52 protein-coding genes (2 of these 52 cut by a window edge) are annotated in these 57,328 nt (G+C 67.1%); 25 read left to right on the top strand and 27 right to left on the bottom strand.

The genetic code is table 11. The features are described 5' to 3' along the window. The 4 genes from purD to purH form a co-directional block, all read right to left on the bottom strand. Positions 1–1,007, bottom strand: partial view of a phosphoribosylamine--glycine ligase gene (gene purD / locus HH110_RS01505; RefSeq protein WP_176988002.1) — the 5' portion only. The gene continues 280 nt to the left of window position 1, outside the view; 1,007 of the gene's 1,287 nt are visible here — the first part of the coding sequence; its start codon is at positions 1,005–1,007; its stop codon lies beyond the left edge, outside the window. 93 nt (positions 1,008–1,100) lie between these two features. Then, on the bottom strand, positions 1,101–1,916 hold the full coding sequence (locus tag HH110_RS01510) for a hypothetical protein (RefSeq protein WP_176988003.1): 816 nt from the start codon (positions 1,914–1,916) through the stop codon (positions 1,101–1,103). 92 nt (positions 1,917–2,008) lie between these two features. Continuing rightward, a complete protein-coding gene (locus HH110_RS01515; protein ID WP_176988004.1) occupies positions 2,009–2,869 on the bottom strand; it encodes a hypothetical protein in 861 nt (286 codons plus the stop codon). A gap of 17 nt (positions 2,870–2,886) precedes the next feature. After that, positions 2,887–4,470 (bottom strand): bifunctional phosphoribosylaminoimidazolecarboxamide formyltransferase/IMP cyclohydrolase, encoded by a 1,584-nt coding sequence (purH, locus tag HH110_RS01520; RefSeq protein WP_176988005.1) that lies wholly within the window; start codon positions 4,468–4,470, stop codon positions 2,887–2,889. Between the two features lie 143 nt (positions 4,471–4,613). Here purH and HH110_RS01525 point away from each other — a divergent pair, with 143 nt between their 5' ends. Continuing rightward, positions 4,614–5,219, top strand: coding sequence for a hypothetical protein (locus tag HH110_RS01525; protein WP_176988006.1), 606 nt, complete (start codon positions 4,614–4,616; stop codon positions 5,217–5,219). 59 nt (positions 5,220–5,278) lie between these two features. Here the strand turns inward: HH110_RS01525 and fis are convergent, their stop codons facing one another. From fis to prmA, 3 genes are all read right to left on the bottom strand, one after another. After that, positions 5,279–5,554: a DNA-binding transcriptional regulator Fis gene (gene fis, locus HH110_RS01530; protein WP_026069829.1), complete on the bottom strand. Its 276-nt coding sequence runs from the start codon at positions 5,552–5,554 to the stop codon at positions 5,279–5,281. A gap of 114 nt (positions 5,555–5,668) precedes the next feature. Beyond that, complete coding sequence (locus tag HH110_RS01535) at positions 5,669–6,568, bottom strand: DUF3426 domain-containing protein (protein ID WP_176988007.1); 900 nt, start codon at positions 6,566–6,568, stop codon at positions 5,669–5,671. 30 nt (positions 6,569–6,598) lie between these two features. Beyond that, a complete protein-coding gene (prmA, locus tag HH110_RS01540; RefSeq protein ID WP_176988008.1) occupies positions 6,599–7,519 on the bottom strand; it encodes a 50S ribosomal protein L11 methyltransferase in 921 nt (306 codons plus the stop codon). A gap of 186 nt (positions 7,520–7,705) precedes the next feature. Between prmA and HH110_RS01545 the strand changes: the two genes are divergently transcribed. Genes HH110_RS01545 through HH110_RS01555 form a run of 3 tightly spaced genes read left to right on the top strand, consistent with a single transcriptional unit; the run spans position 7,706 to position 9,757 of the window. After that, positions 7,706–8,668 carry a hypothetical protein gene (locus HH110_RS01545; RefSeq protein WP_176988009.1) on the top strand — a complete coding sequence of 321 codons (963 nt, stop codon included), beginning with the start codon at positions 7,706–7,708 and terminating at the stop codon, positions 8,666–8,668. Next, positions 8,665–9,036: a hypothetical protein gene (locus HH110_RS01550; protein WP_176988010.1), complete on the top strand. Its 372-nt coding sequence runs from the start codon at positions 8,665–8,667 to the stop codon at positions 9,034–9,036. Before HH110_RS01545 ends, HH110_RS01550 begins: the two co-directional genes overlap by 4 nt. 19 nt (positions 9,037–9,055) lie before the next feature. Continuing rightward, positions 9,056–9,757 (top strand): alpha/beta hydrolase, encoded by a 702-nt coding sequence (locus tag HH110_RS01555; RefSeq protein ID WP_176988011.1) that lies wholly within the window; start codon positions 9,056–9,058, stop codon positions 9,755–9,757. Positions 9,758–9,839: 82 nt separating this feature from the next. On the opposite strand, the gene accC is transcribed toward HH110_RS01555, so the two are convergent. From accC to HH110_RS01590, 7 genes are all read right to left on the bottom strand, one after another. Then, entirely contained in the window at positions 9,840–11,207 is a 1,368-nt protein-coding gene (gene accC / locus HH110_RS01560) for an acetyl-CoA carboxylase biotin carboxylase subunit (RefSeq protein ID WP_176988012.1), read from the bottom strand. A 10-nt stretch (positions 11,208–11,217) separates the two neighbouring features. Further along, on the bottom strand, positions 11,218–11,706 hold the full coding sequence (accB, locus tag HH110_RS01565; protein WP_176988013.1) for an acetyl-CoA carboxylase biotin carboxyl carrier protein: 489 nt from the start codon (positions 11,704–11,706) through the stop codon (positions 11,218–11,220). Between the two features lie 54 nt (positions 11,707–11,760). Further along, the gene (locus HH110_RS01570; protein WP_176988014.1) at positions 11,761–12,183 is read right to left on the bottom strand and encodes a lysozyme inhibitor LprI family protein; all 423 of its coding nucleotides are present in this window, start codon (positions 12,181–12,183) and stop codon (positions 11,761–11,763) included. Next, complete coding sequence (gene aroQ, locus HH110_RS01575; RefSeq protein WP_176988015.1) at positions 12,183–12,632, bottom strand: type II 3-dehydroquinate dehydratase; 450 nt, start codon at positions 12,630–12,632, stop codon at positions 12,183–12,185. The genes HH110_RS01570 and aroQ overlap by 1 nt, the downstream gene beginning before the upstream one ends. Before the next feature lie 147 nt (positions 12,633–12,779). Next, positions 12,780–13,424: a hypothetical protein gene (locus HH110_RS01580; protein WP_176988016.1), complete on the bottom strand. Its 645-nt coding sequence runs from the start codon at positions 13,422–13,424 to the stop codon at positions 12,780–12,782. 140 nt (positions 13,425–13,564) lie between these two features. Beyond that, positions 13,565–16,360, bottom strand: coding sequence for a PAS domain-containing protein (locus tag HH110_RS01585; protein ID WP_241696363.1), 2,796 nt, complete (start codon positions 16,358–16,360; stop codon positions 13,565–13,567). Between the two features lie 104 nt (positions 16,361–16,464). Then, positions 16,465–17,079, bottom strand: a complete 615-nt coding sequence (locus tag HH110_RS01590) for a TetR/AcrR family transcriptional regulator (protein WP_176988017.1) — start codon at positions 17,077–17,079, stop codon at positions 16,465–16,467. Between the two features lie 113 nt (positions 17,080–17,192). Here HH110_RS01590 and HH110_RS01595 point away from each other — a divergent pair, with 113 nt between their 5' ends. Further along, positions 17,193–18,401, top strand: coding sequence for an MFS transporter (locus HH110_RS01595; protein ID WP_176988018.1), 1,209 nt, complete (start codon positions 17,193–17,195; stop codon positions 18,399–18,401). Continuing rightward, the gene (locus HH110_RS01600; protein ID WP_176988019.1) at positions 18,401–19,630 is read left to right on the top strand and encodes an MFS transporter; all 1,230 of its coding nucleotides are present in this window, start codon (positions 18,401–18,403) and stop codon (positions 19,628–19,630) included. The genes HH110_RS01595 and HH110_RS01600 overlap by 1 nt, the downstream gene beginning before the upstream one ends. On the opposite strand, the gene HH110_RS01605 is transcribed toward HH110_RS01600, so the two are convergent. From HH110_RS01605 to HH110_RS01615, 3 genes are all read right to left on the bottom strand, one after another. Then, positions 19,563–20,084 (bottom strand): nuclear transport factor 2 family protein, encoded by a 522-nt coding sequence (locus HH110_RS01605; RefSeq protein ID WP_176988020.1) that lies wholly within the window; start codon positions 20,082–20,084, stop codon positions 19,563–19,565. The two genes, HH110_RS01600 and HH110_RS01605, sit on opposite strands and share 68 nt — an antisense overlap. Before the next feature lie 124 nt (positions 20,085–20,208). Next, complete coding sequence (locus HH110_RS01610) at positions 20,209–20,412, bottom strand: hypothetical protein (RefSeq protein WP_176988021.1); 204 nt, start codon at positions 20,410–20,412, stop codon at positions 20,209–20,211. Continuing rightward, positions 20,409–20,552, bottom strand: coding sequence for a hypothetical protein (locus tag HH110_RS01615; RefSeq protein WP_176988022.1), 144 nt, complete (start codon positions 20,550–20,552; stop codon positions 20,409–20,411). The genes HH110_RS01610 and HH110_RS01615 overlap by 4 nt, the downstream gene beginning before the upstream one ends. A 356-nt stretch (positions 20,553–20,908) precedes the next feature. On the opposite strand from HH110_RS01615, the gene HH110_RS01620 reads away from it, so the two are divergent. Together HH110_RS01620 and HH110_RS01625 are read left to right on the top strand one after the other, a co-directional pair. Then, positions 20,909–23,470: a methyl-accepting chemotaxis protein gene (locus HH110_RS01620; RefSeq protein WP_176988023.1), complete on the top strand. Its 2,562-nt coding sequence runs from the start codon at positions 20,909–20,911 to the stop codon at positions 23,468–23,470. 73 nt (positions 23,471–23,543) lie between these two features. Further along, entirely contained in the window at positions 23,544–26,183 is a 2,640-nt protein-coding gene (locus tag HH110_RS01625) for an excinuclease ABC subunit UvrA (protein WP_176988024.1), read from the top strand. Positions 26,184–26,186: 3 nt separating this feature from the next. Here HH110_RS01625 and HH110_RS01630 read toward each other — a convergent pair whose 3' ends face one another. Together HH110_RS01630 and HH110_RS01635 are read right to left on the bottom strand one after the other, a co-directional pair. Next, entirely contained in the window at positions 26,187–26,918 is a 732-nt protein-coding gene (locus tag HH110_RS01630; RefSeq protein WP_342589203.1) for an ABC transporter ATP-binding protein, read from the bottom strand. Continuing rightward, positions 26,915–28,165 carry an efflux RND transporter periplasmic adaptor subunit gene (locus tag HH110_RS01635; RefSeq protein WP_176988025.1) on the bottom strand — a complete coding sequence of 417 codons (1,251 nt, stop codon included), beginning with the start codon at positions 28,163–28,165 and terminating at the stop codon, positions 26,915–26,917. The genes HH110_RS01630 and HH110_RS01635 overlap by 4 nt, the downstream gene beginning before the upstream one ends. 284 nt (positions 28,166–28,449) lie before the next feature. Between HH110_RS01635 and HH110_RS01640 the strand changes: the two genes are divergently transcribed. From HH110_RS01640 to HH110_RS01685, 10 genes are all read left to right on the top strand, one after another. Beyond that, positions 28,450–30,930 (top strand): ABC transporter permease, encoded by a 2,481-nt coding sequence (locus tag HH110_RS01640; RefSeq protein WP_176988026.1) that lies wholly within the window; start codon positions 28,450–28,452, stop codon positions 30,928–30,930. 55 nt (positions 30,931–30,985) lie between these two features. After that, a complete protein-coding gene (locus HH110_RS01645; protein WP_176988027.1) occupies positions 30,986–31,795 on the top strand; it encodes a 2OG-Fe(II) oxygenase in 810 nt (269 codons plus the stop codon). After that, positions 31,792–32,943, top strand: coding sequence for a hypothetical protein (locus tag HH110_RS01650; RefSeq protein ID WP_176988028.1), 1,152 nt, complete (start codon positions 31,792–31,794; stop codon positions 32,941–32,943). Before HH110_RS01645 ends, HH110_RS01650 begins: the two co-directional genes overlap by 4 nt. A gap of 94 nt (positions 32,944–33,037) precedes the next feature. Further along, positions 33,038–33,193, top strand: a complete 156-nt coding sequence (locus tag HH110_RS01655) for a hypothetical protein (RefSeq protein WP_176988029.1) — start codon at positions 33,038–33,040, stop codon at positions 33,191–33,193. An 83-nt stretch (positions 33,194–33,276) separates the two neighbouring features. Then, positions 33,277–34,446: a radical SAM protein gene (locus HH110_RS01660; protein WP_176988030.1), complete on the top strand. Its 1,170-nt coding sequence runs from the start codon at positions 33,277–33,279 to the stop codon at positions 34,444–34,446. Further along, on the top strand, positions 34,443–34,973 hold the full coding sequence (locus HH110_RS01665) for a hypothetical protein (RefSeq protein ID WP_176988031.1): 531 nt from the start codon (positions 34,443–34,445) through the stop codon (positions 34,971–34,973). The genes HH110_RS01660 and HH110_RS01665 overlap by 4 nt, the downstream gene beginning before the upstream one ends. Before the next feature lie 23 nt (positions 34,974–34,996). Then, a complete protein-coding gene (locus HH110_RS01670; protein ID WP_275134884.1) occupies positions 34,997–37,105 on the top strand; it encodes a peptidase domain-containing ABC transporter in 2,109 nt (702 codons plus the stop codon). Positions 37,106–37,172: 67 nt separating this feature from the next. Beyond that, positions 37,173–37,796 (top strand): hypothetical protein, encoded by a 624-nt coding sequence (locus HH110_RS01675; protein ID WP_176988033.1) that lies wholly within the window; start codon positions 37,173–37,175, stop codon positions 37,794–37,796. After that, entirely contained in the window at positions 37,797–38,348 is a 552-nt protein-coding gene (locus tag HH110_RS01680) for a DUF6817 domain-containing protein (RefSeq protein ID WP_176988034.1), read from the top strand. It begins immediately after the preceding gene. Beyond that, entirely contained in the window at positions 38,348–38,965 is a 618-nt protein-coding gene (locus tag HH110_RS01685; protein ID WP_176988035.1) for a hypothetical protein, read from the top strand. The genes HH110_RS01680 and HH110_RS01685 overlap by 1 nt, the downstream gene beginning before the upstream one ends. A gap of 31 nt (positions 38,966–38,996) precedes the next feature. On the opposite strand, the gene HH110_RS01690 is transcribed toward HH110_RS01685, so the two are convergent. The 4 genes from HH110_RS01690 to HH110_RS01705 form a co-directional block, all read right to left on the bottom strand. Continuing rightward, positions 38,997–39,524, bottom strand: a complete 528-nt coding sequence (locus tag HH110_RS01690) for a TlpA disulfide reductase family protein (protein WP_342589204.1) — start codon at positions 39,522–39,524, stop codon at positions 38,997–38,999. A gap of 29 nt (positions 39,525–39,553) precedes the next feature. Further along, positions 39,554–41,914 carry a protein-disulfide reductase DsbD gene (locus tag HH110_RS01695; RefSeq protein WP_176988037.1) on the bottom strand — a complete coding sequence of 787 codons (2,361 nt, stop codon included), beginning with the start codon at positions 41,912–41,914 and terminating at the stop codon, positions 39,554–39,556. Further along, positions 41,914–42,252 (bottom strand): divalent-cation tolerance protein CutA, encoded by a 339-nt coding sequence (cutA, locus tag HH110_RS01700; RefSeq protein WP_176988038.1) that lies wholly within the window; start codon positions 42,250–42,252, stop codon positions 41,914–41,916. The genes HH110_RS01695 and cutA overlap by 1 nt, the downstream gene beginning before the upstream one ends. A 72-nt stretch (positions 42,253–42,324) precedes the next feature. After that, the gene (locus tag HH110_RS01705) at positions 42,325–44,109 is read right to left on the bottom strand and encodes an endonuclease (protein ID WP_176988039.1); all 1,785 of its coding nucleotides are present in this window, start codon (positions 44,107–44,109) and stop codon (positions 42,325–42,327) included. Positions 44,110–44,402: 293 nt separating this feature from the next. On the opposite strand from HH110_RS01705, the gene HH110_RS01710 reads away from it, so the two are divergent. Both HH110_RS01710 and groL read left to right on the top strand, forming a co-directional pair. Continuing rightward, complete coding sequence (locus tag HH110_RS01710; RefSeq protein ID WP_019183551.1) at positions 44,403–44,690, top strand: co-chaperone GroES; 288 nt, start codon at positions 44,403–44,405, stop codon at positions 44,688–44,690. A gap of 99 nt (positions 44,691–44,789) precedes the next feature. After that, complete coding sequence (gene groL / locus HH110_RS01715) at positions 44,790–46,439, top strand: chaperonin GroEL (protein WP_176988040.1); 1,650 nt, start codon at positions 44,790–44,792, stop codon at positions 46,437–46,439. A gap of 229 nt (positions 46,440–46,668) precedes the next feature. Here the strand turns inward: groL and HH110_RS01720 are convergent, their stop codons facing one another. Both HH110_RS01720 and HH110_RS19575 read right to left on the bottom strand, forming a co-directional pair. Next, a complete protein-coding gene (locus HH110_RS01720; RefSeq protein WP_176988041.1) occupies positions 46,669–48,006 on the bottom strand; it encodes a type II toxin-antitoxin system HipA family toxin in 1,338 nt (445 codons plus the stop codon). Then, positions 48,003–48,371: a helix-turn-helix domain-containing protein gene (locus tag HH110_RS19575; RefSeq protein ID WP_369407602.1), complete on the bottom strand. Its 369-nt coding sequence runs from the start codon at positions 48,369–48,371 to the stop codon at positions 48,003–48,005. Before HH110_RS19575 ends, HH110_RS01720 begins: the two co-directional genes overlap by 4 nt. A 250-nt stretch (positions 48,372–48,621) precedes the next feature. Here HH110_RS19575 and HH110_RS01730 point away from each other — a divergent pair, with 250 nt between their 5' ends. The 5 genes from HH110_RS01730 to HH110_RS01750 all read left to right on the top strand — a co-directional run bounded on the left by HH110_RS01730 (position 48,622) and on the right by HH110_RS01750 (position 52,123). Continuing rightward, positions 48,622–49,116 (top strand): MarR family winged helix-turn-helix transcriptional regulator, encoded by a 495-nt coding sequence (locus HH110_RS01730; RefSeq protein WP_176988043.1) that lies wholly within the window; start codon positions 48,622–48,624, stop codon positions 49,114–49,116. Continuing rightward, complete coding sequence (locus HH110_RS01735) at positions 49,113–49,853, top strand: DNA alkylation repair protein (protein ID WP_176988044.1); 741 nt, start codon at positions 49,113–49,115, stop codon at positions 49,851–49,853. The genes HH110_RS01730 and HH110_RS01735 overlap by 4 nt, the downstream gene beginning before the upstream one ends. A 14-nt stretch (positions 49,854–49,867) precedes the next feature. Beyond that, entirely contained in the window at positions 49,868–50,215 is a 348-nt protein-coding gene (locus HH110_RS01740) for a DUF6616 family protein (RefSeq protein WP_176988045.1), read from the top strand. A 270-nt stretch (positions 50,216–50,485) separates the two neighbouring features. Continuing rightward, the gene (aroG, locus tag HH110_RS01745) at positions 50,486–51,559 is read left to right on the top strand and encodes a 3-deoxy-7-phosphoheptulonate synthase AroG (protein ID WP_176988046.1); all 1,074 of its coding nucleotides are present in this window, start codon (positions 50,486–50,488) and stop codon (positions 51,557–51,559) included. 90 nt (positions 51,560–51,649) lie between these two features. After that, on the top strand, positions 51,650–52,123 hold the full coding sequence (locus HH110_RS01750; protein ID WP_176988047.1) for a hypothetical protein: 474 nt from the start codon (positions 51,650–51,652) through the stop codon (positions 52,121–52,123). Positions 52,124–52,158: 35 nt separating this feature from the next. On the opposite strand, the gene HH110_RS01755 is transcribed toward HH110_RS01750, so the two are convergent. Both HH110_RS01755 and HH110_RS01760 read right to left on the bottom strand, forming a co-directional pair. Continuing rightward, a complete protein-coding gene (locus HH110_RS01755) occupies positions 52,159–55,224 on the bottom strand; it encodes an efflux RND transporter permease subunit (protein WP_176988048.1) in 3,066 nt (1,021 codons plus the stop codon). Then, on the bottom strand, positions 55,221–57,328 hold the 3' portion of the coding sequence (locus tag HH110_RS01760; RefSeq protein WP_176988049.1) for an MdtB/MuxB family multidrug efflux RND transporter permease subunit. Its footprint extends 1,000 nt past the window's final position; 2,108 of the gene's 3,108 nt are visible here — the last part of the coding sequence; its start codon lies off the right edge, out of view; its stop codon occupies positions 55,221–55,223. Before HH110_RS01760 ends, HH110_RS01755 begins: the two co-directional genes overlap by 4 nt.

Here is a 57,328-nt window from a genome sequence, read left to right on the forward strand (position 1 = left end):
ATCACCACGCCGAGTGACGGGCGCGGATCCCACTGCGCCTCCACGGTGTCCAGGCGCTCGTCGATCGCCGCTTCGACCAGGTCCACCAGGTCCGACTGCAGGCGCAGCATCACCGGCTGGGTTTCCGGGTCGCCAAAGCGCACGTTGAACTCGATCACCTTCGGCGCGCCGCTGGCATCGATCATCAGGCCGGCATAGAGGAAACCGGTGAACGGAATGCCGTCGGCGATCATGCCCTGCACGGTCGGGTTGACCACCTCGCGCATCACGCGCGCATGCACCTCATCGGTCACCACCGGGGCCGGCGAGTACGCGCCCATGCCGCCGGTGTTCGGGCCGGTGTCGCCGTCGCCGACGCGCTTGTGATCCTGCGAGGTCGCCATCGGCAGCGCAGTCCTGCCGTCCACCATCGAGATGAAGCTGGCTTCTTCGCCGTCCAGGAACTCTTCGATCACCACGCGTGCGCCGGCATCGCCGAAGGCATTGCCGGAGAGCATGTCGCGCACCGCGTCCTCGGCCTCGGCCAGGGTCATCGCCACGATCACGCCCTTGCCGGCGGCCAGGCCATCGGCCTTGACCACGATCGGCGCGCCTTTCTCCCGCAGGTAGGCCAGCGCCGGCTCGACCTCGGTGTGCACGGCATAGAACGCGGTGGGAATGCCGTGGCGGGCCAGGAAGTCCTTCGCATACGCTTTGCTGCCTTCCAGCTGCGCAGCGGCGGCGGTCGGCCCGAAGATGCGGTAGCCGGCGGCGCGGAAGCGGTCGACGACCCCGGCCACCAGCGGCACTTCCGGGCCGACCACGGTCAGGCCGATGTCTTCGGTGCCGACCAGCGCCAGCAGGCCGTCCAGGTCGGTGACCTTGACGTCCACGTTGCGGCACTTGGGTTCGGTGGCGGTGCCTGCATTGCCGGGCGCGACGATGACCTCGCGGACCTTCGCGGACTGGGCCAGCTTCCAGGCCAGGGCGTGTTCGCGGCCGCCAGCGCCGATGACCAGGATCTTCAATGCAGTTCTCGCGTAAGAGGGCAGGAGGGTGATTTTACGCGGTGCGGGCGGCGGGTGCATTCGGGCGGTCGGTTGCCGTGGCAACCCACGGCCTCAGCTGTCGGCGCAGCCGTCGCGCTGGAGGTCATCCGGTACCGGATACGCGCGCTGCCGGGCATCGAAGATGAGGTGGTAGAACTCGGTTGCCGGGCCCGTGCAGTCGTGGCCGCTGGCACGCACCGTCAGCGGCCAGTAGCCATCCACGGCAGTGCTGTCGCCCACCGTCGTGCTGAAGTCGACTGCGAAGACCGTGCTTCCGCAGGCGGTCGGCTCGCCGTCACAGTGGTGCAGGGCGAGGTTGTCGAGATGATCGCGGTACCGGGCGACATCGCGCAGGCGATGGTTGTGCTCGGCGATGTAACTGCGCCAGATGCGCCGATGGCCGCGCCGGTGTTCCTCATGGGTGATCTGGAACGCGCGGCGCTGTGGGCCAAGCTGCGCGATCTGGACGGTGCCGGGTGCGCCGTGGCGGCCGTACGGGCCTTGCAGGCGCTGGGCCATCACCAGCAGCGGATCATCGGCGAGCAGTCGGGCGAACACGTCGCCTCGGTTGGCCTCTTCGTTGTCCTTGCCCACGCGCAGCACATACAGATCGACCCGGCCCGGCTCGACCGTGGCTGCGTCGTCCAGCGTCTGGCACACCGCCAGCAGGGTCTGCTCATGACCCTCGGCAGTGACCGTGTCACGCGCGCACACGCTGCGGGTGACCGGGCGCATCGCCTCGACCTCGGTGTCCTCCCAGTCGTCCTTCCATGGCGCATCCAGGACGGCCTTGTCGCCATAGCGCTCGCGAAGGAAGGCCTCCAGGCGCTGGGTCTGATCGCCCCTGACCCGGACGGTGTCTTCCGGTTGCGCCGTGGTGTCGAGCACACGGTGCGCTTTGGCGGGTCCGGAAGGCGCAGGTGTACGGTCACAGCCGGCCAGCAGCACGAGCGCCACGACTGCCAATGCGTATAAACGCATCACTCGCACTCTTCGCGCCTCAGTGCCTCGGGGAACGCATAGCTCCAGGTCGTCGGGTCCAGGGTGAAGCGGTGTTCGCGGCGCACCGGCTGCCCGCCGCAGCCCAGGCCGGTCTCCTCGATCAGCAGCGGCCACTGCCGTGCCGCCGGATCGCGGTCGTCGAAGCGCAGGGTGAAATCGAGGTTGAACAACCGCGCCTGGCAGTCCGGTTCCGCATCGGCGTCGTCGCAGTCGTAGGCGGCGGTGTTGTCGATATGGCTGCGCACGCCACCGGCTTCCACGAGCCCGTTCGGGCCGGGCAACACCAGCGTCTGGGTGATCAGCGAATAGCCTTGGCCGAACCAGCCGTGCTCGATGCGGAAGCCGTAGAAGTCGCTGCCGGCGCGGAGGATCTGCACGGTGCCGGGCTCGCCCCGGCTGCCGAAGTTCTGCCCGGTCAGCGCGGCGGCCACGGCAAAGCGGTCCGCCTCGGGGCGCAGCACGAAGAAGTCGATCGCGCCCGGGTCCGGGTGGGCACCGTCCAGCGGTGAACCGCAGACGGCCAGCAGTTGTTGCCAGCTGTCGCCGGTGACTACCGGTTGCTCGGCGCACACATGCCAATCCGTGAGGCGGGTGTCGCCGTCTTGGACCCAGCTGCCACGCCATTTCCCTGAGAGCTTGGCGGCCTTGCCGTAGCGCTCGGTCAGAAAGCCCTGCAGGCGCGTGCTGCGGCTGACGTGGGCGATCGGGCCGGCAGAGGGCGCGACGGTATCGGGGGCTGGCTGCGGCGCCGCCGGTTCACTGGCCGGCGTGCAGCTGGCCAGCCCCGCAGCGGTGGCGAGCGCCAGCGCTGCAAGGCATCGGGTCTGCCATGGAGACATCCGTGTCTTCCCGCGGATCAGTGACGGAAGTGACGCACGCCGGTGAACACCATGGCCAGGCCATGCTCGTCGGCGGCCGCGATCACTTCGCTGTCGCGCATCGAGCCACCCGGCTGGATCACCGCTTTGATGCCGGCGGCAGCAGCGGCATCGATGCCATCGCGGAACGGGAAGAACGCATCGGAGGCCATCACCGAGCCTTCCACCACCAGGTTCGCATCGGCCGCCTTGATGCCGGCGATGCGCGCGGAGTACACGCGGCTCATCTGGCCGGCGCCGACACCGATGGTGCGGTTGTCCTTGGCGTAGACGATGGCGTTGGATTTGACGAACTTGGCGACTTTCCAGGCGAACAACAGGTCGGCGAACTGCTTCTCGGTCGGCGCCAGCTTGCTCACCACCGTCAGTTCGTCGCGCGCCATGCCGCGGTTGTCGGCGCTCTGCATCAGCAGGCCGGAACCAATCCGCTTGGTGTCGTAGTTGTTGCGGCCGTCGCCGTGCGGAATGCGCAGCACGCGCACGTTGGCCTTCTTCTGCGCGTATTCCAGCGCGGCCGGTTCGAAGTCCGGGGCGATCAGCACTTCGACGAACTGCCGGTCCAGGATCGCCTGCGCGGTGGCGGCGTCCAGCGGCTGGTTGAAGGCGATGATGCCGCCGAAGGCGCTGGTCGGGTCGGTCGCATAGGCGAGCTCATAGGCATCGCCGTTGCCGGCGCCCACGGCCACGCCGCACGGGTTGGCGTGCTTGACGATGACGCAGGCCGGCACGTCGAACTGACGCACGCATTCCCACGCGGCATCGGCATCGGCCAGGTTGTTGTAGCTCAGTTCCTTGCCCTGCAGCTGCTGGAACGTGGCCAGCGTGCCCGGCACCGGGTACAGGTCGCGGTAGAACGCGCCGCTCTGGTGCGGGTTCTCGCCGTAGCGCAGGTCCATCACCTTCACGAAGCTGGAATTCATCTGCGCCGGGAACTCGCTGCGCAGCGGCACGGCGGTGTCGGTGGTGGTCACGGCGGAGAGGTAATTGCTGATCGCCGCGTCGTACTGGGCCACACGGTTGAACGCGGCCACCGAGAAGGCGAAGCGCTTGGCGGCCGACAACTTGCCATCGTGGGCGTCCAGCTCGGCCAGCAGTTCGGCGTACTGCGACGGGTCGGTCGCCACCGCCACGCGGGCGAAGTTCTTCGCGGCCGAGCGCAGCATGGCCGGGCCACCGATGTCGATGTTTTCCACGGCGTCTTCGAGCGTGCAGTCCGCCTTGGCGGTGACCGACTCGAACGGATACAGGTTCAGTACCAGCAGGTCGATCGCGCCGATGCCGTGTTCGGCCATGACCGCGTCATCCAGCCCGGCGCGGCCGAGCAGGCCGCCGTGCACCATCGGGTGCAGGGTCTTGACCCGGCCGTCCATCATTTCCGGGAAACCGGTGACGTCGGCAACGTCCTTCACTGCCAGGCCGGCCTCGCGGATCGCCTTGGCGGTACCGCCGGTGGAGAGCAGCTCCACGTTGCGCGCGGCAAGGGCGCGGGCCAGGTCGATCAGACCGGTTTTGTCGGAAACGGACAGCAGGGCCCGGCGCACGGGCAGCAGATCGGAACTCATGGGGGCAGGAGATCGAAGCGGAGCGGGGGCATATTGTAGGCTTTGGGCCTCTTGTCTGCTCAAGAGCGCCCCGCGCGGGGCCTGCGGCACCCGCCGTGCGCATCAACAGCTGCGCATCGTTTCTCTCTGCTCTGGAAGCCCCGATGTCCCTGCACGACGCTATCCGCTCACTGATTCGCACCAATGGGTACGTCGGTTTCCTGTCCATGTATCTGGGTTATGGGGGTGATGGCCCTCATGCGGCACCTTGGCACCGCAGGAACGACGCGGGGGCATTGAAGGCACAGGCGGATGAATGCTGGGGCGAGGGGGCGGATGTCGTGCTGTCGTACTTCGTCGATCTGCGTGAGCGGCGGCGCAATCTTGGCATCGAGTACAAGATCTATCTGGACGAAGGACAATGCGTCGGTGATGGGGTCCGGTTGTACCGGCGCACACCGAGCGTGGAACAGCTGCTGGTCTACCTCTCCGTGGTCGCAGATATGTATGCGATCGAGGTCTATCGGTTCGTCCCGTCGATGGACGAGGGCGCGATTCTGTTCTCGAACGGGGCCATTGCCCGTTTCCAGCGATCACCCGGCAACACCTTCAGGATTTTCGCGCTGGAAGGGCCAGCAGGCCATCCGGACCGCGTGGCACGCCAGGTCCTTGCCCTGCGCAACAGTCTTGAGCACGTCCGCGATGCGGGATGGCTCCGGAAGCACCTTGGCGGACGCTTCCCTTGGGACTCATGGCTGGCAGACCGCTGATCCGCGCCCGGGCAGCATATCGAAACGGAGGTGGGGACCACGCAGGTACCCCACCGGCATCAGGTGGTGATGCCGTATTCCTTCAGCTTCTTGCGCAGGGTGGCGCGGTGGATGCCCAGCATCGAGGCGGCGCGGCTCTGGTTGCCTTCGCAGTGATTGAGCACTTCCACGAACAGCGGAATCTCCATCTCGCGCAGCACGATCTCGTAGACATCGTCCGCATCGCAGCCATCCAGGTCCCGCAGATAGCGCCTGACCGATTGGGCGACGTGTTCACGCAGGGGTGGCTTGGGCGCGCCACGACTGTTGTCAGGACGAGAAAGGACAGCGTTCAAGGAGTTTCCCGGTGCAAGAGCCGGGGCGGACAACAGCCCACGGCGGAAGGGTGATGGGGTCAGTCTAGCGCGTGCGCCGGCTGCCTGCCACGCTCCGGCGGCCCCGGCGATGCCTCAGAGGAACTCAAAGGTGAATGCGACGGTAGACGCTGCAGGCTCGCGCACGCGGAAGCTGATCTGTGCGCTTTGTCCCGGTTCCAGCGTGGCGGCGGGGTCCATCGCGCGATCCAGATAGTCGGCCGGCGCGAACACATTGGTGCCGATCACGCGGCCATCGGCATCGGACAGCGACAGCCGCAGCGACGGCCAGGCCTGGGCCCACCGCGCGTCGTTGCGGATGCTCGCCTGCACCTGCAGCGCACCCGCCTGGCCCGGCACCGGGCGTACATCACGGCTGAGCATGCTGAAGGCCGCCGGCTCGCGCCACGCCGGCAATGAACACCGCAGCACGCTGCACAACCCGGCGATCCACGGGCGGGTACCGGCATCGGCGGCCAGCCGTGCGCGGTCCGCCACCGCGATCTGCACCAGCAGCACGGCAGCCAGCCCGGCCACCATGCCCCACTGCCAGCGTGGCGTGCGCAGGCGTGCACCGGGCAGGCGCAGGAAACTGGGTGTGGTGACCGCTTCGGCCGGCGGCAGGGCAGCGGTGGCCGGGCCGCGCGCGTCCTCATCGTGGGCGTGCACGTCATCCGGCAGCGGGTGCGACGGCGCCCCGGTCCCGGCGGCCGGTGCAGCTTCGCCGGCGTACGCATGTTCGACATCGGCTGCGCGTTCGTCGGCGAATCCAAATCGGGTCTGCGACACGGACGGCTGCGGCGCATGCACCGGCTGGGCGTCGATCACCTGTTCCACCGCCAGCGGTGCGATGCGATCGTCCATGGACGTTGTCGACGCCGCAGGCGTCTCCTCGTGGGAGAGGGACACCGGCTCAGCGGGATTGGCCGGCGCCTCCGCGGACGGACGCAGGAACGTGGCGATCGGGCGTCGCGGCGGCATCGGAGGCTCGGACATGGGCACGGGACCGGGCAGGAGACAGGCTATTCAAGCACGGCGGACGCCGGTGATGCGCATCCAGTCGCCATCCTGCGCCACGGCCAGCTGCTCGAAGGCCGGGGCGTAGCGCTCCAGCAGTTCCCCTTCCTGCCCGTGCAGGATGCCCGACAGCGCGATGCGACCACCCGGGGCGACGCGCGCAGCCAGCACATCGGCCAGCGCATCCAGTGCCGAGGCAAGGATGTTCGCCACCACCACCGGGTACGTCGCCTGCGGTTCGTCTTGCGGCAGATAGACCTGCACGCGGTCCTGCAGGCCGTTGCGCTCGGCGTTGTCGCCGGTGGCGAGCACCGCCTGCGGATCATTGTCCACGCCGACCGCGCGGGCCGCGCCCAGCTTCAGCGCGGCCAGGGCGAGGATGCCCGAGCCGCAGCCGAAATCGAGCACGGTGGTGCCGGCCAGCGCGCCCTCGGCGGCCAGGCCGTCCAGCCAGCGCAGGCAGAGCGCGGTGGTCGGGTGGGTGCCCGAGCCGAACGCCAGGCCCGGATCCAGGCGGACCACGGCAGCATCGTCGGCCTGTGCGGTCTCCGGCAGCTCATGATTCCACGGCACGATCCAGGTGCGATCACCGAAGGCCATCGGCTGGAACTGGTCGATCCAGGCGCGTTCCCAGTCTTCGTCGGCCACCGCGCGGAAGCTGGCGTTGGCCCAGTCCAGGCCCGGGTCGAAGGCGTCCAGCGCGGCCAGCAGGGCCAGCGCATTGGTATCGCCGGGGAACAGCGCGGTCAGCACCAGGTCGTTCCACAGCGGCGTCTCGCCCACGCCCGGTTCCAGGATCGCGCGCTCGTTGCTGGAATCGGCATCGGCATCGAGCAGGGTCACCGCCAGCGCGCCCACGTCGTCCAGCGCATTCTCATAGCGCGGCTGGGTGGCTTCGGTGCAGTGCAGGGTGAGTTCCAGGAAGGGCATGGGGGCAGGGACCGGCGGAAAACCGTGCATGTTAGACCAGTGCGGGGCGATGGTCCCGGCCGTGCCGCCGGACGCTCGTCTCGCCGGCCGGTAAGATCGGCCCGACGGCTGGTTCAGACACCGCTGCAGCCGCTTGCTAAACTTGAACTCCTGCTGTCCATCACGGACAGCGTGTGACTTCTGCCCATGGCGCTCGTGCCGACCCTGAAAACCTGGTTGCTGGTCGTACCGGCCCTGGCGTTGCTGGGGGTGGTGGGCTATCGCGCGGGCGATCGGGTGTTGCACGCCGATCCGTCCTCGTCGCATATGGATGAGCCGCAGGCCGGCAGCGCCCCCAACGCGGTCCCGGCCGAAGCCCGGCAACTGGCCCGGCGCCTGCTCGGCAGCGAGCGCGGCACGGCGGTGGCGTCCGGCCTGCCGCTGGACCTGCGGGCCGATATCGAAGGCGACACCGACCTGTTCGCCTATGCGCAGCGCCTGCAGCTGCAGGCGGCCAACGGCAACGCCGAGGCCGGGTGGATGGTCAGCCGCGTCTACGACTACTGCGCGATGTATGCGATGGACCCGGGCGGCTATCAGCTCGACAACACGCTGTTGACCGGTATGGGCATGAGCGCGTCGGCGCCGATGGTCGCTGCACGCGAGCGCGTCTCGCGGCGCTGCGCGGGCTTCGTCAGCAGCGACAACCTGGGCCGGCCCTTGATCCTGGCGCAGCGGCTGCAGGCGGCCAAGGCCGGCAACCTCGCCGCCGAGGCCTCGCTGTTCGCCGAGGGCCAGCCGCTGGAAACCGGGCCGGGCTATCGCCGCGGGTTGGTCGAGCGGGTGATGGATTCGCGTGATCCGGAAGCCTACATGGCGCTGGCGCCGGGCATGGGCCAGCGTGCCAGTGGCGACAACGCGATGAGCGGCCTGGTGGCCGGCGATCAGTTCAGCGAACTGGCCTGGCGGCTGGCCGCCTGCGAGCTGGGCATGGCCTGCGGGCCGGACAGCGTGCTGATGAATAATTTCTGCGCGAACGGAGGGATCTGTTCGCAGGACGGTGGGCAGGACTTTGCCACTTTTGTGTATGACGCTGCGGTATCGCGGCAAGGTGCGGGGAAAATGAACGTGTTGGTCGAAGAGCTGGTCAAGCAGAGGAATGGGCGATGAATTACCGTCGAATTCTGCACGGTGCCAAATTCTGGTTCTGGGTGGCGTTGTTTGTCGCGTACTCGGCCGGAGCGGTGGGCCTGGTGATGATCGATACCTATGACGATCGTTACCGAAGCCTGTCCAAAGTGCAGTTGACCTCGGTGAAGGCCGATGCCGAAGTGCGTCGCGCCGGTGCCAGCCAGGTCGCTGCGGTGTATCGCGCGCAGAGTGGCATGCCGTTCGCTTCGCTGCCCACCGGCAGCACCTTCCAGGTGGTGTGGCCGGATGGCTCCACCGAAACGATGGTGATCATGGACCCGACCTCGTCGCTGGGCGTGGAGCCGGTGAAGAACTCGCAGGTCACTGCGGCGGATACCGCCAAGTGACAGCCAGACAGGGGCGGCGGTGTCCGACCTGCCTGCGCTGATCGTATTGCCGGGCATGGATGCCACCGGCACGCTGCATACCGCCTTCATCGATGCGATGGCCGCGCGGGGCGTGGCCACCTCGGTCATCGCCTACCCGCGGGATGTTCCTCTCGATTACCCCGCGCTGTTGCCCTTCGTGCAGGCGGCGCTGCCGCGCGATGCGCCGTTCGTGTTGTTGGGGGAGTCGTTTTCGGGGCCGTTGGCGCTGACCGTCGCCGCCGCTGCGCCTTCGCGACTGCAGGGGCTGATCCTCTCCACGACCTTTGCCCGCGCGCATTGGCCCGCCGGGCGCGCGCTGCGCCCGCTGCTGCCGTATGTGCCGATGCGGGGCATGCCGTCGCCAGCGCTGTCATGGTGGCTGCTGGGTCGCTGGGCAACGCCAGCGTTGCGGGACGGCCTGCGGAAGGCGCTGGCCCAGGTCACTGTTCCGGTCCTGCGCGCGCGCCTGCGTGCCGTGCTTGACGTTGATGCGCGTGCGGCCCTGCCCGACATCGCAGTGCCGATGCTGTGTCTGCAGGCCTCGCATGACCGCCTCCTGCCTGCGCGGGCGGAGCACGAATGGGCACGCTTGCTGCCGCAGGCACAGCAGCACACCGTGGCGGGCCCTCATCTGCTTCTGCAGGCCAACCCGAAGGCGGCCGCCGACGTGGTGCGTCAGTTCATGGGCGGGCTCGGATAGGGCAGCGGAAAAACGCAGGCAAACAAAAAGGCGGGGAAATCCCCGCCTTTCTGCTGTCCAGCGTCCCGCGCGAGCGCGTCGATCAGGTCAGCGCGATCGACTTGTTCTTGCGTTCGGCCAGGCGCTTTTCCAGGTAGTGGATGTTCTGCCCACCGGCCTGGAAGCCCTTGTCGCGCATGATGCGCTGCTGCAGCGCGACGTTGGTCTTGATGCCGTCCACGACCAGTTCGCTCAGCGCCACGCGCATGCGCGCGATCGCGGTCTCGCGATCCGGGCCGTGCACGATCAGTTTGCCGATCATCGAGTCATAGTTCGGCGGCACGCGGTAACCACTGTAGATGTGGGTATCCACGCGCACGCCGGGGCCACCCGGCGGATGGAAGGCGGTGATCTGGCCCGGGCTCGGCACGAAGGTTTCGGCGTCTTCGGCGTTGATGCGGCACTCGATCGCGTGGCCGGTCAGCACCACGTCGCTCTGCTTGATGGTCAGCTTCTGGCCGGCGGCGATGCGCAGCTGCTCGCAGACCAGGTCGATGCCGGTCACCATCTCCGTCACCGGATGTTCCACCTGCACGCGGGTGTTCATTTCGATGAAGTAGAAACGGCCGTCTTCGAACAGGAACTCGAAGGTACCCGCGCCGCGGTAGCCGATGCGGATGCAGGCTTCCACGCAGACCTTGCCGATCTCATCGCGCAGCTCGGTGGTGATGCCCGGTGCCGGCGCTTCTTCCACCACCTTCTGATGGCGGCGCTGCATCGAGCAGTCGCGTTCACCGAGGTGGATGGCGTTGCCCTGGCCGTCGGCGAGCACCTGGATCTCCACGTGGCGCGGATTCTCCAGGAACTTCTCCATGTAGACCTGATCGTTGCTGAAAGCGGCCTTGGCTTCGGACTTGGTGGTCTCGATCGCCGCCTTCAACGAGGCTTCGGCATGCACCACGCGCATGCCGCGGCCGCCACCGCCACCGGAGGCCTTGATGATGACCGGGTAGCCGATCTCACGGGCGATCTTGGTGTTGGCCACGATGTCGTCGGTCAGCGGGCCGCCCGAGCCGGGCACGCACGGCACGCCGGCGGCCTTCATCGCGCGGATCGCTTCCACCTTGTCGCCCATCAGGCGGATGGTGTCGGCCTTGGGGCCGATGAAGATGAAGCCGGATTCTTCCACGCGCTCGGCGAAGTCGGCGTTCTCCGACAGGAAGCCGTAGCCCGGGTGGATGGCCTGGGCGTCGGTGACTTCCGCCGCGGCGATCAGGGCCGGGATGTTGAGGTAGCTCTCCGAGGACGGTGCCGGACCGATGCAGACCGACTCGTCGGCCATGGCCACGTGCTTGAGGTTGCGGTCGACCGTGGAATGCACAGCCACCGTGCGGATGCCCAGGGTATGGCACGCGCGCAGGATGCGCAGCGCGATCTCCCCTCGGTTGGCAATAACGACTTTGTCGAGCATGGACTAATCCTTAGCCGATCACGAACAGCGGCTGGTCGAATTCGACCGGCTGGCCGTTTTCGCCCAGGATGGCGACGATGGTGCCGGAGACATCGGCTTCGATCGGGTTGAACATCTTCATCGCTTCGATGATCGCCAGCGTTTCACCGGCCTTGACGGCCTGGCCGACCGACACGAAGGCCGGCTTGTCCGGCGAGGACGACGAGTAGAAGGTGCCGACCATCGGCGCGCGCAGCACGTGGCCATCGGGCAGCGCGTTGCCGGCCTTGGCGGTGCCACCGGTGGAGGCTTCGGTCGGCGACTGCATCGGCATCGCCGGGGCCGCGGGCTGTGCCGGGGCCGGGGCCATCATCATCTGCGGCTGGGCCTGCACCATGCCGTAGCCGGAGACGGGGGCGCGCGACAGGCGCACGGACTCTTCGCCTTCCTTGATTTCGATTTCGGCGAGGTTCGACTCTTCCAGCAGGTCGATCAGTTTCTTGATTTTGCGGAGATCCATAGGGGCCTCTTTAGCTCGTGGTGTCAGTGTGGTGGGAAGCGCGGTGCGCTCGGGTCAAAGCAATTCGTAGAAGTCGCGCAGCTGGCGGATACGGTCACGCGTGAGGGTGGTCAGGCAGCGCATCTGCGCGCCATTGCGGGCCGAGCCGTCGGAATTCAACAGGTACACCGCGTCGCAGTCGTGGTCGCGCAGTTCGACCCAGGCGCGCTGGGCCAGCACCAGCTGCTGCTCGGCGTTGCCGCACCAGCTGCAGGCACCGCCGTCGGCCGGGGAGCGCAGCTGCCGGCGCGCCTGCGCGTACACAGCATTGAGTTCGACGTCGGCGGCGGCCGCCACGTCCGAGGCGCACAGGTCGCGCTCCATCGTGGTGACCGGGTGCGCACAGTCGATGCCCTCATCCTCGCGGTCGCCGGCGACGGCGGCGCCACACAGGCAGCCCCACAGCACGACGCTGGCGAGGACACGCGGCAGTGTCATCACGCGGAGGCGGCCGCCAGCCGGGTCAGCGCCGCATCCATCGCATAGCGATAGCTGTCCGCACCGAACCCACAGATCACCCCGACCGCCTTGTCGCTGAAATAGCTGTGCTGGCGGAAGGGCTCGCGTGCATGCGGGTTGGACAGATGGATCTCGATGAAGGGCACGTCCACCGCGGCCAGCGCATCGCGCAGGGCCACCGAGGTATGGGTGAACGCCGCCGGATTGATCAGGATGAAGGCCGTACCATCGTCACGGGCCGCCTGGACCCGGTCCACCAGCACGTGCTCGGCGTTGGACTGCAGCGCCTCCACGGCGTGGCCGGTGGCCTGCGCCTGGGCCAGCAGGGCCTGGTCGATCTGCCCCAGCGTGGTGTGCCCATACACGCCCGGCTCGCGCGTACCGAGCAGGTTGAGGTTGGGGCCATGCAGGACCAGCAGTTTCGCCATGGGTGCCGAACAACAGGAAAGGGCGGAGTCTGGCGGAACTGGTGGATCGTGTCCAGTTCGACGAAGTTACGCGTGTTTCAAGCGTACGTTTGAAATTCGGCGGGGATCGTTGCGGCAGCAGGATGTCATCGTCCCCGCGGCGGCCGGTCAGGCTGGATCGCTGATGCGCAGTTGGGCGGTCAGCAACCGCGTCAGGTTCTTGCGGGCGAAGTACCCCTGCAGCTGGCGCGCCTTGATGGATTGGGCGCGAAGAAGCGGCTTGCCCTCGGCCGGATGGTCGATCTGGTAGCAGCGTGAGGCGCCGCAGAGCTCGGCCTGGCTCGCGGTGACCGCGACAACCGTCACCTCCAGTCCGTTGAAGGCGGTTCCGCTGCGGATGGCGGGGTTTTCCGTGCACGCGCGTTCGATCAGGGTCCGGAACCGTCCCAGGTCGCGCTCTCCTCCGCTGCTCAAGGTGCCGACATTGGTCGCGCGACGCGCATCGTCGTCTTCCTCTGGGCCCTCGCTCCATCGCTCGTTCCGCTCCGGGATGACGGCGCGCACCACGTTGCCGTCGGGGTCGATCAGGTCGATCACCACATCCAGCAGGTAGACCGGCTCCAGGCCCAGGTTGGTCACGAAGCAGTGGGCGTCCAGGTCCTTCCCAGCGCCCGAGGTGATCAATATCGACGGCCGCTGCTGGCGTCGGTAGCTCTGCAGGAAGACGCTGAGATACACGATCCAGATCAACGCGGTCACGCAGGTCATGGCCGCCGTGATCAAGGGCGCATAGTGGACGAGGTTCTGGATCATCACGCTTCCGCAGTCTGTCGAGCGCTCCGGTACCGGCGCTGCCAGAAGGCATGCGGCACCCGGCTGCTGAGCACCCATCATCGCGTGCGGCGCGCAGGCACGCCGTGAATGCCTGCGCATCGGCGTGCAACGTATCGCGCTCAGCGCACCTCGGCCAGCACCGCCCGCACCCGCAACGCCAGTTCCTCCAGCGTGAACGGCTTGCCGATCAGGTGGACATCGGGGTCGAGCACGCCATCGTTCTCCAGCGCATTGCGGCTGTACCCGGTGGTGAACAGCACTTTCAGTGCCGGTCGCCGCCTGAGCGCCTCATCGGCCAGCTGCCGCCCGTTGACCTCCGGCATCACGACATCGGTGAACAGCAGCGCGATGTCGGGATGGCGGTCGAGCAGGGTCAGCGCCGTGGCGGCTCCCTCGGCCGCGAGCACCGGGTAGCCCAGTTCGGTCAGCGCTTCGACGGAAAACTGTCGTACGCCGGGCTCGTCTTCGACGACCAGGACGAGTTCCCGACCCCCGCTCAGGGCGCGGTTGTCCTCTCTTCCGGCCGGGGGCGATGGCGCGACATCCACCCTGCGGCGCGGAAGATACAGGGTCACCGTTGTTCCCTGTCCCGGGGTCGAATCGATGTTCACGTGGCCGGCCGACTGTTTGACGAAGCCGTACACCTGGGACAGGCCCAGGCCGGTGCCTTGCCCCACCTTCTTGGTGGTGAAGAACGGATCGAAGGCCTTGGCGATGACCTCGGGCGGCATGCCGCTGCCGTTGTCCGCCACGGTGATCCGGACGTACTCGCCCTCGGGGACCTCTGCCGCTGCGGCACCGTCATCGGCGGCGATCATGCAGTTGGCCGTCTCCACTACCAGGCGCCCGCCACCGGGCAGTGCGTCGCGCGCGTTGACCGCCAGGTTGAGGATCACGTTCTCCAGCTGGTTGGCATCGGCGAACGTGCACCAGACCTGTGCGGCCAGCACGGTTTCCAGGCGGATGCTGCTGCCCAGCGAATGCACGAGCAGGTCCGACATCCCGGCCACCAACCGGTTCACATCCAACGGCACCGGTTGCAACGGCTGCTGCCGGGAAAACGCCAGCAGGCGCTGGGTGAGCTGCGCGGCGCGGGTCGCGCCGTCGATGGCCATGTCGATGTAGCGCTTGGCGCGCGGATCGCTGTCGCCCATCCGCATCGCCAGCAGGTCCAGCGGGCCGATCACGGTGGCAAGCATGTTGTTGAAGTCGTGCGCGATGCCGCCGGTCAGCTGGCCCACCGCCTCCATCTTCTGGCTCTGGCGCAGGGCATCTTCCACGCGCGTGCGCTGCGCCACTTCTTCCAGCACCCGGCTCTCCAGGTGCTCGTTCAATTCCTGCAGCCGGGCATCTGCCAGTTTGCGCGCGGTGATCTCGATCGCCACGCCCACGACCCGGACGCAGCGGTCGCCCTCGAAATGCCCGCGTCCTTTCGCCGCGACCCAGCGCACCACGCCGTCTTCCTTGCCGACGGTGCGGTATTCCACGTCGTAGAGCGCGCGCCGCGCCGGGTCGGCGGCCGCCGCAAACGCGGCGACAGTGGCGGCGCGGTCGTCGGGATGCAGCCCGTCATGGAAGTCGCACATCGACACCGGCACCTCGGGCGAGATGCCGAACATCGCCTTCGTCCGCGCCGGCCAGATCAGCGCGTCGCGCACGAGGTCCACATCCCAGAAGCCCATGTCACCGGCCTCCGTGGCAAAGCGCAGGCGTTCCTCGCTCTGGGCGAGCGCGGCTTCGGCCGCCTGGCGGACGGTCAGGTCCAGCATCGCGCCGATCATCCGCAGCGGCTCGCCCACGCCGCCGCGCAGCACGGTCCCGCGATCGAGCACGGAGGCGAAACTGCCGTCGGCGCGACGGAACCGGTACTCGCTGTTCCACGCGGTTCCACCGCCCTCGATCACGGCATGGATGTCCCTGTCCACGCGCGCCCGGTCGTCCGGATGGATGTGATCCAGCCACCACTGCGCGCTGGTCTCGCTCAGCGCATGGCCGAACAGGGTGGTCAGTGCTTCGTTCCAGATGACCTGGCCATCGGAGATGCGCCAGTCCCAGATGGCATCATTGGTGGCGTGGGCGGCCAGCCGATAACGCTCCTCCACTTCCAGATGGCGGGCCTCGGCGGCCTTGCGGTCGGTGATGTCCAGTGACGTGCCGACCAGCCCCACCACCACACCGTCGGCGTCGCGCAGGGGCGATTTGGTCGACAGCCAATGCGCACGCCGGCCATCGGGGAAACTCACTTCTTCTTCGAGCTGCTCGGTCTGCCCGCTGGCCATGACGCGCTCGTCGGTGGCCATCACGATGGCTGCCTGGGCAGGGTCACCGAGCAGCTCGGCGTCGGTGCGGCCGACGTAGATCTCCGGCGGCAGGCCGATCAGCTCGGTGGTGCCGCGGTTGCCGATCAGCATCCGGCCCTGCCGGTCCTTGGCGTACACCACGCCGGGTGCGGCTTCGACGAAGGAACGCAGCAGGGTCTGGGCCTGGTCGCGCTCCGCTTCGACCCGGCGGCGCTCATCGATATCGATCAGTACCCCGGGGAAGCCGACGGCCTGCCCGTGCGCGTCGAGGTCTACCCGGCCGATCGCCTCGATCCAGCGATAGGCGCCGTCGGCGCCGCGGGTTCGATACTGGTGGGCGTAGCGGCCACCGCGGCGGACCGCTTCGGCAATCGCCTCGGCCAGGCCGGCGCGGTCGTCGGGGTGGACGGCGGACACGACCTGCTCCAGGCGCAGCTCGGTGCGGGCCAGCGCCGGGTCGAGGCCATGGGCCAGGGCCAGGGCATCGTCGACGGTCAGGCTGTCCTGGGCAACATCCCAGAACCAGGTACCGATGATCGCACCGGCGGCCAGTGCCATCCTGACGCGCTCGGCATCACGCTCGCCGTGGGAACCGGGGGAAGGTGAAGAGCTCAAGCTGTACTCGCGGTCGGCAGGGGGTCGGATGCACCGGCCTCGGGACGGCAGGCGGCGCGGGGCGGACACCATAGGGTATCGGCGCGAGGCGAGCTGTGAAGCCGTCAGGCGGGCAGCTTGCCTGGGGACGTCGGCGCGCTGCAGCGCAGCCCGCGCAGCAGCAGCTCCAGCGCAACCCCGCTCTGTGCCAGCCGCGCATCGCCATCGTCGCCGTCGGCGATCCAGAACGCCGCCTCGGCGAGGCTGCCGTACACGAGGGAGGCGAGGGCCTGCGGATGGGCGTCGGCGACCACACCCAGATCGATCAGGTGCGCCAGCAGACGCTGCATGGAATCGATGCAGTGGCGCTGTGATTCCGGCGAGGCACCGCCCAGCACGGCGCGCGCATCGCGCAGCACGATGCGCTGGATGGTGGGTTCGCGGGCCATCTCCAGGTACCCGATGCAGCGCAGCCGGAATCCCTCCCACGGGTCCACGGCGGCGTCGGAGATCGCCTTCAGGCGCGCGTCCATCTCCGCGTCGAGCTCATCGACGACCGCCGCGAGCAGCCCCTGCTTGTCGCCGAAGTGGTGGTAGAGGGCGCCGCGGGTGAGGCCGGCCTGCGCGGTGAGATCGTCCATCGAAGTATCGGCGTAGCCCCGCTCGCTGAAGACCGCGCGGGCGGTCGCCAGCAGGGTGGCGCGGGTCTGCTCCATCTCGGCGCGGGTACGACGGGCCATCGGCCTCTCCTTGGATGCGGGGGCGGACGCTGGTTTACATCCGGAGCGTATGTATATAGGATTTTAAACATACGATGTGTATGTAAATTGAAAGAGAGCGGGTGAACCAACCCATGACCCACCCTTATCGCGCGCTGTTCGCGGCGCCGGGCAGCACCGGCTTCGCCCTGGCGGGCCTGCTGGCGCGGCTGCCCTTGCCGATGACCGGCATCGGCATCATCACGCTGCTCGCCCAGGTGCGCGGCAGCTATGCGCTGGCCGGCGCGGTGGCGGCTACCTTCGTGCTGACCTACGCGCTGCTGTCACCGCAGGTCTCCCGTCTGGTGGACCGGCACGGGCAGCGCCGGGTGTTGCCGGTGGCTACCGGCGTCAGCGTGTTCGGCCTGCTGCTCCTGCTCGGCGCATCGTGGTGGGCGGCGCCGGCCGCACTGCTGTTCTTCGGCGCCTTGCTGGCCGGCGCCATGCCCAGCATGTCGGCGATGGTGCGCGCGCGCTGGACCGCGATCTACCGCGGGCAACCGCAGCTGCAGAGGGCGTACGCGCTGGAAACCGTGTTCGATGAAGTCACCTTCATCGCCGGGCCGCCGCTGTCGGTCGGCCTGGCGGTCGCCGTGCTGCCGCAGGCGGGTGTGCTTGCCGCGGCCGTGCTGCTGCCGATCGGCGCGTCTGCGCTGATCGCGCAGCGCAGGACCGAGCCCCCGGTCGAAGCGGCACGACGGAATGCCGCGCCTGCTGCGTCCGTCATCCGTCTGCCCGGCGTGCGGTGGCTGGCCGTCCTGATGGTCGCCATGGGCGTGATCGTCGGCACCGTCGATATCGTCAGCGTCGCCTTCGCCGCACACCTTGGGCAGCCCGCTGCCGCCAGCATCGTGCTGTGCGCGTATGCCGCCGGCTCCTGCCTGTCCGGCGTGCTGTTCGGTGCGCTCACCCTGCAGACGCCCCTGCGCCGCCTGCTGCTGCTGGGCGGGATCGCGACCGCGGTGACCACGTTGCCGCTGCTGCTGGTGGGAAGCATCGGCGCGCTGGCCGTGACGGTCTTCGTGGCGGGCGTGTTCTTCGCCCCCACCATGATCGTGGCGATGTCGTTGACCGAGCAGCAGGTGCCGCCGCGCCAGCTCACCGAGGGCATGACCTGGCTGCTGGCGGCGCTGAACGTGGGCGTGGCGCTGGGCGCCGCGATCTCCGGTTACGGGGTGGATGCACACGGGCCGCGTGCTGGGTACCTGGTGGCGCTGTGTGCAGGAGGCGCGGTGCTGCTGGCGGCGGCGATCGCGCACGGCGTGTTGCGTCCGCGCGATTCACGCACCCTGGAGATCTGCTGATGCAGGCGCACGCGCCATCGACACCCCGCCACCCGTGGTGGGCGGTCACCGCGGTGAGCCTGGCGACCTTCTCGGTCGTCACCACGGAGATGCTGCCGGTCGGCCTGCTGACCCCGATCGCCGAGGCGCTGGACACGAGCACCGGCACCGCGGGCCTGATGATCTCGCTGCCCGCCCTGCTGGCCGCGCTGTTCGCACCGCTGGTGGTGATCAGCGCGGGCGGACTGGATCGGCGCTCGCTGCTGTGCGCGCTGCTGGGCCTGCTGGTGATCGCGAACCTGGGCGCGGCCTTCGCACCCACGTTGGGCTGGATGCTGGCGGCCCGCGTGCTGGTCGGGCTGTGCATGGGAGGCATCTGGGCGATTGCCGGCGGCCTGGCGGTGCGGCTGGTGGCAACCCGATCGGTCGGCCTGGCCACATCGCTCATCTTTGGCGGCGTGGCGGCTGCTTCCGTGCTGGGCGTTCCACTCGGCGCGCTGATCGGGGAGCTGTTGGGATGGCGTTGGGCGTTCGGCAGCATGGCGCTGCTGGGTGCCGCCGTGCTCGCCCTGCATCTGGCCGTCATCCCTGGTCTGCCGCCGTCCGGCACGACGACCCTGCGCCAGTTCGGTCATCAACTGGGCAACCGCGCGCTGCAGCGTGGGTTGATGCTGACCTTCCTGCTGGTCGCGGGACACTTCATCGCCTTCACCTTCGTTCGGCCGCTGCTGCTGTCCGTCCCGGGGTTCGACGCGCGCTGGGTCGGGCCGTTGTTGTTCGGCTACGGCGCCGCAGGCATGGCCGGCAATTTCCTGTCCGGTATCGTGGCGGCACGACGTACCCGACTGACGGTGTCGTTGATCGCAGCGGGTCTGGTGCTGGCGCCGTTGCTGTTCCTGTCCATCGGCGATTCGCGCCTGGGCGGTGCCATGGCGCTGCTGGCGTGGGGGTTGGCCTACGGCGGGGTGTCGGTGGGCTTGATGACGTGGATGATGAAGGCGGCGCCGGGGGCGGTCGAAGTCGCCTCCGCACTGTATGTCGGTGCCTTCAATGTCGGGATCGCATCCGGGGCGTGGCTGGGCGGTCAAGCGCTGGATCGCCTCGGCCTGACCGCCAATCTCTGGCTCACCAGCGGCTTCGCGGTTGCCGCAGTGGCGCTATGCATTGCTGGCCGCTCAGGCACTACCTTGTTCCCGTCGTCTCCAGCGCCGCCTTCTCAGCCTCGGTCAACGCGCGATGGCCGTAGCTGAGCACCCGGGTGAGCTGCCATTGCCCGTCCTTGTGCTGCCAGACCATCACGAACTTCGCGCTGCCTTCGCAGTTGCCGGTCGCGACCTCGCAGAAGCGGTGCTCGCCTTCCTCGATCGCGCCGAAATCCTTGATCGGGTACACCTTGAGCGTCCCCGGAACCCGTTCGCGGCGGACCTTGTGGCAAATGTACTTCCGGGTATTGGATACCACCGTGTCGCGATCGAAGGTGGCCCCGCCACTGTCGTGATAGAACTCGACGGTCGGCGAAAAGTAGCCGGCGAAGGTATCCAGGTCGCAGCGGTTGTAAGCGTCGAAGACCTGATCATCCAGCGCGGTGACGGTGCGCGTGAGGGCGGCTGCGTCCACGGCTTCCTCGCCAGCGTGCGCTGACACGGGCGCGAGCATGCCCGCAGCCACGAGCACGACGGCGAACGCAGCGGGGGAGTGCCTCATCGGGGTGCCTGCTTCCATCGGGCCAGAGTGGGCACCACTTTTCGCACGGGGCGGGGGGCCCTTCAAGTGTCATTCGGAAGGATGACGTACGGGGCTCGGCAGAGGGCACATTGGCCCCGGCCCGTTACAGGGTGCTGGAGTCCACCCGCTGGCGGCCGGCCTGGGTCAGGTCGATGTCGCCATCTTCCGCCTGGGCCGCGTAGCCGGCCTTGACGGCCCAGTTGGCCGCTTCATCGCTGACCGGACGCGTGGCGTTGATGTCGCGCAGGATCTGCCGCTGCTCTTCTGTCAGGTGGGTTGCCGCGTTCGTACCGGTGCCGCCGCTCATGGCGCGCGGGCCTCGACGCTGACCCCGCCCTGGGCCAATCGGGCGCGCTTTGCCCGCCGATGGTTCACCCACCACACCAGCCCCGGCAGGCCGTACAGCAGTGCACCGGCGAGCAGAAAGATCTTGAAGGCGGCATTCATGGCGGTGTCTCTCCGTGCGGTATGGCGTCAAGCGTCGTGATCAACCTGATGTGCGGTAGAGGGCTCACCCGGTCCTGCAGCGGCCCCGGCCGCGATCCCAGTGCTAGTTCAACGCAATCGCCGTGAAGGTGCTGTCCCTTCCTGCACTGTCGCACGTTCATGTGCCCCGGACCGCCGCGCGCCCCGCCAAGGTGGGCAGCCGTCGTACGGCGCTCGTCGCCGGATCGTCATCACTTCGTCGTCTGGCTCCCCTACAACGGGAGCCTCCGGCGAAGCCAGGGGCGCGCGTTGAGATCGGCGCTAAAGTTCACCGCGAACCCGCCGATATCGATGCGTCCTTCCGCCTGGAGTACGTGATGTCGGCCGTCCCCCGCCGCCTGTCGTTGTTCGTCACCCGCCTGGGTGACCGCTATCGAGTCCGCTTTTCCCCCCTGCGCCGGCTTGCCGCGCTCGGCCGTCTCAGCGTCGCACGGAAACTGACGGCCAGTCTGCTGATCTGCTGCCTGGGCTTGTTCGCGGTAGCGATGGCGTACGGCTGGACGCGCCATGATACCGAGCGCGCGGCCGAGGCGTTCGCCGCGCACCAGCAGGAGGCGGCGCTGGCCGCGACGCTGGCCACCGAGATCGCCGATGCACGGCGGCTGCAGACCCGCTATGCCGCCACCTTCGATGACGCCGACCGCGAGGCGTTGCAGACGGCGCAGCAGCGCCTGCAGGCGACCCTGACCCAGCTGCAGCGCGATCCCCACGACGCCGGCAGCGCCGATGCGCTGCGCGAGGTGTCCGCCCGCGCCGGTGACTTCGCGGAAGGCATTGCGGCCCTCAACACCCGTGTGGACGAAATGGGGCGCGGCGACGCCGGCCTGCGCGCGCAACTTGAGGCAGCGGCTGCATCGCTGGAAGCCACCGTGGAGGCAAGCGCGCGTCCCGCGCTGATCGCACAGCTGCAGAAGATGCGCCGCGAGGAGAGCCTGCTGCTGCTCACCGGGGAGTCGGCGCATACCGATCGCGCCAGCGAGCAGAAGCTGCCGTTCGATCTGTCTTTGGCCGACGCGCGCCTGGGCGTAGAAGCGCAGGAGACGTTGCGGACGCAGATGGATGCCTACCAGGGCGCGCTGCTGGCCTACACCGCCGCCCGTATCGGGCTGGATGTGGAGGCGCAGTCACTGGGCGAGACCGCCGCCCAGATCGGCCCGGGTCTGCAGGCGCTGCAGCAGGCACAGACGCAGGCCTTGGCGGCGGCGCGCGAGCGGCAGGCCGCGCGTGCCAGCACCATGGGCATCGTGTTCGCGCTGACCCTGCTGCTGGTGGCGGTGGTGCTGATCGCAACGCTGCTGCTGGTGCTGCGCGCGGTCCGTCGGCCGATCGCCGATACGCTGCGCTTCGCCGAGGACATCGCCGAGGATCGTCTCGACACCGTGCTGACCATCCACAATCCGCACGACGAGATCGGCCAGCTGGCTGCGCGCCTGCGCCACATGCAGCAGCGCCTGCGCGAGCGGATCGAGGCCGAGCGCGCCGTGGCGCGCGACAACACCCGCGCCCGCCAGGCGCTGGACAGTGCGCAGACCGGGGTGATGGTGCTCGATGGGGAAGGGCGGATCGGCTTCCTCAACCAGGCGTTGCTCACCGAACTGCGGCTGGTGCACGAGGACTGCAGCGGCCAACCCGCCGCCGCCCTGCATCCGGCTTTCGTCACCTTGCTGCCCACGCTGCAGGGCGGCCAGCGTGCCAGCCGGGAGATCGAGCACGCGGGCATCCGCTACCAGCTGGTGATCACCCCGATCGTGGAGCACGACCACCTGCTCGGTGCCGCCGTGGAGTGGCGCAGCCGCGCGCTGGAAACCACGGTGGAGAATGAAGTGGCCGCGCTGGTCGATGCGGCCGCCCGCGGCGAACTGCATGGGCGGATCGCAGTGGAGGGCAAACAGGGTTTCGTGAAGACCCTGGCGCTGAGCATCAACCACCTGCTCGATACCTTCCAGAGCAACCTGTCCGGCGTGCAGGGCCTGCTCTCGGCGCTGGCGCAGGGGGATCTGCGCGTGCGCATGCAGGGCGACTTCCACGGCGTGTTCGCGCGGCTGCGGGACGATGCCAACGCCACGGTCATCCAGCTCACCGACATCGTCGCGCGCATCCAGCAGGCCTCGCTGGCGATCAACGCCGCCTCCGGTGAGATCGTCGCGGGCAACCATGATCTGTCCGACCGCACCGAGCGCCAGGCGGCACACCTGGAAGAGACCGCCTCCTCGATGGAAGAACTCTCCGCCACCGTGCGGCAGAACGCGGACTCGGCGCAGCAGGCGAACCTGCTGGCGATCCGCGCTGCCGAGGTCGCCGCCCGCGGCGGCGAATCGGTCGCGCAGGTGGTGACCACCATGGCCGACATCGCGCTGTCCTCGCGCCGGATCGGAGAAATCACCGGGGTCATCGACGGGATCGCGTTCCAGACCAACATCCTGGCCCTGAACGCCGCCGTGGAAGCGGCACGCGCGGGCGAGCAGGGGCGCAGCTTCGCGGTGGTCGCCAGCGAAGTGCGCCTGCTCGCACAACGCAGCGCCGATGCCGCGCGCCAGATCAAGCAGCTGATCGAGGCGTCGGTCGAGAAGGTCGACGCCGGCACCCGGCAGGTCGACAGCGCGGGCGCGACCATGGGCGAGATCGTCGGCAGCGTGCAGCGGGTCACCGCGATCATGGCAAGTATTTCAGCGGCGTCGCAGCAACAGACGGTGGGCATCGAGCAGGTGAGCCAGACCCTGCTGCAGATGGACGGCAGCACCCAGCAGAATGCCGCGCTGGTCGAAGAGGCGTCCGCCTCGGCCCGCGCGCTCGAACGGCAGGCGACCGTGCTGGGCGACGCCGTCGATGCGTTCCTGGTGATGCCGACGCCGGGGGCGCGCATGTCGGCGGTAGCCTGACCGTCGCGTCAACGCGGTGCTCACCGGTCTTCACCGGCGGTGAGCCGGCGCTGTGGTTCGCTATTCTTCACCTATGAAGACATCCACGCGCCCGCGCCGCCCGTCGCCCAGCACTGCCCCGGATGCCTTCGTGCGGGTCCGGGGCGCACGCGAACACAACCTCAAGAACGTGGATGTCGACATTCCACGCGATGCGCTGGTGGTGTTCTCCGGCATTTCCGGTTCGGGGAAATCCTCGCTGGCCTTCGGGACGCTCTACGCCGAGGCGCAGCGGCGTTACCTGGAATCCTTGTCGCCCTATGCCCGCCGGTTGATCGACCAGGTCGGCGTGCCGGATGTGGATGCCATCGAAGGCCTGCCGCCGGCCGTGGCCCTGCAGCAGCAGCGCGGCACCGCCAGCGTGCGCTCCAGCGTCGGCAGCGTCACCACCCTGTCCAGCCTGCTGCGGATGCTGTACTCGCGTGCCGGTACCTATCCGGCACGGCAGCCCATGCTGTACGCCGAGGATTTCTCGCCGAATACACCGCAGGGGGCGTGCCCGAACTGTCATGGCCTGGGCTACGTCTATGAAGTCACCGAACAGTCGATGGTGCCCGATCCGTCGCTGAGCATCCGCGAACGCGCCATCGCCGCATGGCCGCCGGCGTGGCACGGGCAGAACCAGCGCGACATCCTGGTGACGCTCGGCTACGACGTGGATGTTCCCTGGCGCGACCTGCCCAAGAAGCAGCGCGACTGGATCCTGTTCACCGAGGAACAACCGGTGGTGCCGGTCTATGCCGGCTTTACCCCGGCCGAAACCCGCGCTGCCCTCCGCCGCAAGGAAGAGCCCAGCTACATGGGCACCTTCAGCGGGGCGCGCCGCTACGTGCTGCATACGTTTGCGACCACGCAGAGCGCGATGATGAAGAAACGCGTGGCGCGCTACATGATCGGCGCGCAATGCCCGGTCTGCGATGGCCGTCGATTGAAGCGCGAGGCACTGTCGGTGACGTTCGCCGGCATGGACATCGGCACCCTGTCACAGCTGCCGCTGAGCGCCATGGCGCAGGCACTGCGGCCAGCCGCCGAAGGCCACTTCGATGCGCCCAAGGCCACGGCCATGCGCAGCCGCAGCGCCGGCCGCCAGGCCACCGCCAAGCGCGTGGCGGCCGGCGGCAACGCGCATGCCGGCGGCAGCGACGTACGCCGCACGCCGGATCTGTCCGAGGAGAAACGCATCGCCGCCCAGCGCATCGCGCATGATCTGGTCGAGCGGATCGGCACGCTGCAGTCGCTCGGCCTGGGCTATCTGTCGATGGATCGCGCCACTCCGACGTTGTCGCCGGGCGAGCTGCAGCGCCTGCGCCTGGCCACGCAGATCCGCTCCAGCCTGTTCGGGGTGGTGTACGTGCTGGATGAGCCGACTGCCGGCCTGCATCCGGCCGATGGCGAGGCCCTGTACGACGCACTGGCGCAGCTCAAGGCCGGCGGCAATACGCTGTTCGTGGTCGAGCACGATCTGGAGATGCTGCGCCGCGCGGACTGGCTGGTGGACGTCGGCCCGGGCGCCGGCCAGCACGGCGGCCAGGTGCTCTACAGCGGCCCCCCCGAAGGCCTGCGCGCCATCAAGGCCTCGGTGACCGCGCCGTATCTGTTCGAGGACGATCACGGACCACGCCGCACGCCGCGGGCGCCGTCCGGTTGGCTGGGCCTGCAGGGCATCCATCGCAACAATCTGCATGGTGTGGACGCGCGCTTTCCGCTGGGCGCGTTCACAGCGGTGACCGGCGTGTCCGGCTCGGGCAAGTCCAGCCTGGTGAGCCAGGCCCTGGTCGAGCTGGTCGGCGAACACCTGGGGCAGGAGCCGGTGATCGAGGAAAACGACAGCGAACTGCCGCAGCCCAGCCGCATCGAACGTACCCGCGGCCGGTTGAACGGCGCCAAGGCGATCAAGCGTCTGGTCAACGTCGACCAGAAGCCGATCGGTCGCACGCCCCGCTCCAACCTGGCCACCTATACCGGCCTGTTCGATCATGTGCGCAAGCTGTTCGCCGGCACGCGCGCGGCCAAGGCGCGCCGCTACAGCGTGGGTCGTTTCTCATTCAACGTCGCCGCCGGGCGCTGCGAGACCTGCGAGGGCGAAGGTTTCGTCCATGTCGAACTGCTGTTCATGCCCAGCGTCTACGCGCCGTGCCCCACCTGTCATGGCCAACGCTACAACGCCAAGACGCTGGAAGTGCAGTGGAACGGCCGCAACATCGCGCAGGTGCTGGCGATGACAGTCGAGGAGGCGTTGGCCTTCTTCGCCGACGAGCCGCCGGTGCAGCGCCCGCTGCAGCTGCTGCGGGATATCGGCCTGGGCTATCTGCGCCTGGGCCAGCCGGCGACGGAACTGTCCGGTGGCGAGGCGCAGCGCATCAAACTGGCCACCGAGCTGCAGCGCAGCCAGCACGGCAACAGCCTGTATGTACTGGACGAGCCGACCACCGGTCTGCATCCGGCCGACGTGGACAAGTTTATGACGCAGCTGCACGGGCTGGTCGATGCCGGCAACACGGTCGTGGTGGTCGAGCATGACCTGCGCGTGGTCGCCGACGCGGACTGGGTGATCGATGTGGGACCGGGTGCAGGCGAAGAGGGCGGCCAGATCGTGGCCGAAGGCATCCCCGCGCAGGTCAGCCGTGCCGCGCAGGGCGCGACCGCCCGCTATCTGCGTCGCTGGTTCGGGTAAGCATCACGCCTCGCGCGGTGGTCGCTGGCCGATGCGGCCATCAAGCATGTAGACCTCGCGTTGCGCGCGCGCAGAGTAACGGGGATCGTGGGTCACCATGCAGATGGTGGAACCTGCAGCATGGAGCTCTTCCAGGAGCTGCATGACGGCCTCGCCGTTGTGCGAGTCGAGGTTGCCGGTCGGCTCGTCGGCGAGCAGGATCGAAGGGCTGCCGACCAACGCACGTGCGACCGCAACCCGCTGCTGTTGGCCGCCGGACAGCTGCGCCGGGAAGTGCATGCCGCGGTGGCCCATGCCCACCCGTTCCAGCGCGGCGATGGCCATCCCGCGCCGCTTCGATTTCGGGATATCGTCGCGGTAGGTCAACGGGACCTCGACGTTCTCGAGAATGCTCAGGTCACCGATCAGGTTGAAGGCCTGGAAGATGAACCCGATCTGCCTACTGCGTACCCAGGCGCGCTCAGTCTCATCGAGTTCCTCCACTTCCACGCCATCCAGGAGATAACGTCCGGAGGTAGGTACGTCCAACGTGCCCAGAATGGACATCAGGGTGGATTTTCCACAGCCCGAGGGTCCGGTGATGCTGACGAACTCGCCACGATCAACGTGGAAATCAACGCTCGACAACGCGTTCGTCTGCACCTCGTCGGTCAGGAAGGTCTTGCAGATGTCGCGCAACAGCAGCAGCGGACGCTCAGCCACGGCCGAGGGAACAGTGTCGGGCAGGGCGTTCACTGGATGGACACCTCGTTCGAATCGGAGAACTCGCTCATATCCGACAGCACGATCTGATCGCCCTGCTTCAGGCCGTCAAGCACCTGCACCTCGTTGACCGAATCTTTCCCGAAGCGTACCTCCACCCGGCTTGCCGCCCCGTTTCCGCTCAGGCGATAGATGGGATTGGTGCTGCCGGGATGAATGTTGACGGGTCGATTGACGAACAATGTTCCGGCAATGCGGTCGGTGGTGATTACGCCATCCACGGACTGCTCCGCGCGCGTGCCGGACGGCAACGCGCCGGCAAGGTCCACTTCCACCAGGATGGTGCCTTTTTCGACCGCCGGATTCACGCGCCTGACCTTTCCGGGCACGTTGGTGCGTCCGATCTCCAGCGTCGCCGACTGCCCGGCCGCGAGATCGGCGGCCTGGGACTCGGGAATTCTCAGCTCGGCAATCAGTTCGCCCGGGCGGGCAATACGCGCGATGTTGACGCCCGAAGCAACGCGCTGGCCTTCTTCCACCGTGATCTGCTGGACCACACCCTCCATGCCGGCTTTGACACGCAGGCCATCTGCTTCGGCCTGCCGAAGCTGGGCAGTGCTCTCCAGCTGCTGCACGCGGGCCCGGCTCGCGGTGAGCTGCGAGCCGATGCTGGACGCCGATTGCGCCACCCGCTCCCTGGCAATGCCCAATGCCTGTTCATACTGTCGGAGCTTGATGGCGATCTTCTTGTATTCGACCTCCGCCAACACGCCTTTTTCCAATGCGCGCCGCGCTGCCTGTTCCTCCACCTGCAGCGAGTCGCGTTCACCTTCGGTGCTGGAGAGTTCCGACTTCAACTGCAGCAGTTCGCCCTGCAGTCGTGCCTGGAGAGCGGCATGATCGCCTTGCGCCGCAGCGTGCTCGGCAGTGGCCACCAGCAGCCTGTCCATGACCTCGGGATTGGTCATCTCGATGATGTCGGTGTCGGCGCTGACGTTGGCACCGGGGCGGACCAGCAGGCGCTCGATACTGGCATCGGTCTTGGCCACCACCCAACGCATCTGGCTGGAGACCAGCTTGCCAGGGCCGCGTACCGATCGCACGAATTCACCCTGACGAACCGTATCGATGACGATGTCCGCACGCCGCACGGAGGGGTGGGAAGAATTGAGGGCGACGACGCCGCCGACGACAGCGATGAAAGAAAGAAGAGAGACCCCAATCACGATCCGCTTGCGCTGATGCTTCCGTTGCTTCATTTCAGGACGTGCGATATCCATGCGCGCAGATGTACCAGACAGAAGAACAGTATTTAGTCTTGACAGCGGGGTATTGGCATGTCAAGTATAAAAACACCTGCATCAGGGAAGTCCGCAGGTCGCAGTTCTTACCGACATGAGTTGTGACGCAATCGAAGATTCTGACGTTGGGAATCGCAGTGCGTCGCATGAACCAGGGATGGAATATGCTGTGAATGGACGTTGCGAAGGAAACGCGGAGCATCGCGTCAGCAAGACGACATGCCGTCATGATCTGATGACGCTGGCCGGGGAATTGCGCCGCGATGCGCGATGATCTTGCGGTCGCGCTGCGCAGGATCACGCGCAGCCCTGGCTCCAGTGTGCTGATTACCGCCCTGCTGGCGATGGTGATCTTCATCACAGCCTGCGTATTCACCGTCGCCTACGGCATGCTTTGGAAACCGTTGCCGTTTCCGGCGCAGTCGCGTCTGGTACAGCTCACCTCTTATTCGACCAAGATGGGAATGGACCTGGGGTGGTCCATCCCCTATCTGGATACCATCGCGCGCCAGAGTCGTGAACTTTCCGCGGTGGCCGGCTACCAGACCAGGGAAGTCAGCCTCGCCGACACTGCGGGTGGCATCACCGGCACGCTGGATGTCGTGATGGCGGAGCCTGCGTTGTTCGGCATGCTCGGTGCACGTGCGGGTGCTGGCCGGCTGTTCAATGGTGAAGATGTACTGCCCGGTGCGGAACCGGTCGCGCTGGTGTCTTCCCGTTTCTGGCGCGCGCGTTTCGATGCTCCCCTGGGTACCGAGGTGCACAAGCTGCACCTGGATGGTGTCGCCTACCGCATCGTGGGCGTGCTGGACGATTCCTTCGCGTTTCCTGATCGCAGTCGGCACGTCTGGCTGCCGCTGTCCTTCAGCGAGGAGCAGACGGCGCTGGGCAACGCAGGATCATTCGGCAACCTCAAGGCCATCGCGCAGCTCGCACGTTCCAACGGCCGTCTGGCCGCCGCCTCGGAGATGATGGGGCTGGTCTACGCGGTGCCGACCCTGGCCAACATTGGAAACCAGATCGGGCTGAAGGTGACCGCCGTACCGCTGCGTTCGCTGTGGCTGGAGGGCCGCCAGGGATCGCTGATTTCCATGCTGGTGGCGGCGCTGCTGGTGTTCGCCGTGACGGCCGCGAATGTCTACAACCTGTTCGTGCTGCGGCTGATCCGACGTCGCCAGGAGATGGCGCTGCTCGAGGCGGTGGGAGCGACCCGACAACGCCGGCTTCTGCAGATTGTCATGGAGTCCTCCCTCTTCGCGGTGGGCGCCTCGCTGCTGGCGGTGGGATTGATGCCACTGGGCCTGGCGGGACTGCGTCGCGTGGATGTACTGCCGCGGGATATCCCGCAGGTGATCGGCCCGGATCTGGTCACGCTGCTGGCGATCGTCGTGATGTGCGCAACCGCTCTGCTGATCCTGCTCGCCGCAGGCAGGGCATTCCGTGGCCAGAGCGTGTTCGAGGTGCTGCGACAGACCGGAAACGGGCAGACGGCAAGTGCGGCCGTGAATCGTCTGCGCCGATTGCTTGTGATGTTGCAGGTGGGCGTGACCTTCGTCCTGTTGTTCTGTACGGCGCTGCTGGTGCGCAGCTCGGATGCCTTGCTGCAGGAAGACGTTGGCTTCAACCGGGGTGGGTTGCTGGTCGGCACGCTTCAGTCCGCGACGTCCGGCGGCGGGGAGGCAGCGCGTGCGGAAGATGCGGCCGCTGACGAGGATGCAGACGCGGAGAACGTGCGGGCGCGTGCGCGGAGCTGGACGGAACGTGTACAGGCCCTGCCCGGGGTCCGTGCCGTAGCGCTGACCTCGTCGGCGCCCTTGAGCCGCAACGTGACGCTGGAAGCCTTCTCCGGACCGGTCACCAGCGGCGGTGGCCAGGGCGAGCAGCCCAAGGCGTACCTGGCCTACACCGGCCATGCGTATCCCCATGCGCTGGGCGTGCGCATCCTGCAGGGGCGCGCGTTCAGTGCGATCGAGTCCGAGCAGGGCGCGCCGGTTGCCCTGATCGACCGTGCCCTTGCCGAACGGTACTTTCCGGGCCAGGACCCACAGGGCCGAAGCCTGCGGGTCGCCGATGGCACGACAGGCGCACTGGTCGACCGGGTGGTGGTGGGTGTCATCGAGCGCGTGCGCCAGCGCGCCCTTGCGCAGCAGGACGAATATCCGACCATCTATCTTCCCGACGCGGCTCCGCTGCTGCGCCCGGAGGCGCCTTTGTCCTCGGCCGAGTTCGTCGTCCGTACCGACCATCCCGAGCGGATCGGAAAGGCACTGCAGCAACAGGCGCAGCAGGCGGGACTGATGCTGACCCAGACGATGACGATGGAGCAGCGTATCGAGGACACGATCATCGATCAGCTGCGCCTCAACGCGCTGCTCAGGATACTGAGTGGCGTCACCCTGATGCTGGCGTCGGTGGGGCTCTACGCCCAGCTTGCGCAGTCTGTGGCCATGCGCCAGCGCGAGTTCGGGGTTCGCCAGGCACTGGGCGCCAACCGCCATGACATCCTGCGCAGTGTGCTGCTGCAGGGCGCCTGGATGGTCGGCTGGGCATTGGTGGCGGCACTGCCCGTGGCCTTGCTGTTCGGTGCCCTGCTGCGAGAGCGCCTGCATGGGATATCGCCGTTCGATCCGGTATCGCTGTCGATCGTGGCGCTGATGCTCTCACTGGTGGCATTGATGGCCAATGCACTGCCTGCCTACCGTGCTGCACAGATCAAACCCATGTTGGCGCTACGAGCAGAATGAAGCTGGGCCACGCAGGTGCTGCGTGGGAGGGACTGTCGTTTTCCAGGAGGATGAAATGATCGCAGCTGATGAGGTTCGCTCGTACATCCAGGCCCAGCGCGGCACCGGCATGGCGTCGTCGGCGATCGTGGATGATCTCCTCCGGATGGGCTGGCATCCGGGCAGCATCGATCGTGCCATCAACGATGCGCTGGGCGAGCCTGCGATGCAGTCGTCGCGTCCCCGGCTACCGGACGGACATGCGACGCGCCTGCAGCTTGGGGATCGCACGCTGCTCGTCCAGGCGCGGTGGCAGCGTCCGGATGCGTGCCTGCTGTCCGGATTCCTTGACGCAGCGGAGTGCGCGGAGATCATCGGTCTGGCCGAGCCCTTGCTGCGGCGATCGCAGGTCCGGGTGGGCGATGGCCACGCCGCGGCCGGTAGTGTCACGTTGTACGCGCGAACCAGTGAACAGGCCTGGATAGCGCCCGGCCAGTCGATCATCGTTGACCGTATCCAGGCGCGGGTAGCGGACCTGACCCATTGGCCTGCCGGCTGGATGGAGCACCTGCAGGTGGTCCGCTATGGCGTTGGCGCTGACTTCTCGCCCCATCACGACTTCTTTCCGGCGAGCGACCGCGCTGAAGGGCAGGGACAACGCGTCGCGACGCTGATCATGTATCTCAACACGCCGGCCCAGGGCGGTGCCACCAGCTTTCCGGATATCGAGATGGAGATCTACCCGCAGCAGGGCAACGCGCTTTACTTCGCGTATCCCTGCGCGACGGCGGACAGCCTCACGTTGCATGCCGGTGTGCCGCTGGTGGCGGGAGAGAAGTGGATTGCCACGTTCTTCCTGCGCGATGGTACCTGGGAGGGGCGATGATCGATCTGATCGCCAGCCTTGCTCTCCCGGCGCTGGATGCGCCGCCAGACGACGCGTCCGCGCAGGTGGCACACGGCTACGCCACGCAGGTGCGGCGGCGTATCCAGTCGATGCTTGAGCGCACCGGTACGGATCCTCTCGTCCTCGATGCAATGATGCCCGCGTGTCTGAGGCCAGGTTGGCGGCCGGAGGTGGGCATGGCGGCACACCTGTGCACGACGCGCCCGCAACTGGCGGCACTGCAGTTCATCGCAGCAGTTGCAAGTCACGCGGTGCCTGCCGACGTGACGCTCGAGCTCGACGCGCCGGGCCGGATCTACGTGGATGGCCATCGCCTGGAAGTCGCCGGAACGACGACGGTGCGCGTCGAGACATCGACGCTGGAACTGGAGTCGCAGCGCGGTCACTGGTCGTTGCGCCACGACGGTACGCGGTTCTCCGTGCTGTCATCGCCGGTCGGCGGGGACCGATGTGTCCTCCGCTGGCGCCCGGGCAGCGGGCTGCGCTATCTGGTCGATGTGGGAAGCGGTCACACAGAAGGCGTGTTTCCCGATCCCCTGGCGTGTGCTGGCACCGTGCCGAGCCTGTCCAGGAACGATTTCCGCGTCGCGGTGCAAGGCATCACCGAGGCCATGGAGATCATCCACGAGGCATCTGCGAGCTACGCGGCCTGGATCGACACGGTCATCGATGGCGTCCTGGTAACGCGCGACGCCCTGGACTGCGGGCTCAGCAGCCCAGGCCATCCGGGACTGCTGGCAGTGCGCAGCGGGCGCGAGCCACTGGATTACGTCGAGATGATCGTCGCGGCAGCCGCGCAGCAGAAGCTGCTCCAGATCGCGATGATCACCCCGCTCGGTGAGCAGGGCAGGGAACAGCTGCACTACCTTCCGCATCGACGGTGGTACACCACCAGCCGGCGCGCGCTGGCCTCTGCCCACGAGCATCACAACGTCAGCCGGGTGCTTGCCTGCATTGCGGCCCGGTCGGGTGCCGATGGGGCGCTTCGGCGCCGCATCGCGCGCCGGCAGCTGATGCTGGCGCTGGATGGTCGGCAGCCGCTGCAGCGTGACCACGCGCTGAGCGTCGCCGGCGCACGGCTGCGACAGATGCTGGATGCCGGGTCACCATCGTCTTTGGCTGTATGAGGATATGTCCGGGTGCGCGGAGCGCGCGTCCGGCAGGAATCTGCGCAAGCAGATGCCCGTTGCCGGCTTTGGCAACATTACATGGAGATTGCAGATGAGCAACGAAACCAACGTCAACGACCTCGCAAAGGCCGCGTCTGAATTGGTACTGCGCGAGCTCGACGAGATGGAAGCTCGTGACATTTTTGGTGGTGACGGTGGCTGGGTGAAGGTCGGGCCGATCGAGCCCGCGGTGAACCAGCTGAGCTGATCACAGCGACGTGAACCCCGTGGCGGTGACGGCATCGTGTCGTCACCGCCACGCGCCAGAAAGCACGATGCCGGAGCCAGCTCATGCGTATCAACGCCCTGTACGTCATCATCAAACTGGTCGAGCGCTGCAACCTGAAGTGCTCCTACTGTTACTACTACACCGACGAGAACGCGGAGGTCTATCAACGGGCGACGTTGATGCCCGATGGCCTGCTGTTGGACCTGATCGGCTACATCCGTGAGGCGCTGGTCAGTGCCCCGGTCCGCCGGGTCGTCTTCGGGTTTCATGGCGGCGAACCCACGCTGGCCAAAGCTTCACGCGTCAGGGCATTCTGCGAGCAGGCCCGTCAGGACCTCGAGGGACAGGTCGAGGTGGGATTCGCGCTGCAGACCAATGGCGTGCACATGTCCAGGGAATGGCTGTCATTGATCGTGGAGCAGCGGATGGGCGTCGGCATCAGCATCGATGGCGACCGTCAACTGCACGACACGCATCGGGTCGACCACGCGGGAAAGGGATCCTACGACCGGGTCAGGCACACGCTGGACACCCTGCTTCCTCTCGAACGGGCCGGGCATGTCCGCGTAACGGCTCTGACCGTGATGGGCGAGACATTCGACGGCGTGGCCCAGTACCGCCATATGGTGGACACGCTCGGGCTCAACCATATCAAGCTGCTGTTCGTCGACCGCACGGCAGACATGCCACCCGGCGCACCGGTCCTGGACAAACTGGCTTCGGATCTCTGCGATATGTTCGATCACTGGCTGTTACATGACCGGAACCGCGTGGATGTGTCGCTGTTCACCAGCACAGTACGCGCACTGCTGGCGGTCGAGCACGGCCTGCGGGGCGCGCGTGACCGCATCACGATGGGCTTTGCGCTGCTGAGTGATGGCAGGGTCCGCATCCAGGACGACTTCATGATCGCCTCCGACTGGTTCTGGAGCCAGCAGGAGTTGAATGTCGTCGATACCGCATTCAAGGACTATGTCCAACAACCCCACCTTCAACAGCTCGTCCACGAACTGATCCACGTCCCGGATGCCTGCCAGGACTGCGAGTTCTCTGATGTGTGTGCGGGTGGCGAACCCGCCCACCGGTACACGCGGGCCCGCGGCTTCGACAACCGTTCCGTCTACTGTGACGCACTCATGCGCTTCCACCGGCACGTGCAGACGCGGCTGGCGGCCGGAAGTCGCGCGTTGCCTGCAGCCCTTCCATCGACGCTCGAGGCGGGCGTGGCGTGAACAGGAAAGACACGTCGTTGGAGACCTCGTCATCGCCCCTGTTGCGCCGGCAGGTCTTCGACAGTCCCGGGGCGGCCGACTGGCTGCGGGTCACCTCGGCCAAGGTGCCGTCCGGCGCCTGGCTGCTGCTGCCCAGCCTGCTCGCTGTTGCCGCGCTGGTCCTGGTCCTGGGCCATATCGAACACACACAGATGCGGTGGCAGACAGCGTCACTGCAGACTGATGCGTCCACCTGCGATGGCGCAGCCGGCTGCGCGCCCGTGCCGTGGATCGATGTGCCGCGAGGCGGGCGCCCCGGCTGGCTGGTCATCGCATTGCCTGCTGCGGAAGGGCAAGGCAGCCGTCGACGGCTTGAGGTCACACAGTGGTCCATGCCGGGAGATGCCAGGATGCAGCGGGCCATGCTGGCCTGGCCGGCCGACCTTCCTGTGCCGTCTGGACCGCTGCGCGTGTCCTTGCCGCAGCGCCACTCATTGCTCGGCTGGATGCTGCCCGCCTGGCGCCGTTTCGAGACCCATCGCTCATGAGCCAGAGAGGGATGGAGCGTCTCATGAGGCGTCGACGTCGCCGGGTCCCCGTGATCCTGCAGGCGGAGATGCTTGAATGCGCGCATGCCTGCCTGGCCATGTTGATGGAACATCACGGGCAGCCGTGGACGCTTGAGCAGATGCGCTCCCGCTTCGTGCCGTCGTCGCGGGGGACCAGCGTCAGTCAGATCGTGCGCATGGCGCAATCGCTCGGCCTGGATGCACGTATCTTCCGGGCGGAGCCTGATCATCTTGCCCAGCTGAAGATGCCCTGCATCCTGCACTGGGATGTCGTGCATTTCGTAGTGCTCGAGGGCGTCGCCGATGATGGATTCCACCTGGTGGATCCTGCGGTCGGGCGCATGGTCGTGGGGTCCCGCGAGTTCGATCGTCGTTTCACGGGGATTGTCGTGGAAGCCACGGTCGGTCTGGACTTCGGTCGGGTCCGCCCGGCCGCCGATCGAAGCGCGCTGGTACTGTTGCGCGAAGGCGTGCTGCAGCGCCGCGGAACGATCGCGGCCGTGGTCGGGATGGCCTTGTTGCTGGAGGTACTGGCCCTGATAGCGCCATTGTTCATCCAGGTCTCAACGGACTCGATCATCCCCGCAGGCGACAGTGGACTGTTGTGGATGCTGGTGGCCGCGTTCATGGTCGCGGCAGTGCTGCAGACGCTGGTATCGATGGCGCGTTCCTGGACGTTGCTGCGGCTGGGCGAGGAGCTGACGGTGGCGTGGAATGCCGCGGTGTGCAGCCGGCTTCTGCGGCTCCCGTACATTTTCTTCATGCGTCGCTCCATCAGCGACGTACACTCGCGCTTTGCGTCCATAGAAGAAATCCAGCGGGTGGTGACCAACAAGTTCGTCGAGGGTGTGCTGGACGGTGTCACCGCCCTGTTGACGTTGGTGATCATCCTGGCTTATTCGCCAACGTTGGCCCTGCTGACGTTCTGCTTCTGCCTGGCATACGGAATACTGCGAAGCCTGACGCTCTCGCGGTTGCTGGAGGGCACCGAGCGCGCGATCCGGGCCAGGTCCTCCCAGCAGGGACAGCTGCTCGAGATCCTTCATGGTGTGCACTCGATCAAGGCGGCCGGCGACGAAGAGAAGCAGGTGTCCAGATACAACAGGAAGACACGCGACGCGGCACAGGCGAGCGCCTCCGTGCAGCGCTGGGGCGGGATGGTGGACGAGATGGGTCAGGCGATCCTGCGCCTGCACTGGATAGCGGCGGTCGGACTCGGCGCATGGCTGGCGATCCGCGGGAGCATCACGGCGGGCATGCTGGTCGCTTACGTCACCTACGCCTATCAGTTCTCGCTCAGGTCGATCCGGATGCTGGATCTGGTCGCGCAGTGGCGGACGTTGCGGCTGCACAGCGTGCGTCTGGCCGATATCGTGTCCGGGCCAGCGCAGGCGCCGGGGGGCGACGAGCTGCCACTCCCGGGACGCAGCGATTTCTCCGTCCATGCGCTGCAGTTCCGCTACAACAGTGATGGCCCACTGGTACTCGCCGGCGTCAGTTTCGTGGTGGGCAGTGGCGAGTGCGTCGCCATCACCGGCGCCTCCGGCAGTGGCAAATCGACCTTGGCCAAAGTACTGGTGGGGCTGCTGGAGCCGGACCAGGGGCGTATCGAGCTGGGGGGGCGGCCGATGCAGGTGCTGCGGCGCGAGCATCTGCGTGAGCAGATTGCCTGCGTCCTGCAGGACGATCAGTTGTTCAACGGCACCATCGCCGAGAACATCGCCTTCTTCGAGCCTGGATTCTCGCGGGAACGCGTGAGCAGGGCGGCGATGCTGGCCCAGATGCATGACGAAGTGATGGCCATGCCACTTCGCTACGACACCCGCGTCATCGACCTGGGCGCGTCGCTGTCGGGAGGACAACGGCAGCGCCTGATACTCGCGCGTGCGCTGTACCGCGAGCCGAGGATCCTGATTCTCGACGAGGCCAGCAGCCATCTGGATCTGGAGAACGAGCGCCTCATCAATGAGGCGATCCAGGCCCTGAGCATCACCCGCATCATCATCGCGCACCGTCCCCAGACCATCGCCATCGCCGACCGCGTGCTGGAGATGCGCCAGGGATGCCTGTACGAGGTAACGCCGGCGAGGTGCGATGAACTACCCGCATGAGGCTGCAGGAGCGAGCACCTGCACATCCACGTGGATCGATCTCCATGACGCAGAAGGAGTTGAACAGATGTCGACACTACAACTCGATCGCCTTGCTCCCGCCCACGTGATGCCGGCGCACGGCGAGGTGCTGGTTCTTGAAGACAGCGTGCCGTTGGCGTTGCGGAGGGAGATCCTCGGGCTGGTCCGGCGCCCGATCTGGGCCTACGGCTGGAAATCGGTGAAGGACCATGATCGCTACGGATTCTGGCATGCGCATTTCGCCGGTGGGGGAGAGGACGACCAGCTCAGCTGCGAGCCGGCACTGGCCGCCAACGTGCAGGCCCAGCCGATCCATCGGCTGTGGCGGCTGCTTGCCTCCGGCATTCTCGAAGGGCACGTCCCGGTGCGTGTCTACGCCAACGGACACACCTACGGTGTCGAAGGGTACATCCATACCGACAGCGAGGAGGAGGACGCGTTCACCACCATCTATTACGCGCATGCCGCCTGGGACGCGAACTGGGCCGGAGAGACCGTGTTCTTCCCGCAGGGTGGCGGCGCTGGCAAAGCCGTGCTCCCCGAGCCGGGCAGGGTGATCGTGTTTCGCGGCGCAACACCGCATGTGGCGCGCTCGGCCAGTCGTGAATGTCCGGAGTTGCGTGTCTCGGTGGTGATCAAGACACGCCTGGCGCGTCCGGGAGACCAGTGAATGGAGGCCAGGCCGATCCTCTCCGCCGCGTCCGGGCCACTCACCACGCTGCTGCACCATCTCGGTGCCGCGGGTGTGACCCACAGCGGCAGAACGTTGCTGGAGCATCTGGCGGGAACGGCGGCGCTGCTCAGGCAGTGGGGTTGCTCCGAGCACGTGGCTGCCGCGGGCATGTATCACAGCATCTACGGAACCAACGCATTCTCCTTCGCCTGCCAGTCGCCGCAGCTGCGTGAGGAGATCGTCGCGGCCATCGGGCGGGAAGCGGAACATCTGGTGTATCTGTTCGCAATCAGTCACAGGCCCTCCGCCTGGTTGACGGCGTTCCATGAGGGCTCCGTTGTCAGTCGTCTGGACGGCAGTCGCCATCCCGTGACCGGCGAGCAGCTGCGCGAGCTGATCGCCATCGAGTGCGCCAACCTGGTCGAGCAGGGCGCGGTGGCGGGTTTTGTCGAGGCGCTGCTGAAACTGCCGGCGTCGCATCGGCAAGCGCTGATCAGCGCCGAGGTCCACGAGGGAATCATTCAATTGACAGAGGAGAGGACGAAATGATGGAACCGGCGCTGGCGATCGAAACGCCCCCCGCGACCGCCCTTTTTGAACAGCGTGGGTATGAGGTCGTCCCCGCACTCATCCCCCGCGAGGTCCTGGACATCGCGTTCCGGTACTACCTCTCGTTCACCAATTGCCTTGGCTACTACACGGTCAAGCCGGGCGTCCAGGCACTTGACCGATATGCCGACGCACTCGGCGAGGCGATGCTGCCCACCGTACAGGCCCGGCTGGAGACCCTGACCGGTTTGAAACTGCTGGCGACCTATTCTTTCGCACGGATTTACACCACCGCGTCAAGGTTGCGCAAACACGTTGATCGCGGGGCGTGCGAGGTCAGTGCCACCATGACGGTCGGCTTCCGGAATGCCGATGGACTCTGGCCCATCTTCGTCGAGTCTGATGGCGTCGACGTGGCCGTTCCCCTGGATGTCGGTGATGCCCTGGTGTACCGGGGAATGCAGGTGCCGCACTGGCGTGAACCGCTGGCCAAGGGCATCTGGTGTCAGCTGTTCTTCCATTTCGTAGAGGCGGACGGCGCCATGCGGGAGCACGCCATGGATGGTCGCGGACGGCTCGGCCCGTGGACGGGTGATCAGCTGCAGCAGGCCGACTGAGCCGGGAATCCCGGCATGCGCAGCACTGTCGTCAGTGCCTCGCCCAGGCCTCGATCTCACCGGCCGCGAACGGCCCCAGCTTCTGTTTCACGATCCGTCCCTGCGCATCGACCAGCACCGAGTACGGCAGCAGTCCCTGCGCGTTGCCCAGCCGCACGCTGGCATCGGCCGGCCCGGGCGTCTCGAGCACGATCGGATAGGTGACCGGAATGCGGGTCAGAAAATCGCGCACGCCCTCGGGCGTATCCAGCGCCAGCCCGAGCACCTGCACCCCGCCGGCACCCTCGCCGGCGGCAAACGCGGTCAGCGCGGGCATTTCTTCCACGCACGGGCCGCACCAGCTGGCCCAGACGTTGATCAGCAGCGGGCGCCCGCGGAAGCGGGCCAGATCCACCGGTTGGCCGTGGAGGTCCGGCAGGGTGATCGCCGGCAGCGGGTCGCCCGGCCGGGCCGGGGCCACCACCGGGCGCGGCGGTGGCGGGGCAGGGGCCGGACCGGTTTCCCGTCCCGGGAACCACACGCCGGCGCCGATACCGAGCACGGCGGCGATCACGACCACCACGACCGTCCGGCGTGGTGGCCGCGTCCTCATCGCGCGGTCCGCAGCAGCGCTTCTTCCACCAGCGCCTGGGTGAGCACGGTCGGCAGCACGGTCGGCGGTGCGCCGGGGCCGTAGACCACGTACAGCGGCACGCCGACGGCCTTGTGTTCATCGAGGAACGCGGTGATCTGCGGATCGACATTGGTGTAGTCGCCGCGCATGTAGACCGCGTTGGTCCGGCGCAGGGTGTCGCGGAAGGCGTTGGTGCCAAGCACGGCGCGTTCGTTGGCCTTGCAGGTGACGCACCAGTCGGCGGTCATGTTGACGAACACCACGCGGTTGTCCTGGCGCAGGCGATCAAGCATCTGCGGCGAGTACTCGACCACGTTGTCGCTGGCCGGCTGCGCAGCCTTGGCCGGCGGATCCAGGCGGGTCACGCCCCAGACCGGATACAGCGCGGCCAGGATCAGCAGCATGGCCAGCAGGCCGGCGACGCGCTGGCTGCGCCAGCGGCTGCGCTCGAACCACCACAGTGCCAGCGACAGGATCACCAGGCCGCCCAGCACCAGCGCCATCGCATCCACGCCGCGCTGCTTGCCCAGCACCCACAGCAACCAGATCGCGGTGCCGTACATCGGGAAGGCCAGCACCAGCTTGAGGGTCTCCATCCACGCGCCCGGGCGCGGCAGGCGACGGGCCAGCGAGGGCACGAAGCCGATCAGCAGGAACGGCAGCGCCAGGCCCAGGCCGAGTGCCAGGAACACCAGCATCGCCTGCAGGCCCGGGGCGGCAAACGCATACGCCAGCGCCGGGCCCATGAACGGGGCCACGCACGGGCTGGCGACCACGCAGGCGAGCACGCCGGTGAAGAAATCTCCCACCGGGCCGCTGCGCGAGGCCAGCGACTGGCCGACGCCGCCCATGCTGCCGCCCAGGGTGAACACACCCGACAGGCTCAGGCCGACGGCGAACATCAGGTAGACCAGCGCGGCGATGAACCACGGGTGCTGCAGCTGGAAGCCCCAGCCTGCGGCCTGGCCAGCCGCACGCAGCGCGATCACCAGCGCGCCGATGGCGGCGAAGGCGACCAGCACGCCGGCGGTGTACCAGAGCGCATGGCTGCGCGCACGCTGGCGGCTCTCGCCACTCTGCGCCACGCCCAGCACCTTCAGCGACAGGATCGGCAGCACGCACGGCATCAGGTTGAGGATCAGGCCACCGGCCACGGCGAACAGCAGCAGCACCAGCAGGTTGCCCGGTGCGGCCGCCGGGGCGACCGGCGGCGGCGTGCGCTGCGCGTTGTCCGCGCTCGCATCGGGCGTGGCGGCGGTGTCGCCCGGCACGGCCAGGGCAGGTTCGTTCGGGCGGATCAGCATCGGCTGGCTGCCGGCGTCGCCGCGGGCCAGGGCACGCTTGTCACGCGTGGGCAGCGGTGCGATGACCTCGCTCTTCTGCGCGACCTCATCGGCCTTGGCGTTGATCGTGCCTGCCGGGAGGGCCAGCTTTACCCGGCGCGTCATCGGCGGGTAGCAGATGCCATCGGTCTGGCAGCCCTGGAAGGTGATCACCAGGGTGGCATCGGAGGCACCGGCGGTGCTGCGCCGCAGGGGCAGCGGCACGTCGATCTGGTCGAAATACACCGCCACGTCGCCGAAGTGCTCATCGCGGTGGGATTGGGCGGCCGGCCACTTCGGCTTGTCCGCGCGGATGCCCGGGGCGCCTTCCAGCGCCAGCGAGGTGCGGTCGCGATACAGGTAGTAACCCGGCGCGGGGGTGAAGCGCAGCAGCACGGTATTGCCATCGCCGACGATCGCATCGAAGCCGAACGCGCGCTCGGACGGCAGCGGCAACGCCTGGGCGTTGCTGGTGCCGGGCAGGCGCAGCCCGGTGCCGGTGTTGCCGGCCAACGGGTTGTTGAACGGGGAGGCGGCAGCGCCGGCGGCGGCCGGGGCGCTGCTGGCCGCGCCGCTGCCACCGGCCGGCAGCTTCACCTGCAGCGTGCGCTTCTGCGGCGGGTAGCACACACCCGCATCGGCGCAGCCCTGGTAGCGCACTTCCAGCGTGACGGTGTCGGTGCCGTCGGCGGCCTTGCCCGGCAGCACGCCGGTCAGGCGTTCGCGGTAGGTCTCCACCTCGCCGAAGAAATCATCGTGGTGCTTCTTGCCGGCGGGCAACTGCAATGCCTCGGCGTCGAAGCCGGCAGCGGCCTTGACCGTGGTGCGATGGCGATACAGGTAATAGCCCGGGGCGATCTTCCAGCTGATCTCCACCCGGTCGCGATCACGCGCCTGTGCGGTGAGCCCGAAAGCCTCATCGACCGGGAGCAGGTCCTTTTCGCTGACCGCCCAGGCCGGCAGGGAGAGCACGAGCAACGCGCACAGCGCGGCAACACGACGAAACAGCGTCATCAATCACTTTCCTCACGGGTCTGGGCCCGAATCCAATCCAGGTACGCCGGCAGGCCGGCGCGGGTTTCGACCGCGATGCACTCAGGGAGTTCATACGGGTGCAGGGCCTGAACGCGCGCGATCGCGGCCTCCAGGCGGCTGCCGGTGGTCTTGATCAACAGTTGGACCTCATGGTCCTCGGTGACCTCGCCCTGCCAGCGGTAGGTCGAGTGCGCCCCGTCCAGGCGCGTGACACAGGCCGCCAGGCGTTCGTCCACCAGCGCATGTGCCAGCCGCGTGGCGCAGGCCACGTCGGGGCAGGTGGTGAACAGCAGGAAGACGGGATCGGCGATCGACATGACCGCCGAGTATAGGACCGTGGGAGGCCAATGGTCCGACCGGCGCCGCGAGGGGGCGCCGGTCGGTTGGGCTCAGTTGGCCAGCTGGCAGGTCGCCGGCTGGGCCGAGGTGAACAGCGCCGGGGTGGCCCACTCCGGGTGGTCGATGAACGGATTGCGGTTGCCCTGGAAACTGAAGATGACCTCGTTGCGGGCGCGTTCTGCCGCGTCCGGCGGGTCGGACAGGTGCCAGTCGATCAGGGTCGAGAGCAGGCCCATGTAGGCCGGCGAGGCCGAGGTCTTGACGATCCTGCTGCGGTCGTCGGTCAGCTCCAGGTCCGGCTCGGACTGCCCGGTTTTGGCATCTTTACCGCCTTCATAACGGATCGCCATGTACATCACCGCACGCGCCATATCGCCCTTGCGGTGGCCCCACACTTCGAACGAGCCGCCATTGCCATCCGGCGTGCGCACCCAGTTGGACGTGCCGGGGTAGCCGCCGCTGCCGCCGCCGAATCCGTTGTTGGCTTCGGTCGCGCGTTCACCGCAGTTGCTGTCGCATTTGGCAAAGGGCTTGTTGCCGCGGTCCGCATTCCACTGCGCATCGGTCAGATACAGCATGTGGGTGTCGGTGTAGGGCGCGTAGGGCAGGCCCTTGTCGCCGGTGGTGCTGGCAAAGCCCAGCGAGTTCGGCCAGGTGTGCTCGCGGTTGTAGGTCAGCCCGCTGCCGGTGCCCGCACGGCCGCTGACCTTGGTGTAGCTGCGGTTGCGGTAGGCATCGAGGATGTTGCCGCTGTTGTTGGGATCTTCGTCGGCGATCTCGAGGATGGTCCAGGTGCTGGTGCCCGAGCCGCTGTAGGGATAGGCGGTGTGGCCCTTGATGGTTTCGTGCAGCGAGCAGCGCAGCTGGCTGGGGGTGGAGGTGTTGACCCTGGCGTAGTACTCCCCGGGCGTGCCGGGATTGCCCGGATCGGGCGTGCTGGCGGTGGCCACGGTGAAGGCGATGCGCGTATCGGCGGCCGGGCGCGCGCCCTGGGCATCCTTCACGCGGGTGGCGCGGATGTCGAAGCGGCACGCTTCACCCGCCACCAGTGCGGTGTTGGTGGCCAGGGTGAAGCGGGTGCCGGTGGTCGGGTGGCTCAGCGCCACGCTGCCGGACTGGCCGCAGCTCAGCGCGAAGGCGCCGCTGGTGAGGGTGACCGGCTCACTGAAGGTGACGCTCAGGTCGGCGGCAGCCGGGAAGGTGCTGGCGCCCTGCTCGGGGGTGGTGGCGGTGACCGAGGGCGCCGTGTTCGGGCCGGTCGGGCCGCCGCCACTGAAGGTCTGGCCATTGTTGCAGGCGCCGAAGGTCTGCGCGGCCGAGGCGGTCCAGGTGAAATGCGCGTACTGGCTGCCGGCGCCGGTCAGCTGGAGGGAGGTGCCCGGGGCGGTGCCGTTGGTCTCGCTGACCGGGATGTTCTGGCTGGTCAGGCCCGCGGCAGGCCCCCCGGCGGCGGTGATGGTGCCCTCGTAGCTGAGGAACTGGACCACCCTGCCACTGGCATCGACCAGGGCGATGCCGTCGTTCGGGCCGTTCTGGATGCCGTTGGTCGGGTAGGTGACCGTGGCCAGCCGGGCGCTGCCGCAGCTGGCGGTGCCGGCCGGGACTGCGTTGTTGGCGTAGACCGCGGCCGCCGAAGGGTTGCTGCCGTTGTAGAGGTAGAGCCGGTAGCCCGACAGGTCTTCACCGGCGGTGGCGACCACCTCGATCGCCTCGCCGACGTCCCCGGCCGGGGTGCTGTCGTCGTAATGCAGTTCATTGATGAATACATCGGCCCGGGCCGGGCTGGTGGCCAGCGCCAGCAGGCAGGCCAGGGATAGCGGCGTCAGCAACCTCATCTACGGCTCCTTGTGATTGGTCAGTGCCGCTCGAATCTACGCAATCCAGATGACACATCCATGGGACCGTCGCGTTCGACCTTCCGCATTGAGAACTGCGTCAAACATTCACATCCAGGGGCGGCCCCGGAAAAAAATCCGACCGGCTGCCCTTGAAAGGGGAGGGGCCAGCACCATCTCTGCTTTGTCCCGCACCGTCGGGTTTTTTCGTGAGCGTGGCTGGCAGTCGCCCTGTGCGAGTGCTAACATCGCCAGACTTTCCTAGACCAATCAACAACTTAAAAGGGTCTCACATGAGCATCAAGCCGCTTCATGACCGCGTCGTAGTCAAGCCGATCGAAGCCGACGAAATCTCGTCCGGCGGCATCGTGATTCCGGATTCCGCCAAGGAAAAGTCGACCAAGGGTGAAGTCGTGGCCGTCGGCCCGGGCAAGCCCCTGGACAACGGCAGCGTGCGCGCGCCGTCGCTGAAGGTCGGTGACAAGGTCATCTACGGTCAGTACGCCGGCAGCAGCTACAAGTCCGAAGGCGTCGAGTTCAAGGTCCTGCGCGAAGACGACATCCTCGCCATCGTCGGCTGAGTGGGCGTCGCCGGGCCTGGCCTGGCGCTGCCGGATGTTGCTTCGTTCCGTCATTCATGAAGCCGGGCATGGCCCGGCTCTACATAAAAGGTAATCGCAATGGCTGCCAAAGATATTCGTTTCGGTGAAGATGCCCGCGCCCGCATGGTGCGCGGCGTCAACGTTCTCGCCAATGCCGTCAAGGCCACCCTGGGCCCGAAGGGCCGCAACGTCGTGCTCGAAAAGAGCTTCGGCGCGCCGACCATCACCAAGGACGGCGTCTCCGTCGCCAAGGAAATCGAACTGGCTGACAAGTTCGAGAACATGGGCGCGCAGATGGTGAAGGAAGTCGCGTCGCGCACCAACGATGACGCCGGCGACGGCACCACCACCGCCACCGTGCTGGCCCAGGCCCTGATCCGCGAAGGCGCCAAGGCCGTCGCTGCCGGCATGAACCCGATGGACCTCAAGCGCGGTATCGACAAGGCCGTGATCGCCGCCGTCGCCGAGCTGAAGAACATCTCCAAGCCGACCGCTGACGACAAGGCGATCGCCCAGGTCGGCACGATCTCGGCCAACTCGGACGAGTCGATCGGCAACATCATCGCCGAAGCGATGCGCCGCGTGACCAAGGAAGGCGTCATCACCGTTGAAGAAGGCTCGGGCCTGGACAACGAGCTGGACGTCGTCGAAGGCATGCAGTTCGACCGTGGCTACCTGTCCCCGTACTTCATCAACAACCAGCAGTCGCAGACCGCTGACCTGGACGATCCGTACGTGCTGCTGCACGACAAGAAGATTTCCAACGTGCGCGACCTGCTGCCCGTGCTGGAAGGCGTCGCCAAGGCCGGCAAGCCGCTGCTGATCATCGCCGAAGACATCGAAGGCGAAGCACTGGCGACCCTGGTGGTCAACACCATCCGTGGCATCGTGAAGGTCGTGGCCGTCAAGGCTCCGGGCTTCGGCGATCGTCGCAAGGCGATGCTGGAAGACATGGCCGTGCTGACCGGCGGCACCGTGATCTCCGAGGAAATCGGTCTGTCGCTGGAAAAGGCGACGATCAAGGACCTGGGCCGCGCCAAGAAGGTGCAGGTCTCCAAGGAAAACACCACGATCATCGATGGCGCCGGCGAGAAGGCCAACATCGAAGCGCGTGTCACCCAGATCAAGACCCAGATCGAGGACACCTCGTCGGATTACGATCGCGAGAAGCTGCAGGAACGCGTGGCCAAGCTGGCCGGCGGCGTTGCCGTGATCAAGGTCGGCGCCTCGACCGAAATCGAAATGAAGGAAAAGAAGGATCGCGTCGACGACGCCCTGCACGCTACCCGTGCAGCCGTTGAAGAAGGCGTGGTCCCGGGCGGCGGCGTTGCGCTGGTCCGTGCGGTCACCGCGCTGAGCGGCCTGAAGGGTGCCAACGAAGACCAGAACCACGGCATCCAGATCGCCCTGCGCGCGATGGAAGCCCCGCTGCGCGAAATCGTGGCCAACGCCGGCGAAGAGCCGTCCGTGATCGTCAACAAGGTCAAGGAAGGCACCGGCAGCTTCGGCTACAACGCGGCCACCGGCGAATTCGGCGACATGCTGGAATTCGGCATCCTGGACCCGACCAAGGTGACCCGTTCGGCGCTGCAGAACGCTGCCTCGATCGCTGGCCTGATGATCACCACCGAAGCCATGGTTGCCGACGCCCCGAAGAAGGATGACGGCGCTGGCGCAGCTGGCGGCGGCATGGGCGGCATGGGTGGCATGGGCGGCATGGACTTCTGATGTCGAGGCCGGCCTTTGGTCGGCACGCATCGGAGCGGTAGGTGCCGCAAGTAACGGCGAATGCCGTTGCTAACGTCGCTTGCGACGGCCCGAAGGGTGCCCGCCCGAAGGGAGGGCATACCGTTGGTCGGTACCCGCCAAGCGCCAAAGCAGTACGAAAAAACCCCGCCGGAAGGCGGGGTTTTTTTGTGCGTGTATTGCTGGCCATCCACTCAGCGTTCGGACCTGCTTATTTCAGCGGATCGACCTTGAGGAGTTCCGATCGGCCAATGACATCGCGGGCGATCCGCGCCGGCTCCGGATCGGACAAACCCTTGAAGCCCTCACCCATCTCCTGGGCAGGCAGGGCGTAGACCTGTTTGCTGCGGAGCACGCTCATGCCTTCCTGCCACGCCAGAAGCATGCGTTTGCCGATGTCATGGAAACCCGGGTGCCGCTCCATGGCCTCGCGCACCCGCGGCGCTACGTCGGCGACGGCTGCACCGATCTGTTCAACCAGCCGCGTCTGCTCCATGGCCGACACACCGAAGACCTTGGTGACCTCACGTTGAAGTGTCTTGCCCGGCTCCCATGTCTTGCGGCCCGCAAGCTGGATGGCGGGCGGATTCATGGCGTACTGCGGATACGCGGCCGTGGTGAGCATGTCGTACACCGGTGCCAGGTGGACATCCGCTCGCCCCGTGTAGAGCAGTGCTACGTTCTTTGCGTGGCAGTCCGCATTGCGCAGTGCGTGCGTCAACAACACCGTGGCGGCGAGTTGCCGGTTCACGGTGGCACGATTGCCACCGGGAACATGGTCGCGTACCGCCTTGGCGATCCGCTCCCACGTGGTCTGGTACTTGTTTGCGGGCCGCAGACCCAGCAATGCGCAGAAGTCCTCCATCCCGAAGTGACGGCGGCCCTGCACATCCACGTCGAAACGGTCGACCACCAGGGCCTGGCCGTCTTGGGAAATCTGTGTTGTCGCGGTGGGAATCACCTTCGCAGCCACCTGCATGCACAGGTGTTCGTTGAGGGAGACGAACGGAAGGTGCGGCGAGGAGCCCTTGATGATGTGGCGATGGGTGAGCAGCGTGCCTTTCTCATGGCCACCCAGGTCGACGTGCTCCTGCGCATTGTCGAGGAACTTCGGCACCACGCCCGAGACGCCGCTGACAGCATGCTCCCGTACCAGTTGGGCAAACGCCTCTGCCGAATTGTCGCCCTGCAGCAGGTGAGCGACGTCGATCGGTGCCAACGGCGTCTCCAGGTCAGTACCAGGCGCGGCGATCTGCACGCGACCGATCATGTTGCGACCAACCACCGACAAGAGGGCGAGCGGATCGGCGCCGATATGAGGGCCGAACTGTTCCTGGAGCACTTGCAGCAGATAGCCTTCTGGCAGATTCATCTGGAAGACCGGCGGCAACGGCTCGTCCCATGCCCATGGTTCGCGTTGGACATGCATCGTGAGCGATACGAAGTCGTCGGGGTCCACATTGGAGTGATAGACCAGTGCGCTCTGGAAATGGCCAATCTGTTGGATCGATGCCACCTCTCGACCGGACACGTAGACGGATGAAGTCATCGCCGGCGTGCTCCCGGCGTGCTTCCGGCACGCAATGGATCGTGGCCCTCTGCGCGTAGTTCCTCTCGGAGCTCGTCGAGCGACCCATGGCTGCCCTCGCGCTTGAACTCCAGCTCCATCCCCAATACGGCGAGGACAGCAAGGAGCTTTCGAGCGCCGAAGTCGGACACTTTTCCCAGCTCGAAACGGGACAGCGTGACCTGGGAAATACCGGCCTGCGCGGCGACGACACCTTGTTTCAGGCCCAAGCCGCGTCGTCGTTCGGCCACGGCTTCGCCCAGTTCTGCCAAGGTCTGCATTGATCGTATACGCCTAAATTGTGTAGATTTATGTGGATATTGGTCGAATACGACTAAATCACACATGCCGAGGTCGCGCAACCCCCAGCGGCTACGATGCTCGCGTCGGCGCTGCTGAACGGCCTCGCGCTTGTTGTCTGGCTGCAGAAGGCCTGGGCGATGGCGTCAGCCTGGGAGGGGGTCATCCATGCGTCCTTGCGGGTGATCCTGTTGCCGATCTTCACCTGTCACCTGCAGTGCGTAACGTGCGGCGGGTCTTCCAGATGCTCTGCAGTGACGATATGATTAGCCGCCGTACTATTCCGGATCCGCCTGCATGCTGGAAATCAAACACCAGGCCTTCCTGACCGAACTGGAGCGACGTGGCCAGCCGGACGCGGGTGAGTTGGCGTTGTGTTTCCAGGTGCTGTCGCTGGCCAGCGCGATCGACCAGGACTGCGCGAGTCGCCTTGCCCCGCTCGGACTGAGCGAAGGACGTTTCGTGCTGCTGTTCCTGCTGCGTGGCGCCGACACCGCGCTCTCGCCCCACCAGTTGGCCGAGCGTGCCGGGGTGACCCGCGCCACCATCACCGGCCTGCTCGATGGGCTGGAGCGCGAGCAGCTGGTGAGCCGTCACAGTGATCCGGAGGACAAGCGGCGCATCCATGTGCAGTTGACCGCGGCAGGCCAGACCCTGGCCGCGCAGCTCTTCGACCAGCAGACGCACTGGATCGCCTCGCTGTTCGCCGACATCAGCCCCAGGGAGCGCCGCACGCTCGGCACGCTGCTGCAACGCGTGTGGTCGCGCACCGACGCAGGGCGCGCCGCATGAAACAGCCCATCACCCGCGAGCGACGCGGGCAGCTGGATCGTGGTGAAACCGAAGCCACCCATCTGGCCGAAGTGCTGGCAGTGGACTTCGCCAAGCTCATGGCCAATATCGCGCCCGGTCTGCCAGCCTCGGCGATCACCCCGATGCGCAACGCGGCCAAGCGCGGCATCACGCTGCGCATGCAGGGGGCCGCGACCCTGCTGCGCGTGCACGGACACGGTGACCATGCGCCGTGGTCGCGGCACACCAGCGACACCGTACGGGGCTGGGCCTGCTATCTGATCGGCAGCGATCCCGCCTTGTCGCTGGAGCGCAAGCTGGATGCGCTGCGCCCGCTGGCCGATGACGCGCACTTCGGCGTGCGTGAGTGGGCGTGGCTGGGGGTACGTCCGCATGTGGTGGCCGAGCCGCTGCGCGTGCTGTCGCACCTGCACGACTGGACCACCGACGCCTCACCCAATGTGCGCCGGTTCGCCTGCGAAGCGCTGCGCCCGCGTGGGGTGTGGGCCGCGCATATCACGCTGTTCAAGCAGGAACCACAGCAGGCCCTGCCGCTGCTGCAGGCGCTGTGCCGCGATGCCTCGCGCTATGTGCAGGACTCGGTCGGCAACTGGCTCAACGACGCCGGCAAGACCCAGCCCGACTGGGTACGCGCGCTGTGCGGCGAATGGCAGCAGCAGCACGCCGACGATCCGGCCAATACCTACATCCGCAAGCGCGCGCTGCGCTCGCTCTGACCTCAAGGAATGCCATGTCGCACATGTTGATCGAGCTGTACACCGCCACCCCTGCTTGGACCGCGCTGGATCCGGTATCGCGCGGCGCATTCTTCGCCCGCATCGGGGCCGGCATGCAGCACGTGGATCCGGCACGGATCACGCCGGTGGCGATGGGCCGCATCGAACAGGACGTGCCGCACACCACGGCCGAGCAGTTCTATGCGGTGTGGCAGTGCGCCGAGCGGCTGGATGCCGATGCCCTGCTGGCGGCGATCGGCGCCACCGGCTGGCATGAGTATTTCACCACCACCCATGCGTTGGGTGCCGCGGGCACCCTGCAGCAGCACCTGGCCGAGCTGGCGGCACTGCCGCGCGGGTGATCGAGCGGTGGGGCGGATGACGGCTGAACGCTCATCGCAGTTGCGAATGAAACAGTTGGCACCTCCAAACCCCTGTGTTATCAATACTCCCCAATGAACGCACGCCCCGCCAATTCCTACTTTTGGTATTACTTTCCGAAGCCACCGGCGGAGGAAGGCATGCGCTCACCCTGAAGAAACCTTCAGACGCATTCCCGAAAGCCGCCAGCGCACCTGGCGGCTTTTTTGTTGCCGCCGCGCTGGGGACCCCCACTTCCAAGGAGTTACCCCATGCCCCCCCATACCGACGACCTGCGCATCCGCAAGATCGAACCGTTGACCCCGCCGGCACAGCTGCTGGCGATGCTGCCCTGCGACGATGAAGCCTCCGATACGGTCAGCGCCTCGCGCGCGGCCCTGCACGAGATCCTGCACGGCCGTGATGACCGCTTGGCCGTGGTGATCGGCCCGTGCTCGATCCATGACCCGGTGGCCGCCATCGAATACGCACAGCGCCTCAAGCCGCTGCGCGATGCCTACGCCGACGAGCTGGAAATCGTCATGCGCGTGTACTTCGAGAAGCCGCGCACCACGGTGGGCTGGAAGGGGCTGATCAACGATCCGGACCTGGACGGCAGCTTCAACATCAACAAGGGCCTGCGCGTGGCGCGCGGTCTGCTGCGCGACATCAACAAGCTCGGCCTGCCGGCCGGCGTTGAATTCCTCGACGTGATCTCGCCGCAGTACATCGCCGACCTGGTCGCCTGGGGCGCGATCGGCGCGCGGACCACCGAAAGCCAGGTGCATCGCGAACTGGCCTCGGGGCTGTCCTGCCCGGTAGGGTTCAAGAACGGCACCGACGGCAACATCAAGATCGCCGCCGATGCGATTGGTGCGGCCTCCAATCCGCATCACTTCCTGTCGGTGACCAAGGAGGGCGGCACCGCCATCGTCGCCACCGCCGGCAACCCGGATTGCCACGTGATCCTGCGCGGCGGCAAGACGCCGAACTACGATGCCGACCACGTTGAAGCGACCAGCCAGACCCTGGCCAGGTCGCACCTGGCCGCGCGCATCATGATCGATGCCAGCCACGCCAACAGCAGCAAGAATCCGGAGAACCAGCCGAAGGTCATCGCGGACATCAATGCGCAGCTGGCCAATGGGGAAGAGCGCATCGTCGGTGTCATGGTGGAGAGCCATCTGGTGGCCGGCCGGCAGGACCTGGTCGACGGCCAGCCACTGACCTACGGCCAGAGCATCACCGATGGCTGCATCGGCTGGGACAGCTCGCTGGCGGTGCTGGAAAGCCTGGCCGAAGCGGTGCGTGCGCGGAGGGCGGTGCGGATCAGCGAGGCCGCCTGAGGGGTGGGTGCGCCCCCATGCGCGGGGCGCATCGGTCGTGTCAGAGTTGCTCCTGTAGCGCCCAGCAAACGCCAAACGAGGACGGCAGGCATGTATCAAATCGGCATCGCTTTTGCGCATCCCTCGCATCAGACCTCTGGGCTGACCGGGCTCATCGAAACCAGTGCGCCATCCATCGAACACGGCGTGGATCGATTCTGGGTGGAGCTACGGCCGGGTCTGCAGCGCCTTGCCGCTCGCTTCAACTGGGGCTGGGTAGGCCGGCTCCCAGTGGACGTGGAGGGCGGTGCGACCGACTTCGCGCGCGTTGGCAGGCACGTGGTTGAAACACTGAAGGCGCTGTTGGACGTGGGAGAGGCGGTCGGCCACGAGGTATTCGTGTTCTTCATCCGCGACTGGCCTGAAGACGAACAGATCCGATACGGGAGCGGTAGCGTCGCGGATCTGGAAGGCTATCTCCGGCTCTTCGGGGACTGGGATGAATGGATCTACCGCGTCGACCGTAACTCATTCCAGCAGGGGTACGGGACACCACTGCTGGTTCGGCTGAAACGCGACCCCTGACCCCAGTGTCGGGTACGGATGCTGCTACCCATCGTTCAGCCCACCCGCCTCAGCTTCGCCAACGCCAGATAGATCGCCGGCGTGGTGTACAGGGTCAGCCACTGGCTGACCAGCAGGCCGCCGACAATCGCAATGCCCAACGGCTGACGCATCTCCCAGCCCTCACCGGTCGCCAGCATCAGCGGCAACGTGCCCAGCAGGGCCGCCACGCTGGTCATCAGGATCGGTCGGAACCGCAGTCGTGCCGCCTCGCAGATCGCGTCGTATGACGACAGGCCGCGCTCGCGTTCGGCCGACAGTGCGAAGTCGATGATCAGGATGGTGTTCTTCATCACCACGCCCACCAGCAGGAACAGGCCGAGCAGCGAGATCAGGTTCAACTCGTTGCCGAAAGCCATCAGCGCCAGCAATGCGCCTACGCCCGCCGAGGGCAGGGTGGAGAGGATCGCGAGTGGCTGTACGAAGCTCTCGTACAGCACGCCCAGCACCAGATACACCGCCAGCATCGCGCCGAGGATCAGCCACAGCTGGCGCTCGCGCAGCTTCTTGAAGCCACCGGCCTCGCCACTGAGCCGCGCCTGCACATGGGTGGGCAGCATGATCCTGGCCATGGCCTGTTCCACCGCTTTCACCGCCTGGTCGAGGGTGACGCCAGGCGCCAGCGCGAACTCGATCCAGACCGAGGCGAACTGCTGGCTGTGATAAATCCGGTCCGGTGCCATGCCGTACGCCCACCGCGCGATGGACGACAGCGGCAGGCGCTGGCCGTCCTTGCCGATCACATGGATCTGCTCCAGCGTGGAGGGATCCTGGGTGTAGCGCGGGTCCAGCTCCATCACCACGCGGTACTGGTTGAGGGTGTCGTACAGCGTGGCGACCTGGCGCTGGCTGAAGGCGTTGTTGAGCACCGAGGCGATCATGCGCATGTCCACGCCCAGGCGTGCCGCGGCATCGCGGTCGATGTCGAGCACCACCTGGCGCATGCCTTCATCGCCCTTGGATTCCACATCGACCAGCTCGGGCAGGGCGCGCAGTGCATCGGCCACCCTGGGCGTCCATTGCCGGAGCGGCTCCAGCTCGCCGGAGAGCAGCTGGAATTCGTACTGGCCGCTGTCGCCGCTGCCTTCCAGCTTGATGTCCTGGTCCACCCACAGGAACATGCCGCCGCCGGGAATCTTCGGCATGTTGGCGCGCAGGCGGTCGATCACCTGCTGGCTGGAGACCTTGCGCTCGGCCAGCGGCTTCATCTTGATCATGATGAAGGCGTTGTTGACCCCGCTGCGGCCACCGATGTACCCGATGATGTCGCTGATCGCCGGGTCCGCCAGCAGCAGTTTGCGGTAGGCCTCGATCTTGGGCTGCATGACCTGGAACGAGAGGCCGTCGTCGCCGCGCGCGAAGCCACGCAGCTGGGCAGTGTCCTGCTTGGGCACGATGCCCTTGGGCACCTGCTGGAACAGCCACACGTTCAACGCGATCACGCCGGCGAACAGCAGCAGCGGCAGCGCGAGCCAGCGCAGCATCGTCTGCAGGCTGCCCACGTAGGCGCCGCGCAGGCGCTCGAACAGCGCGGTGCCGGCGCGCTGCAGTCCATTGCCGGGGCCGGGTCGCGCCTGACCGAGCAGGCGCGCGCACAGCATCGGGGTCAGGCTGAGCGAGACCAGCAGCGAGACGCCCATCGCTGCCACCAGGGTCAGCGAGAACTCGCGGAACAGCTTCTCGACGAAGTCATCCAGGAACAGGATCGAGATGAACACCACGGCCAGCGCGATGTTCATCGACAGCAGCGTGGCACCCACTTCACCCGCGCCGCGCAGCGCGGCGGTCATCGGCGAGGCGCCTTCCTCGCGATGGCGGGCAATGTTCTCCAGGACCACGATCGCATCGTCGACCACCAGCACCGCCGCCACGATCAGGGCCATCAGCGAGAGCGTGTTGAGCGAGAACCCGAGCAGGGCGATGATCGCCAGCGCGCCCAGCAGCGAGACCGGGATCGCCACGGTCGGCACCAGCGCCGCGCGCCAGTGGCCGAGGAAGGCCAGCACCACCAGCACCACCAGGGCGATCGCCAGCAGCAGGGTCAGTTCGGCCTCGCGCAGGGTGGCGCGGATCACCGGCGAGCGGTCCATCACCACCTGCATGTCGATGTTGGCCGGCAGCAGTGCCTGCAGCGTGTCCATCTGCGCCTGGATGGCGTCGACGGTCTCGATGATGTTGGCGTCCGGCTGGCGGCTGACGATCAGCAGCACCGCCGGGCGCTCGTTGTGGAAGCCGCTGGCGTAGCGGTCCTCGACGCCTTCGCTGATCCCGGCCACGTCCTCCAGGTAGACCGGGCGGCCATCGCGCATCGCCACGATCAGGCGGCGGTACTCGGCGGCGGTGCGCAGTTGCAGCGTGGCTTCCAGCTGCCACTGCCGGGCCTGGCTGGCCACCGTCCCCAGCGGCTTGAGCGCGTTGGCAGTGCGGATCGCCGCGGCGATGTCGTCCAGCGCGATGCGGTGGTGGTTCAGTGCATTGGGATCCAGCGACACGCGCACGGCCGGCAGCGAACTGCCGCCCACCTGCACCTCGCCGACGCCGGGAATCTGCGCCAGTTTCTGCGCGATCACGGTGGAGGCCACGTCGTAGATCTGCCCCGGCGCGAGGCTGTCCGAGCTCAACGCCAGCGCCATGATCGGCGCCTGCGAGGGATTCACCTTGCGGTACTGCGGCATCCCCGGCATGCCACTGGGCAGCTGCGCGCGCGCCGCGTTGATCGCCGCCTGCACGTCGCGTGCGGCATCGTCCACGTTGCGGCCGAGCGCGAACTTCAACTCGACCTGGGTCGAGCCTTGGGTGCTGGCGGAGTCGATCCCGGTCAGCCCCGGGATGGTGCCCAGGGCACGTTCCAGCGGCGTGGCGACGTTGGCCGCCATCGATTCGGGGCTCGCGCCGGGCAGGCTGGCACTGACGTTGATCGCCGGGTAGTCGACCTGCGGCAGCGGCGCGACCGGCAGCAGGCGCAGGCCGAGCAGGCCGGCCAGCACCACCGCCACCGCCAGCAGCACGGTGGCCACCGGATGCTGGACGAACCAGCCGATCGCCCGCGACAGCGGACTCACGCCAGCGCCTCGTCAGCCTCGTCGGTCACCGGCGAGGGGCGCTGGCGGAAGCGGTCGAAGAACAGATAGATCACCGGCGTGGTGAACAGGGTCAACACCTGGCTGACGATCAGCCCGCCGACCATCACCAGGCCCAGCGGCTGGCGCAGCTCCGCGCCCGAGCCGCTGGCGAACATCAGCGGAATCGCGCCGAACAACGCGGCCAGCGTGGTCATCAGGATCGGGCGGAAGCGCAGCAACGCGGCCTGATGGATGGCCTGACGCGGCGCCATGCCGTGCTCCCGCTCGGCCTCCAGCGCGAAGTCGATCATCATGATCGCGTTCTTCTTGACCAGCCCGATCAGCAGCACGATGCCGATCACCGCGATCAGGTCCAGGCTGCGCCCGCTGACCAGCAGGGCAAGCAACGCCCCCACCGTGGCCGAGGGCAGGGTGGAGAGGATGGTGATCGGGTGGATGAAGCTCTCGTAGAGCACGCCCAGCACCAGGTACATCACCACCACCGCCGCCAGCACCAGCCACAAGGTGCTCGACAGCGACGCGCGGAACGCATCGGCAGCACCCTGCAGGCGCAGCTCCACGCTGGTCGGCAGTCCGATCGCCGCGCGTGCGCCCTCGATCGCCTCCACCGCTTCGCCCAGCGACGCCTCCTGGGCGAGATTGAACGAGAACGTCACCGCCGGGAACTGGCCGACGTGATTGATCAGCAGCTGCGCGGGGCGCTGCTCGATCCGCGCGATGCCGCCCAGCGGCACCTGCCGTCCGTCCGGCCCGGTGACATGCAGGCGGGCGATCGCATCCGGGCCGAAGGCCACGTCCGGGCGCGCTTCCAGCACGACGCGGTACTGGTTGGCCTGGGTGAAGATGGTCGAGATCTGGCGCTGCCCGAACGCGTCGTACAGTGCGTCGGCGATGGTCTCCACGCTGATCCCCAGGCGCGCGGCAGCCACGCGGTCGATCACCACGTGCGCCTGCAGACCCTGGTTCTGCAGATCACTGGCGACGTCGGCCAGCGCCGGTGCCTTCTTGAGGTGGGCGAGCAGGCGCGGTGTCCAGGTTTCCAGCTGCGCGATGTCCGGGCTGGTCAGGGTGAACTGATACTGCGTCCGGCTGATCCGGTCCTCGATGCCCAGCTCCTGTACCGGCTGCAGGTAGAGCTTGATGCCCGGCACGCGTGCCACGCGCTGCTGCAGCCGCGCGATGATCGCCCGCGCATCGGCGTCGCGCTGCGCGTGCGGTTTCAATTCGATCAGCAGGCGCCCGCTGTTGAGCGTGGCGTTGTTGCCATCCACGCCGATGAACGAGGACAGGCTGGCCACGTCCTCGTCGTCCAGCAACGCCGCCGACAGTGCCTGCTGGCGCTGCGACATCGCCTGGAAGGAGATCGACTGCGGTGCCTCGCTGATGCCCTGGATCAGCCCGGCATCCTGCACCGGGAAGAAGCCCTTGGGCACCCACATGTACAACAGCGCCGTCAACACCAGCGTGGCCACGGTCGCGGCCAGCATCAGCGGCTGGCGCTGCAGCACCCAGTGCAGCTGGCGGTCGTAGACCGCCACGACGCGGTCGAAGGGATCGCCCTGCTGCGCAGATTCGTGCCCGTCGGCATCGCGACGGGTGGCATGCCCGGCCTTGAGCAGGCGCGCGCACATCATCGGCGTCAGCGTCAGCGAGACCAGCAACGAGATGCCGATCGCCACCGCCAAGGTGATCGCGAACTCATGGAACAGCTTGCCGACCACGTCGGCCATGAACAGCAGCGGGATCAACACCGCGATCAGCGACAGGGTCAGCGAGATCAGGGTGAAGCCGATCTGCCTGGCGCCCTTGAGTGCCGCCTGCATCGGCGTGGCACCGCGCTCCAGGTGGCGGGCGATGTTCTCCAGCATCACGATCGCATCGTCCACCACGAAACCGGTGGCGATGGTCAGCGCCATCAGGGTGAGGTTGTTGAGCGAGAAGCCGGCCAGCAGCATCACCCCGAACGTGCCGACCAGCGACAGCGGTACCGCGATGCTGGGAATGATCGTGGCCGGGATGTTGCGCAGGAACACGAAGGTGACCATCACCACCAGTGCGATCGCGATCAGCAGCTCGTGCTGCA

Origin of the sequence: Stenotrophomonas sp. SAM-B, from assembly GCF_013387485.1 — a bacterium.
In the GTDB taxonomy this organism is placed as follows: Bacteria; Pseudomonadota; Gammaproteobacteria; order Xanthomonadales; family Xanthomonadaceae; genus Stenotrophomonas; species Stenotrophomonas maltophilia_AA.

Coding starts and splice junctions, on each gene's coding strand:
- HH110_RS01515 (WP_176988004.1), bottom strand. CDS start 2,869: ATGTCTCCATGGCAGACCCGATGCCTTGCAGCGCTGGCGCTCGCCACC.
- purH (WP_176988005.1), bottom strand. CDS start 4,470: ATGAGTTCCGATCTGCTGCCCGTGCGCCGGGCCCTGCTGTCCGTTTCC.
- HH110_RS01525 (WP_176988006.1), top strand. CDS start 4,614: ATGTCCCTGCACGACGCTATCCGCTCACTGATTCGCACCAATGGGTAC.
- HH110_RS01535 (WP_176988007.1), bottom strand. CDS start 6,568: ATGTCCGAGCCTCCGATGCCGCCGCGACGCCCGATCGCCACGTTCCTG.
- prmA (WP_176988008.1), bottom strand. CDS start 7,519: ATGCCCTTCCTGGAACTCACCCTGCACTGCACCGAAGCCACCCAGCCG.
- HH110_RS01545 (WP_176988009.1), top strand. CDS start 7,706: ATGGCGCTCGTGCCGACCCTGAAAACCTGGTTGCTGGTCGTACCGGCC.
- HH110_RS01550 (WP_176988010.1), top strand. CDS start 8,665: ATGAATTACCGTCGAATTCTGCACGGTGCCAAATTCTGGTTCTGGGTG.
- accC (WP_176988012.1), bottom strand. CDS start 11,207: ATGCTCGACAAAGTCGTTATTGCCAACCGAGGGGAGATCGCGCTGCGC.
- accB (WP_176988013.1), bottom strand. CDS start 11,706: ATGGATCTCCGCAAAATCAAGAAACTGATCGACCTGCTGGAAGAGTCG.
- HH110_RS01570 (WP_176988014.1), bottom strand. CDS start 12,183: ATGACACTGCCGCGTGTCCTCGCCAGCGTCGTGCTGTGGGGCTGCCTG.
- aroQ (WP_176988015.1), bottom strand. CDS start 12,632: ATGGCGAAACTGCTGGTCCTGCATGGCCCCAACCTCAACCTGCTCGGT.
- HH110_RS01580 (WP_176988016.1), bottom strand. CDS start 13,424: ATGATCCAGAACCTCGTCCACTATGCGCCCTTGATCACGGCGGCCATG.
- HH110_RS01590 (WP_176988017.1), bottom strand. CDS start 17,079: ATGGCCCGTCGTACCCGCGCCGAGATGGAGCAGACCCGCGCCACCCTG.
- HH110_RS01595 (WP_176988018.1), top strand. CDS start 17,193: ATGACCCACCCTTATCGCGCGCTGTTCGCGGCGCCGGGCAGCACCGGC.
- HH110_RS01600 (WP_176988019.1), top strand. CDS start 18,401: ATGCAGGCGCACGCGCCATCGACACCCCGCCACCCGTGGTGGGCGGTC.
- HH110_RS01605 (WP_176988020.1), bottom strand. CDS start 20,084: ATGAGGCACTCCCCCGCTGCGTTCGCCGTCGTGCTCGTGGCTGCGGGC.
- HH110_RS01610 (WP_176988021.1), bottom strand. CDS start 20,412: ATGAGCGGCGGCACCGGTACGAACGCGGCAACCCACCTGACAGAAGAG.
- HH110_RS01615 (WP_176988022.1), bottom strand. CDS start 20,552: ATGAATGCCGCCTTCAAGATCTTTCTGCTCGCCGGTGCACTGCTGTAC.
- HH110_RS01620 (WP_176988023.1), top strand. CDS start 20,909: ATGTCGGCCGTCCCCCGCCGCCTGTCGTTGTTCGTCACCCGCCTGGGT.
- HH110_RS01625 (WP_176988024.1), top strand. CDS start 23,544: ATGAAGACATCCACGCGCCCGCGCCGCCCGTCGCCCAGCACTGCCCCG.
- HH110_RS01635 (WP_176988025.1), bottom strand. CDS start 28,165: ATGGATATCGCACGTCCTGAAATGAAGCAACGGAAGCATCAGCGCAAG.
- HH110_RS01640 (WP_176988026.1), top strand. CDS start 28,450: ATGCGCGATGATCTTGCGGTCGCGCTGCGCAGGATCACGCGCAGCCCT.
- HH110_RS01645 (WP_176988027.1), top strand. CDS start 30,986: ATGATCGCAGCTGATGAGGTTCGCTCGTACATCCAGGCCCAGCGCGGC.
- HH110_RS01650 (WP_176988028.1), top strand. CDS start 31,792: ATGATCGATCTGATCGCCAGCCTTGCTCTCCCGGCGCTGGATGCGCCG.
- HH110_RS01655 (WP_176988029.1), top strand. CDS start 33,038: ATGAGCAACGAAACCAACGTCAACGACCTCGCAAAGGCCGCGTCTGAA.
- HH110_RS01660 (WP_176988030.1), top strand. CDS start 33,277: ATGCGTATCAACGCCCTGTACGTCATCATCAAACTGGTCGAGCGCTGC.
- HH110_RS01670 (WP_275134884.1), top strand. CDS start 34,997: ATGAGGCGTCGACGTCGCCGGGTCCCCGTGATCCTGCAGGCGGAGATG.
- HH110_RS01675 (WP_176988033.1), top strand. CDS start 37,173: ATGTCGACACTACAACTCGATCGCCTTGCTCCCGCCCACGTGATGCCG.
- HH110_RS01680 (WP_176988034.1), top strand. CDS start 37,797: ATGGAGGCCAGGCCGATCCTCTCCGCCGCGTCCGGGCCACTCACCACG.
- HH110_RS01685 (WP_176988035.1), top strand. CDS start 38,348: ATGGAACCGGCGCTGGCGATCGAAACGCCCCCCGCGACCGCCCTTTTT.
- HH110_RS01695 (WP_176988037.1), bottom strand. CDS start 41,914: ATGACGCTGTTTCGTCGTGTTGCCGCGCTGTGCGCGTTGCTCGTGCTC.
- cutA (WP_176988038.1), bottom strand. CDS start 42,252: ATGTCGATCGCCGATCCCGTCTTCCTGCTGTTCACCACCTGCCCCGAC.
- HH110_RS01705 (WP_176988039.1), bottom strand. CDS start 44,109: ATGAGGTTGCTGACGCCGCTATCCCTGGCCTGCCTGCTGGCGCTGGCC.
- HH110_RS01710 (WP_019183551.1), top strand. CDS start 44,403: ATGAGCATCAAGCCGCTTCATGACCGCGTCGTAGTCAAGCCGATCGAA.
- groL (WP_176988040.1), top strand. CDS start 44,790: ATGGCTGCCAAAGATATTCGTTTCGGTGAAGATGCCCGCGCCCGCATG.
- HH110_RS01720 (WP_176988041.1), bottom strand. CDS start 48,006: ATGACTTCATCCGTCTACGTGTCCGGTCGAGAGGTGGCATCGATCCAA.
- HH110_RS19575 (WP_369407602.1), bottom strand. CDS start 48,371: ATGTGTGATTTAGTCGTATTCGACCAATATCCACATAAATCTACACAA.
- HH110_RS01730 (WP_176988043.1), top strand. CDS start 48,622: ATGCTGGAAATCAAACACCAGGCCTTCCTGACCGAACTGGAGCGACGT.
- HH110_RS01735 (WP_176988044.1), top strand. CDS start 49,113: ATGAAACAGCCCATCACCCGCGAGCGACGCGGGCAGCTGGATCGTGGT.
- HH110_RS01740 (WP_176988045.1), top strand. CDS start 49,868: ATGTCGCACATGTTGATCGAGCTGTACACCGCCACCCCTGCTTGGACC.
- aroG (WP_176988046.1), top strand. CDS start 50,486: ATGCCCCCCCATACCGACGACCTGCGCATCCGCAAGATCGAACCGTTG.
- HH110_RS01750 (WP_176988047.1), top strand. CDS start 51,650: ATGTATCAAATCGGCATCGCTTTTGCGCATCCCTCGCATCAGACCTCT.